Source organism: Georgenia phoenicis, from assembly GCF_047302425.1.
Lineage (GTDB): Bacteria > Actinomycetota > Actinomycetes > Actinomycetales > Actinomycetaceae > Oceanitalea.
This window is the reverse complement of record NZ_CP154855.1, coordinates 1634783-1689246: the sequence shown is the minus strand read 5'-3', so window position 1 is coordinate 1689246 and position 54464 is coordinate 1634783. Positions and strand designations below refer to the sequence as shown.

Here is a 54464-nt window from a genome sequence, read left to right as displayed (position 1 = left end):
TCTTTTCGCGCCGTTGCGGGGGTCCAGGACCGGCCGCCGTCGAATGTCAGTGGTCGGTGAGAGGGTCTGAGTAGTGAGGTTCTCACCATAGGAGGTGACGAGATGGACCTCGAGGGGGACGGCACCCAGCCGGAGCGGCAGCCCGACGCGGTCACGCCCGCGCCTGGTGAGCCCCTCGAGGAGATGCTGCCCGGCACGTGGAAGGTCACGCCCGAGCAGCCCGTCACTCCCCTCCCGCTCCCGAGCCCCGCCGATGAGCTCTTCGGTCCCACGGGATCGACCACCTGGCCCACCGACCGGCTCGCCGAGCTGCTCCCGCAGGACGGCGCGCTCGGCGACTACCTCGCTCCCCTCCCTCCCGGCCCGCGGCTGGGCGTCCTGCTCGCGGCGATCGACCCAGCCGAGGTCGACGACTACTCGCTCGTCGAGCTCGCGGCGGCGCACAAGCGGATGGAGGCGTACGCAGCAGCTCAGGCCGCGAAGGCCGCGGCGGTACTCGCCGAGCGTCCCGCCCTCAACCCGGACTGGCCAGGCACGCTGCGTGGTCGGACGCGCGGTGAGTGCCTCGCGGGCCATGAGCTCGCGCTGCGGCTGAAGATCAGCAAGATCTCCGCAACCCGGATGGCGGCCAGCGGTCGGGCGTTCGGGAGCATGCTGGAGGCCACGGGCGAAGCACTCGAGCAGGGCCTCATCGACTACCCGCGGGCGCAGCTGATCTTCACCACTCTCGATGGGCTGCCGCCCGAGGTCGCCCTGGCCGCGGAGTGGCAGGTCATCGAGACCGCGCCCGGCCGCACCCTCCGGCAGCTCAAGGACGACCTCGAGAAGGCGGTCATCTCCGTCGACCCGGAGGACGCCGACGCCCGCCACCGCATCGCCCGCCAGAAGCGCACGGTCTACCACCCGCGACCGCTGCCGGACGGCATGGCGAGTCTGACGGCGGTCCTCCCCGCGCCGAACGCCATCGCCGTGGACATCACGCTCGACAGCGCGGCGCGCGCCGCCAAGAACGCAGGCGACGGCCGCACCATGGACCAGCTGCGCGCCGATGCCCTCTCCCTCATGGCGCACGGCGCCCTCATGAACGGGTACATCGGCGTACCTCCTGTGGGGCCCGACCCCACCGGTCCGGCGTCATCCGCGGACGAGCCTGCAGGGGCGGAGGCCGCGCCTGTCGGAACCCTGATCGAGGGTACGGACCTGCCGTCGGACGACGCCGCATCTGGTTCCGAGGGGCCAGCTGCGCCCACGGGCGACGACGCACCGGGCTCCGAGGGGCCAGCTCTGCCCGCGGTCGACCCGCCACTCCGCTCCAAGGGGCGAGCTGCGCCCGAGGCGGAGAGCGCGCAGGTCCCCCACGGAGCAGTTCCGCCAGCCCCCGGACAGCGCCTGCCCGGCGGGCGGCTGCCCGCGGTACGGCTGGGCAAGGTCGGCGGACTGCCCGTCGAGGTCCGGCTCAACGTCCCACTCGCCGTCGCACTGCCCGACCTCAACGTCCCGCCTCGCAACGCTCTCGAGCGGGACCCGGAGCCGGTCGCCGTCCTCGAGGGCTACGGCCCCATCGCACCCGAGGTGGCTCGGGCGCTTGCGGCCGGCGGCCAGTGGCGGCGGATCATCAGCGATCCGGTCACGGGCCAGGTGCTCGACGTCGGCCGCAAGCGCTACGAGCCGCCCGCCGCGATGGCCGAGCTCGTCCGCGAGCGCGACCGCACCTGCATCGAGCCCAGCTGCTCCACCCCGGCACGTCACTGCCAGCTCGACCACATCCACGAGTGGCAGGACGGCGGCGAGACCTCGGTCTGGAACCTCGGTCCCCAGTGCACCCGGGCCCACGCCGTCAAGAGCCAGGGCGGCTTCACCGTCGCCCGCGCATCCGACGGCACCTACGCGTGGACAACCATGACCGGCCACGGGTACCTGCGGCGCACCGACGGCACCGTCATCACGATGCCGCGCGAGACCGCCGCGGGGCTGCGTCGCATCGGCAAGGAGATGCGCCGCACGGGCAGGAGTGTCCCGGTCGAGGTCGTCGACGCCGTGCTTGCCGAGGTCGCTGCGGGAAGCGCGGTCACTGGCACATGGACACCGCCGCCGCTGCCCCAGCGCCCACTCCCAGCATGGGGCGAGAGGGATGCCGACCCCGCACGGGGCGAGAGCGACGCCAGCCAAGGCTGGGGCGGCAGCGAGAGCGGTGCGGCGTGGGGTGTCGACGAGGCGCCTCCGTTCTGACGGGACGCGCAGGGCGACCAGGCCAGGCGACAGTCATCCCCACGCGGACCGCTGACCCACCGGTCGCGCCCCCGAGGGCAGCGCCACCTCAACCGGCGAGCAGCTCGCGCACCCGCGGAATGACCTCGGTTCCGTAGAGCCGGATCGCCTCGAGGGTGTGGCGGTGCGGCATGGGCCCGTTGCTGTACTTGAGGTCGAAGCGGCTCAGCCCGAGCTGGCGCACGGTGGTCGCGATCTTCTGCGCCACCGTCTCCGGGGAGCCGGCGAAGACCGCCCCGTTCTGCACCTCCATGTCGAACTGCATCCGGGTGGTCGGGCCCCAGCCACGCTCGGCGCCGATGCGGTCCCGGTTCGCCTTGAAGTGCGGGAACATCAGCTCGCGCGCCTCCTCGTCGGTGGCCGCGACGAAGCCCGGCGCGTGCACGCCCACCGGCAGCTCGGGCTGCCCCAGCTCCTGCAGCGCCCGGCGGTACAGGTCGGCGAAGGGCACGAAGCGCGAGGGCTCCCCGCCGATGATCGCGAGCATCATCGGGATGCCGTAGCGCGCGGCGCGGACCACCGACTCCGGTGAGCCGCCCACCCCGATCCACGTGCGCAGCGTCCCCGCCTCGGTCTTCGGGTACACCTGCGCGCCGCGCAGCGGGCCGCGCACGGTGCCCTCCCACGTCACCGGCTCCTCAGCGCGCAGCAGCGCGAAAAGGTCGAGCTTCTCCGAGAACAGCCGCTCGTAGTCCGACAGGCTGAGCCCGAACAGCGGGAAGGACTCGGTGAAGGAACCACGTCCCAGGGTGACCTCCGCACGGCCGCCCGAGACGCCGTCGAGGGTCGCCATCTTCTCGTAGACGCGGACGGGGTCGTCGGAGCTGAGCACGGTGACGGCGGTGCCGAGCAGGATGCGGCGGGTCCGGGAGGCGATCGCGGCCAGCACGATCTCCGGCGCGGAGATGGCGAAGTCGTCGCGGTGGTGCTCCCCCAGGCCGATGGCGTCGACACCCACCTCGTCGGCGAGCACGCCCTGCTCCACGACCTCCCGGAGCACCTCGCCGAAGGTGCGGGGACGGCCGTCCTCGCCGACGGTCATGTCACCGAAGGTGTCCAGCCCCAGCTGGACCTCGTGCGGGGGCAGGACCGGCTGCAGCTCACGCGTGGCGCTCATGCCGCCACGGTAGGCGATCACCGCGAGCTAGGGGACCTGCACCTTGTCGGGGTAGAAGGCCCAGTGCCAGGTCTCGCGCGGGGTGTCCTCGACGAAGCCGTACTTCTCGCCGTTGGCGCGCATCCACGTCAGCGCCTCACCGTTGAGGTGAAGGTCGACGGCGCGGCCCCAGCCGTGATTGCTCGTGCCCGGGACGGCGGCCAGGCCGCCCTCGTTGTACAGCCCGAGACGGTCGACGAGCTCGACCTGACGCTCGTAGGTGCGGTAGGAGTCGTTGATGCCGATGTCGATGCCGTCGGCCTTGGCAGCCGCGAGGAGCTTGTTGAAGTTGGCGGCGGCGGGCGCCCACATGCTGTGGCCCTCGCCGTCGGTCCCGATCGGGGCGAGCACCCCGGCGGGGATCTTGCCGTTGCCGTAGGCGGCGAGGTCGGCCGGCGCACCGTTCGCGTTGAGCACGGCCGGGGCGGCCGCCTGCGCGGGTGCACTGACGGGCGCGAACTCCCCGGCGGCCTGGGTGAAGAGCCGGTCGAAGGTGCCGGCGGTGTCCACGGTGGCCGGCGGCGGCGTCGGCGCCAAAGCCGTCAGCTGCGCCTGGATCCCCGCGATCCGCTGGGTGATCGAGAGCACCCCGTCCATACCTGTCTCCCCTCGTCCACCGTTCTATCGGCCGACCGGGAGGGAAGTTGAGGAAGCACGTCAGCGCTCGACGACGTTGCGCAGCTCCCGACCGTCGGCGAGCGCCCGCACGTTGTGGGCAATGAGCTCGTCCGCACCCACGGGACGCCCGCCCGCGGCGTGCGGCGTGATGATGAGCCGAGGCGCTTCCCACAGCGGCGAGTCCTCCGGGAGAGGCTCGACGGCGGTGACGTCGAGGGCGGCACCGGCGATCGTCCCGTCGGTGAGGGCGGCGAGCAGCGCGTCCTCGTCGACGGTCGTGCCGCGGCCGACGTTGACGACGTAGGCGTGGTCCGGGAGCGCGGCCAGCCGGCGCGCGTCGAGCGCCTTCTCGGTCTCGGGGGTGGCGGGCAGGATCATGACGAGCACGTCCGTCTGCGCCAGCTCCGCCTCGAGGTCCTCCTCGGCGACGACGTCGAAACCGGCCCGCTCCCCCACGCTGCGCGCCACGCCCCGCACCGTCGCCCCGAGTGACTGGAGCACCGGCGCCAGGGTCTGGCCGATGTTCCCGAACCCCCACACGAGCACCCGCGCACCGATGAGCGTGGTGACCGCACCGTCCGGGTGGAGCGGCTGCAGGCCGCCGAGCTGGCGGTCCCACCGGTGCGCCGCCTGCGCCTCGGCTGCCTCCGGCAGCCGTCGGAGCAGCGCCAGCACGAGGGCCAGCGCGTGCTCGGTGACGGTCGGACTGTGCAGCCCCGCGCCCGAGGTGATGACGACGTCGTCCGGGAAGCCCGCGCTCAGTACCGAGTCCGGGCCGGCGGCGAGCGTCTGCACCCAGCGCAGGTTCGGCATCTGGTCCGCCACCTCGGCCAGGTGCTCACCCGAGCTGCCCCACACGATTAGCGCCTCGGCGTCGCGGTGCCCGGCCGGGACCGGACGGGAGGCGTCGTAGGTGACGGCGGTGACGCCGTCGGGGAGGGACGGCTCGAGCGGCAGGGAGTCGGGCAGCAGGATCTTCACGGCAGGGCTCCGGGTGGTTGGTGCGGCAGGCAAGGGTCCGTCCTCATCATCACCCAGCCAGTGCTCCACAGACAGGCCGAATGCCACCCCCGCAGCACTGGCTGTGGAGGACTTCCGCAGGCGTCCGCGCGTTTCGCAACGCTTGAGACACGCGAGGGAAAGGCGGGAGCCCCCATGACAGACACGCTCATCCCCGACGGCGAAGCCTGGGAGCGGGACGTCGGCTTCCGCCAGAGGGCCGCGACGGGCAGGCCCCGCCCGCCCCGGGAGCAGCCTCCGAACGCAGGTCAGCCCTGGACGGACGCCGACTACGAGGAGATCCTCGCCGCCGCCCGCGAGGGAGTGACGGACATTGACGATGTCGCCAAGCGCCTGGGCCGCACCCACCACCCGACCTTCATGAAGGCCAAGCAGCTGCTACCCGTGGGCGAGCGCGCAGCCCCGGTGGACCGGATCATGCGGCTGCTTCGCGAGCACCTGGACGACCCCGACTACGACTGGCAGCGCACCACGCTGGAGAAGCCTCCTCCGCCACCGATCATCAAGCCCCCGGCCCTCACCGGCATCGCCGGGCTCGAGTCGGACGACCTCGTGCGGATCGCCTACGCGCTGACGTTCGTTCCGGACGTGGCGGGCGAGGACCTGCTCACGCGGATCGGCCGCCAGCTGCAGACCCGTTACCTCCGCTCCCGGCTCATCGACCTGCGCGCCGAACGGGTCGAGCGGCGCAACGAGGTCGGCTGGGGGCAGGCGGTCCTCGACGCGACCGGCTGGCTCGACCGGGTGCTGCCCAGCGCCGGCAGGGAACCCTGGTATCCCGACGACGACGCGCCGGAGTACTACTGGTGAGCCGGGCCCCGGGGAGCGGGGCTCAGACCGGCAGATGACGGGCGAGGAACCGCGAGGTCAAGTCCCACGCCTCGGCGCTCGCCCGCTCGTGGTGGAACATCGGGTGCGGGTTGTCGAAGGCGTGACCCGCGCCGTCGTGCAGGTGGAACTCGACCTCGGGGCCGGCGACCGCCGCGCGGATCTCCTCCACCTTCTCCACCGGGATGTAGGCGTCGGCGGTGCCGAAGTGGTGCAGACTCGGCGCACTCACGCGCTCGGCGAGGTGCAGCAGCTGGGGCAGCGCCGAGCCGTAGTAGGAGACGAGCACGTCGACGTCCGCGAGCGCCGCGACGTTGAAGGCCACTCCCCCGCCGAAGCAGAAGCCGAGCACCCCCGTGCCGCCGGCCACCTCCGGACGCGAGCGCAGCGCGCCAACCGAGGCGACGGCGTCGGCCACGGTCCGGTCCCAGTCCAGCTGCGCCTGCAGCGCCATGCCCTGCTCGAGGAACCATTCGCCCGACTCGTCCACCGTCCCCTCCGCGCGCCAGTACAGCTCGGGCGCGAGGACGACGTAGCCGAGCGCGGCCAGGTCCGCGGCGCGCGAGCGGATGTAGGCGGACACCCCGAAGATCTCCTGCAGCAGCACGAGCCCGGGCCCGGTTCCCGACGGCGGGAGCCACAGGTGGGCGGGCATCTCACCGTCCGTGACGGGGACGGTCGTGGTCACTGCGCTCATGCCGGTGTCACTCCTTCGTCGCCGCGGCCGACGCCGGCCGCCCGGTGGCGTCACCCTACCGGCGCGCAACCCACGCGCCGGGGCCGGGACGTTGGTCCCGCACCGGACACCCGCGCACCTTCCTAGGGTCGGGGAGGCATCCGGGGGGCTGCTCGACGCAGGCCGTCCCCCGCCGTCGCCACGTACACCGACACCAGGGGGACCACATGACCACGCAGCAGCACCTGCCCAGGGCCACCGTCGAGGAGCGCCTGAGCCCCGACCACGAGGCCGTCATCACCGCCACCCTGCCCCTCGTGGGCAGCCGGATCGGTGAGATCGCCCCGACCTTCTACCGGCGCATGTTCAGCGCCCACCCCGAGCTGCTGCGCGACACCTTCAACCGGGGCAACCAGGCCCAGGGCGCCCAGCAGAAGGCGCTCGCCGCCTCGGTCGCCTCCTTCGCCACCCTCCTCGTCACGCCCGGCGCGCCGAGCCCGCGCGAGCTCCTCGAACGGATCGGGCACAAGCACGCCTCCCTCGGTATCACCGCCGAGCAGTACCAGGTGGTCCACGACCACCTCTTCGCCGCGATCGTCGAGGTGCTGGGCGAGGACGTCGTCACCGCCGAGGTCGCCTCCGCGTGGGACGCGGTCTACTGGATCATGGCGCGCACGCTCATCGCCTTCGAGGCGGACCTCTACGCCGGCGCGCGCGTCGCGCCCGGGGACGTGTTCCGCACCGCGCGGGTCGTCGAGCGCGTGGAGGAGTCCGCCGACGTCGCCTCCTTCGTCCTCGCCGCCCCCGACCCCGCCTCCCCGCTGCCGGACTTCGTGCCCGGGCAGTACGTCTCGGTCGGCGTGCGTCTGCCCGACGGCGCGCGCCAGCTGCGTCAGTACAGCCTCTCCGGTCCCACCGGCACCGGGCGCTGGCGCCTCACCGTGCGCCGTGTCGACGCCACCGGCACCGACCCCGCCGGGGAGGTCTCCAGCTGGCTGCACGCCAACCTCCGCGAAGGGGACGACCTCGAGGTCACCCTCCCCTTCGGCGACCTCACCGTCCGCGAGCTGGGCACCGGCCCGGCCGTGCTCGTCTCCGCCGGCATCGGCCTCACCCCGATGCTCGGGATCCTCCACCACCTCGCCGCGCACGAGCCGGACCGTCCCCTCACCGTCCTCCACGCGGACCGCGACGCCGACGACGCCGCCCTCGTCACCGAGCTCCGGGAGCTCGTCGGCCGGCTGAGCCGCGCCGAGCTGCACCTGTGGTTCGAGCGCGGCGTGGCCCCGGACGCGAGCCGCGGACTGATGGCCATCGACGCCGTCACCCTCGACCCGTCCGCCGAGACCCTCGTCTGCGGCCCCAACGCCTTCCTCCAGGCCGTGCGCGTCCAGCTGACGAAGGCCGGGGTGTCACCCGAGCGCGTGCACTACGAGCTCTTCGCGCCCAACGACTGGCTGCTGCCCGCCTGAGCCGGCCGTCAGGTGAGGGCGGCGACGGCGGGCTCGGGCGCCGTCGTCGTCCGCCGCTGGCGCATCTCGAGCAGGGCGGAGGCGCCGAGCAGGACCAGACCGACGACGGCGAGCGCCGCCCCGGCGACGTTCGGGGCGCGCAGCCCCGCACCCGCCGCGATGACGACGCCGCCCAGCCACGCGCCGATCGTGTTGGCGAGGTTGAAGGCGGACTGGACACCGGCGGAGACCATGGTCGGCGCGCCGCCGGCCTGCTCGACGATGCGCATCTGGATCGCCGGGCCGATACCGAGGCTGCCGAAGCCGAGGAGCACGAGCAGGACGATCGCGACCGGCGCGTTGTCGAGCAGCACGGCCAGGGCGAGCAGCACGGCGATGATGAGGAGCAGGCCGCCGAGCAGGGTGGCGAGAGTGCTGCGGTCGGACAGGCGCCCGCCGAGGAAGGAGCCGGCGGTCATGCCGACGCCCACGAGGACGAGCACCCACGGCACGGCGGACTCCGCGAGGCCGGACACGTCGGTGAGCATCGGCGCGACGTAGCTGTACGCGGCGAAGAGCCCGCCCATCCCGAAGATGACGATCGAGAGGGTGAGGAGCACCTGCGGGCGCGCGAAGGCCGCGAGCTCCTTGCGCAGCGAACCACCGGCGGTGGTGTCGCGCTCCCCGCGCGGGGCCAGGAGGGCGACGGCGACGGTCGCCACTACCCCGACCAGCGCGACCGCCGCGAAGGTCCAGCGCCAGCCGGCCTGCTGGGCGATGAAGGTGCCCGCCGGCACCCCGACGACGTTGGCGACCGTGAGCCCGAGCATGACGGTGCCCATCGCCTGACCGCGGCGGTTGGTGGCCACGAGCGACGCCGCGACGAGCAGCCCGACGCCGAAGAACGCGCCGTGCGGCAGACCGGTGAGGAAGCGGGTGGCGAGCAGCGTCTCGTGGGTGGGCGCCAGCGCGGACAGCCCGTTGCCGAGGGTGAACAGGACGAGCAGCCCCACGAGGGTCCAGCGGCGCGGGAGGCGCACGGTGAGCGCGGTGAGCAGCGGCGCACCGACGACGACGCCGATCGCGTAGGTCGACACGTACTGTCCCGCCGTGGGGACGTCCACCCCGAGGTCCGCCGCGACGATCGGCAGCATGCCCATGATGACGAACTCGGTCGTGCCGATCCCGAAGGTGCCGAGGGCGAGGGCCAGGATGGCGATGGGCACGGGTGAACTCCTCGGGTGGTGCGGGTGAGCCGCCGGTGGAGGGACGCCGGTCGCGGTGGGGGCACGCGGGCGGCGGCTGGCTCGTTCGTCACCCTACGAGCGCTCGCGCGGACACCGGGCCGGTGACCACGGCCGCGGGGTGAGCGATGCGTCACGTCCTCCGCTCGCGCGCCCGGGGAGGGCGTGTTTCGGTGGGACGGTCCGGCCGCGGCGGCCGGCTTGTCACCGATGGGAGGACGCGATGACTGACGAGGGAATCAAGAAGGTCGCCGAGCTGGTCAAGGACGCCCGGATCGCCATGCTCACGACCGTGGACGCCGACGGCCGGCTGGTCAGCCGCCCGATGGGCCTGCAGGAGGTCGAGTTCGACGGCGACCTGTGGTTCTTCAGCGACGAGCGCTCCGACACCGTCTCCGAGGTGGCCGCGAACCCGGCCGTCAACGTCTCCTTCAGCTCCGGTGACTCGTGGGTCTCGGTCACCGGGAACGCCTCCGTGGTGCGCGACCGCGCGAAGTCCGAGGAGCTGTGGAACAGCTTCGTCGAGGCCTGGTTCCCCGACGGCCCCGACACCCCCGGCGTCGTCCTCCTCAAGGTCGACACCCACGCCGCCCAGTACTGGGACACCCCCGGCGGGAAGGTCGTCCAGCTCTACAGCATGATCAAGTCGAAGGTCGCCGGGGAGCGCTACGACGGCGGGGACACGGGCACCGTCAAGCTCGACTGACAGGCGCCGCGGCCGGGTGGGACGGAGCGGGAACAACGCTTCGTCCCACACGCTTGGTCACCGTAGACTCGGCCGCCGGTGCGCGAGGTTGCCCCGCGGGCGACCGAGCGCCGTGGGGACCGCGCATGTCACCACCCACGGACCCCCAGGAGCTGCCCATGAGCGTCGACGAACGCACCGAACCCGCCGCCGCAGCGGACGAGACGATCCCCGCGCAGGTCAAGCTCGTCATCGGCATCCTGCTCGTCGCTTCCTTCGTCATGATCCTCAACGAGACGGTCATGAGCGTCGCGATCCCGCGGCTCATGGACGAGTTCACCGTCACCGCCGCCACCGCGCAGTGGCTGACGACGGCGTTCATGCTCACCATGGCGGTGGTCATCCCGACGACGGGGCTCATCCTCACCCGCTTCTCCACCCGCTCGGTGTTCCTCGCGGCCATGGGCACCTTCACGGTCGGTACCGGGATCGCCGCCGTCGCCCCGGTGTTCCCGGTGCTCGTCGCCGCGCGCGTCATCCAGGCCAGCGGCACCGCCGTCATGCTGCCGCTGCTCATCACGACCGTGCTCACCTTCGTGCCGGTCTCCCGCCGCGGACGGACGATGGGCCTCATCTCCATCGTCATCGCGGTCGCCCCGGCCGTGGGCCCGACCTTCTCCGGCTTCATCCTCGCCAACCTCGGCTGGCGCTGGATGTTCCTCACGGTGCTGCCGATCGCGGCCATCGCCCTCGTCGTGGGCGGCTCGCTCGTCAAGAACATCACGACGCCGCGCGCCGTCCCGGTCGACCTGCTGTCCATCGTGCTGTCCGCGCTGGCCTTCGGCGGGACGATCTACGGCCTCAGCAGCATCGGTGAGGCGGTCGAGGGCGGGGCGGCCGTGTCCCCCGCGGTCCCGCTCGCCGTCGGTGTGCTCGCCCTCGCCCTGTTCACCTGGCGCCAGCTCGGCCTGCAGCGTGAGGACGCCGCCCTGCTCGACCTGCGGCCCTTCCGCTCGCGGACCTTCACCGTCAGCCTGCTCATGATGCTCATCTCGATGGGTGCGCTGTTCGGCACGCTCATCCTGCTGCCGATCTTCCTCCAGAACGTCATGGAGCTCAGCACGCTGGAGACCGGCCTCGTGCTGCTGCCCGGCGGCCTGACCATGGGCCTCATCGCCCCGATCATCGGCCGCCTCTACGACCGCGTGGGGCCGCGCCCGCTCGTCATCCCAGGCTCCGTCGTCGTCGCGACGGCGCTGGGCCTCATGACGCTGCTGTCCGCGGGCAGCCAGACGTGGCACATCATGGCCATCCACGTGCTGCTCAGCGTGGGCCTCGGCTTCCTCATGACCCCGCTCATGACCTCCGCGCTCGGCTCGGTGCGGCCGGCGCTGTACTCCCACGGCAGCGCCATCCTCAACACCCTGCAGCAGCTCGCCGGTGGCGCGGGCACCGCGCTGTTCATCACCGTGATGAGCACGCGCACCGCCGCGGGCGTGGCCGACGGGCTCGGGCCGGTCGCGGCCCAGGCCGGCGGCATCCACGACGCGTTCCTGTGCGGCGCGGCGCTCGCCGTCGTCGCCGTGGCGTTCTCCTTCCTGGTGAAGAAGCCCACCAACGAGGTTCCGGCCACCGCAGGTCACTGACCGGCTACCCGCCGACAGCGCAGATGTCTCCGCGCTGTCGGTGGGTCGGCGTGTCCCTCCGGAGGAACTACTTCGCGGGCTCGACGTTGATGTCCTTGCCCGCCCACCGGCCCGACTGGTAGCGCCAGATCGTGTGGTCCAGCTCGGAGGCCGCGACCTCGAGGAGCTCCGCCGCGCCGCGGATGGCGGCTTCCGCACGCTTGGCCGGGACAAGCGAGCTGGCGCCGACGGCGTTCGTGACGAAGCGTCGAACCATGATGTCGGGCTTGGTGTGGTCGACACCGGCCAGCATGAGCAAGTACGTCCACGATGCCCGACCGAGCCCAGGCACCTTCCGCCACGCACTCTCGACCTCGCCGGCTGTCACCTTGTCCCGGCCCTTCGCCCGGAGATCAGCCGTTGTCGAGACACCTACCGCCCTGAGGTTCACGGCCGCCTCGTGGACCGCAACCGACTTGAGCCTGCGCGTTCCCGGAGCCGTGTTGCGGTTGTCGAAGAGAGCGGTGGCCGCCTCCTCCGGACCACCCACCTCGTCGATGGTCGCGAGCAGCTCGTCGACGCCGTCCCGACTTGGATCGCCATCGGCAGCGACCCGCGCGGCGTCGTACCTCGCGCGCACCTTGGTCACGACGCTGTACCGCGCCCGCAGCGAGTACACCGAGTCGATGATGCAGTGGGCCAGGGAGTCCCGGTACCCACCCGGGAAGTACCAGGCGTCCTTCGGACCGAGCAGCTCGAGAGCGGCTGCCTCGACAGATCGGGCATCGTTGCTAGTCATGGCCGGAGTGTGGCACGAGGCACCGACACCACGGTCCGCTCAAGGTCCCGAGAGATGGTCGCTGCACCGAATGTCAGAGGCACACGAGACGCTCCGGACCATGGACGAGGAGATGCACGGAGCGCCGCCGTGGCTCCAGCTTCCGCCCGAGTGGGTCGCACCCGACGGTCAGGCGCTGGGCCGTGGAGTTGGCCGAACGAGGTCGGCTCTGCGCTCGATAGACCCGGAGCGACTTGGGTCGATGCTCGACAATGACAGTCCCCTGCTCGAGTGGCTCCCTCCGTCTCACAAGGACGAGGTGCGCCCAGCTGATGTCCTTTCGGCCGTCCTGGCGAGCGGAACGATCCCCGCGCACGCCGTCCATCGGCTACTGGCGCCGAACCCCGAGCGGTCTGCCGTGCACAGCGCTCTGCGCTCACTCGAGCCGACCGATCTTTACCTCAGCGACGCGGTCACGCTCTCACGGATGGAACGACTCCTCGTCGACGTCACCATCGCCCTTGCCGGGACCGAGTCCGACCGCCGGTTCGCCATCGCGAACGCACTCTGCGCGCGTCTTCGCCCGTCGCTGTTCCCGATCCCGAGCTCAGCACTGCACCATGCGGTGGGCATGCCGGCATCCTCGAGCCACCGCGCGACGTGGGTACTACTTCGCCACGTCCTCCAGGACGACGGCGTCCGCGCCGAGCTGTACCGACTGGAGGACCACATGTACGCCCGCGGTCCCGCGCATGCTGGATGGAGCGAGCTCCGGCTGGTCCAGCTAGCGCTCGTCGCGAGCGTCGAATGACGCGGGGACACACTGAGCATCCGACGTCAGTGTCGCGCGCACCGCTGCCAGACTGAAGCGCATGCCGAAGAAGAAGCGCCGTCCCCGTAAGCCCGTACAGCGACGTACCGTGCACCGGCCCCGGCCCACCGGGAGCTCCCTCGGCGCGAACGTCATCGACTACGCGATCGACGAAGGCGTGGACGTCACCGACCCCGTCGAGCTGGCCGCCTTCATGGACAGATACAACGCCCTTCCCCGTGAGGACCGGGTGTGGATCAGCGACGGCGCCTGGCGCGAGGCCGACGACGACGAGGACGACGACGTCGTGCTCCCGGCCTTCCTCGAGCAGATGCCGGACGAGACCGCGATGGAGGCGCACCTCGCGAGCGTCGACGAGCACGCGCTGTTCGTCGACGCACCGCTCATGCGGCGGGCTGACATGGTCATGCGCGCGGTCGGCTCCGGCCACCCGTTCACCCCCGACGACGGCCTGGGGGTCGCGGCGACGGACGCGCTGCTCGAGCAGTTCGGCTACACCGATACCCACGACCGGGCCGCGTGGGACATGTCGCCGGTCAGCGCCCTCCTCGCCGGCCTCGTGGGCGGCGGCTTCCTCGAGCTGGACGGCGAGACCCTCGTCCCGGCAGCGGGCGTCGCGCCGTGGGCGTGGCCGGAGGACGCCGCCGAGCAGCGGATCGTCGTCGGCCGCATCCTCTACGCGACGACGCTCAGCGCGTTCTTCGAGGAGCAGGACGGCATCTCCGCCGCCCTGGCGGCGCCGCTGACCGCCATGGCGCTCATGTCCGCCGTCGCCCCGGACGGCCTGCACCTGCCCGAGGTCACCGACGAGCCGGACGACTTCGAGGAGCTGCGCCTCGCCGTCCGCACCGACCTGCTCGCCCTCGAGGACATCGGCGTCGTCACCCGCGAGGGCGACACCTTCTTCGCACCGCCCGTGCTCGTATCGATCCTTCCCGCGGTCATCGAGAGTATGGAGGGCGAGCTCGCCTGAGCGACGTGCGCGCTACGGCACCACGGTGATCTGGGCGGGCGCGGCGTGGGTTCCCGCCGCGGCGATCTCGGCGGCGCCGAGCTCGGCGTCGGCGGGGATGGTGACGTCCACCGTGAAGGTCCCGTCCTCGCCCGCGTCGACCCGGGTGAGAGCCACCGGCGGCGCGTCGCCGGCGGTCAGCTGGAGCTCGATGCCCTCGAGCGGAACCGCGGTCTCGTGCGAGACGTGGTTGCCCTCCTCGTCGACGCTCACCGAGTCTGCGCAGCCGTCCTGCATGGCCGTGCCCTCCACGGTCACCGTGCCACCCTGGCTCACCGTCGTCTGGACCGCCTTCAGCGCCGGCCCCTCGCACGCGCCGGACGAGACGCCGGGCGTCTCCCCTGCGGAGCCCCCGCACCCGGACAGCGCGATCACCATCACCGCAGCTGCTGCTCCACGCCTCATGAGTGCCCCCTCGACCGGCCCCGGTGCCACGACGCTAGCGCCCCACGCCCCTCCCGCGGGTGCGAACGACCGGGCCGCTTTGTAGCGTCGAGCAGACCGGGGCGCGCGACTCCGCTGCGCCCGACCCCACCACTGGAGGACGCGATGAAGACCGCCGAGATGATCAGCAGCTCCCCCGCGCAGACCGGTGTCGACCCCGAGCTCCTCGCCCGCGCGATCGACGCGCTCGTCGCCTGCGCCCAGGCCTGCACCGCCTGCGCCGACGCGTGCCTCAGCGAGGACTCGGTCGCCGAGCTGCGCGCGTGCATCCGCAGCGACCTCGACTGCGCGGACGTCTGCGAGACCACCGCCCGGGTGCTCTCCCGCCAGACGGCCTACGACGCCGACGTCACCCGAGCCGTCCTGGAGGCCTGCATCCAGGTGTGCCGCGCCTGCGGCAACGAGTGCGCCTCCCACGCCGAGCACCACGAGCACTGCCGCATCTGCGCCGACGCGTGCCGCGCCTGCGAGCAGGCCTGCTCCCAGCTCCTCGCGGCGATCGGCTGAGCGCCCCGGGAACCACGCCCGCTCGCCGTGCGTTCAGTGTGGGCCGCGGCACGTCCGCTCGTCACGTTCCCGTGACCTGAGAGACTGGACCGGCCCAACCCCGAGGAGACGTGCATGACTGAGCCGACGATGGCACCGGACATCCCGGTCGACCTCGACAACTGCGCCCGGGAGCCGATCCACGTCCCCGGCTCGATCCAGCCCCGGGGGCTGCTCCTCGTCCTCCACGAGGGCACCGTCGTCCAGGCCTCGGCCTCCACCGGCGATCTGCTCGGCCGGGCTGCCGAGGACCTGCTCGGGCGGCCGCTGGGTGAGGTCCTCGGGGACGAGGCGGCCGCCGTCGTCGTCGCGCACGCTCAGCTGCCCGGGGACGTGCGCGACCGCAACCCGGTGCTCGTGCACCTTCCCGACGGCGGTGCCTGGGACGCGATCGTCCACATCCCGCCGGGTGGCGAGCAGCTGCTCGTCCTGGAGCTCGAGCAGGCCGAGGGGCCGCGGCCGCTCACCTACGCCAACACCTTCCAGCTCGTGCGCGCCAGCCTCGGCGAGCTCAACCGGGCCCGCTCGCTCGACGAGCTCTACGACGTCGCCGCCCGCGAGGTCCGTTCCCTCACGGGCTTCGACCGCGTCATGGTCTACCGCTTCGACGCCGACTACAACGGTGAGGTCGTGGCCGAGGCCAAGCGGACCGACCTCAACGCCTTCCACGGGCTGCACTACCCGGCCACGGACATCCCGGCCCAGGCCCGGGCGCTGTACGAGCGCAACTGGATCCGGCTCATCTCCGACATCAGCTACACGCCGAGCCCGATCGTCCCCACCCTCAACCCCGTCACCAGGGCGCCGCTCGACCTCACCTTCGGGACGCTGCGCTCGGTCTCGCCGATCCACGTCGAGTACCTGCAGAACATGGGCGTGACGGCCTCGATGTCGATCTCCCTCCTCAAGGACGGCAAGCTGTGGGGGCTCATCGCCTGCCACCACTACTCCGGCCCCCACGCCCCCGCCTACGGGGTGCGCGCTGCCGCGGAGTTCCTCGGCTCGGTGCTCTCGCTGCGTCTCGTCGCGCAGGTGGAGGAGGACCGCATCACCGCCGCGCGCCGGGTGGCGCACGAGCTCGCCGGGCTGGTCGCCGCCACGCGTGACGAGGACCTGCCGCTCACCGAGGCGCTCGTCCAGCACCCGGCCCTGCTGCCGATCCTGGCCGCCGATGCCGCGATCGTGCGGGCCCAGGGCCGTACCGCCTGCGTCGGGGTGCAGGCGGAGAACGCCGACGCCGTGCTCCGATGGGCCGCGGGCACCGAGCAAGAGGTCACCGCGACCGAGTCGCTCGGCGAGGCGGGGCTGGAGATCCCCTTCGCCGGCGCCCTCGCCGTCAACCTCGCCGACGGCGACGCGATCGTGTGGCTGCGCCGGGAGGTCGCCACCGCCGTCGACTGGGGCGGCGACCCCTACAACAAGGCGATCGCGCGTATGGAGGGCGACACCGTGCGCCTGTCCCCGCGCAAGTCCTTCGAGCGCTGGCGCGAGATCGTCCGCGGTTCCAGCCTGCCGTGGACCGAGGACCAGCTGGACACCGCCGCCCTGCTGCGCCGCCACGCCGTCGAGGCGCTCTACCTGCGCGGGCTGGCCGACAGCCGCGCCGCCGAGATCCTCCACCGCTCCTCGCTGCCCACCTCCATGCCCCGCGCCGCGGGCTGGGACATCGCCGCCCGCTACTCCCCCGGCGACGGCGGACGCGTGGGCGGGGACTGGTACGACGCCCTGTGCCTGCCCGACGGGCGCCTGGCCATCGCCGTCGGCGACGTCGCCGGGCACGGCATGCCGGCCGCCTCGACGATGGGCCAGATGCGCAACGCGCTGCGCGCCCTGCTCGTCCACGAGAGCTCGGCGGCCGCCGCGGCCACCGGCCTGGACGAGCTGGCCAAGCGGACGATGGCCGGGGAGATGGCCACGCTCCTCATCGCCGTCGTCGACACCGTCACGGGCCGGATGGAGTACGTGCGCGCCGGCCACCTGCCCCCGCTCGTCCTCAACGCCGACGGCAGCGCCACCTGGCACGCCGACCCGGGCACCCTGCCCATCGGCTACGGCCGCGGCGAGCCGTCCACGGGCGTCGTCGACATCCCCCACGGCGGCGGGGTCGTCATCTTCACCGACGGGTTGGTCGAGCGCCGGGGGCAGCCGCTGCCCGAGGGGCTCGAGCGGCTGCGCAACGCCTTCAGCGGACCCGCCGCCCACGACCTCGACGCGCTCATCACCGCCGTCCGCGACCCGCACTCCGACGACGACGCCACCGCCGTCGTCCTCCGGCGCGCCTGAGGAGCCGCCGGCGTGCGGAGGAGGTCACCGGCGAGCGTGCCTCACCCGGCCCTCGACGCGCGGGCCCGTGACGCCCTCGTCACGGAGACGAGGGCGGAGGTCGCCTACCTCAGCCGCTCCCGAGCCGAGCTGCTCGACCTGACCGCGGAGCGCGGCGACCGGGTCGTCCTCGTGAGCGACGAGGTCACCCGGCTCACCCACCCGATGCAGCAGCGCCTGCGCGAGCGGCACGGGGCGTGGGTGGTGCGCGAGCTCGGCGGCACGTTGCGCGACGGCTTCACCGGCCGCCGCCTGTCCCGGGTGTCCGAGGTGCTCGACGTCCCCGCCGCACCCGAGGAGCCGGCCGTCCGCCACCTCCGGCCCGCGCCTGCTGAAACGGTCCAGCTGCTCGTCTCCCAGTCGGTCCACCACGGCCGGGCGCAGGACGTGCTCCTCGGCGGCGCCGCAGAGCTGCTGGGCGAGGCCCTCACCGGCAGCCGCCCCACCGGCTGGGGCACCTGGGAGCCGGCGCTGCGGCCGTGGGACCGCGCGCAGCTGACGGCGGCCGGTGAGGGCGCGCCCCTCGTCGTCACCGGCGGGACGCGGCTTACCGGAACGGTCCGGGCCGTCAGGACCCGCGAGGGCGTCACGGAGACCACCGAGCTCGTCCTCGGGACCGGCGCCCCGGGCAGCACGGACGCGGCTCGTGCACTCGAGGCCCTTCCCGGCGCCTTCGCGGCTCTCGCCGCCCGCCACGTCCCGGTGCTCGGGCTGGTCCTGGCCCGAGCCGGCCGCCGTGACCTCACCTACGACCCGCTGCTCACGCCGCCGCCCGCACCGCTCGCCCTCCTCCTCGGGCCGCCGTTCGTCCGCCGGCTCGGCCGCGACGCCACCGGGCTCGGCCCCGACGCGCGTGTCCTCGGCGAGTGCCTGTACCTACCCCTCGGCGGGCTCGACGGGGAAGGCTGGGGGCGCCTCGACGCGGTGGCCGACGTCCTGGGACGCGGCCAGGCCGCGGGAGTCCTGGAGCTGGCGCGCACGCTGGCCGGCGTCCCCGGGGGTGGCTCCCGTGCCCCGTGAGATCGTCATCCTGTCCCCCACCCCGCCGGACCTCGGCGCCCTGCTGCGGGCCGGCGTGGCCGTCGACGGGGGCCTGCGGGTGCGGACCCTGTCCGGCGGGACCGTCCACGAGCTGTGCCGGGGTGACGGCACGGGCGCGACCGCCGTCCTCAGCGTCTACCCGGCCGAGGAGGTGCTCGACGCCACCGAGGTCGCGCGGCTGCTCCCTGACGCCCCGCCCCTGCCCCAGCCGCTGTGGTGGACCGAGGCCCTGGCACCGTGGGACGAGCACGGGCAGACTGGGCTCGCCGTGGCCTACGAGCTGGCGAGCCAGCTCGGCGCAGCCTGCGTCGTGCAGGATGGCACCTGAGAAGCTGACGCGGGAAAGGACGTGAGCCGGCAGTGAGAGCAGGGCCCTACGCGACGTTCCAGGGCGTGACGTACCGGTCGGACTTCGCGGACGGGACGCCGATCCGGCTCCTCGCGCCGCTCAGCGACCCGCAGCCGCCGGGCTTCGAGCGGGACAAGTACCGCCGATGGTCCCGGCGGGTGGAGCGGTCCGAGCTCAGCCGCACCTTCATCGTCAAGACGACCGCGGTCTGGAAGGGGCAGCCGGTGAGCGTCCGGTCCGTCCTCGGCGACTGTGCCACCATCGAGCTCTGCTACCAGGACGCGAGCCGCTTCCCCGAGCTCACCCACCACCAGCACGGTCTGCTGGACGGCACCGTCCCCGTCGACTCGCTGTCCGACGCCTCCGAGACGGTCGTCGAGATCCCGCTCTGACGGTCGGCGGACCGGCCCGCCGCCGTCAGACGGCGGCGGGCTGAGCGCTCTCCAGCGCGTCGGTGAGGAGCGCGACGAGCATCTCCACCTGGACGTCCGCGACGACCTCCTCGTCCGAGCCGTCCAGCGCCCGGGCCGCGAGACCGGCCTTGGAGCCGATGAGCTCGGCGATGCGGGTGTCGAGCGTCTGCGCGGCGATGATCCGCCACGCGGTCACCGGCTCGGGCTGGCCGATGCGGTGGACGCGGTCGATGGCCTGCGTCTGCTCCGCGTCGGTCCAGGAGAGCTCGGCGAGGACGAGGTTGGAGGCGACCTGGAGGTTGAGGCCCACGCCCGCCGCGGTGAGCGAGCAGACCGCGATCGAGACCTCGGGATCGTTCGTGAACGCGTCGATGTTGCGCTGGCGGACCGCGGAGGTCTGGTCCCCGCGGATCGAGGCGAAGCCGATGCCGCGCTGGGTGAAGAGCTCCTCCGCGGCGTCCATGACGTCGATGTGCTTGGCGAAGAACACGACCTTGCCGACGTTCCTGGCCAGCTGGGCGGCGTAGTCGGCCGCCGCCCCGCCCTTGGCCGAGCCCAGCTTGCGCATCATCGTGAAGACGTTGTCCTCGGACTTCTTCTCCGAGGTCTTCGTCGCCTCCCACACCGCGACCTGGCGGACCAGCTCGTGGTCGATGCCCTCGACGACGTTCTCCCCGTGCCGCACGTCCAGCGCCTTCTGGTACCGGGTGACGAGACGGCGCGCCAGTGCCCGCTCGGCGTCGCGGATCGAGCGGCCCACGGCATCGTCGAGCTCGACGAAGACGTCGGCGATCCGGCGGGCAGGCAGGTCGGCGGCGACGTCGATCTTGCGGCGGCGCACGATGCCCTGCTCGATGACGGCGTTGCGGGCGGCGGCGTAGAAGCCGGGGTCGGAGGGCACGAGACCGGTGTCCTCGAGCGCCTCCATGAGGTCGCCGAGCGGCTTCTCGTCGTCGATCCAGCCGAGGAACTGCCAGATGGCGGTGAAGTCCTCGATGTCGTTGATGAGCGGCGTGCCGGTGAGGGCCATGAGGAGCGGCTCGCCAGGGCGGGAGCGGATCTGCTCGGAGAGGTGGAGGACGTGCTGGGAGCGCTGGGACTTCTTGTTCTTGATGAAGTGCGCCTCGTCGACGACCATCCCCCGCAGCCCCAGGCCGAGGCTGCCGAGCCAGCCGACGTGCCGCTCGAGGATCTCGTAGTTGATGACGATGATGTCGGCGAAGGCGTCGATGTCCTCGCCGTCGCCGTGGACGACGGTGGCACGGTGCGCGGGGGTCCAGCGCTCCGCCTCGCGGGCCCAGTTGGTCTTGACGACGTTGGGGACGACCACGAGCAGCGGGTAGGCGTCCGCGGCCTGCGCCGCGAGCAGTGCCTGCGCCGTCTTGCCCAGACCCGGCTCGTCGGCGAGCAGGAAGGTGCGGTGCCCCTCGGCGGCAGCCTCGACGACGCGGGACTGGTGGGGCATGAGCTCGAGTCCCGGGGGCACGCGGGTGCCGTTGGGCTCGGGCAGCGTCATGCAGGCGGCCTCGCCGCCGTACTCGAAGGAGCGCAGGAGCGGCTCGATGAGCTCCCAGCCGGCCAGCCGGCGGGGGCGCGCGGGCGGCTTGCGCACGGCGTCGTAGTCGGGCTCGAGGAAGGGGTTGGCCATCTGCCGGGAGATGACGGCCTGCGGGACCACCTGGCGCTGCTCGACGACGGAGGGCTCGCGGGCCTCCTCGGGCTCCGGCTCCTCCTCCTCGGGCACGTCGAAGCCGGCCTCGAGGAGCATCTCGCGGCGCAGCTCGCGGGCCTCGCGGGTGGCGACGGCCTCGTCGGCGATGAGCGCGAGGAGGCGCGAGTCGCGGGCGGCGGTGACGGCGAGGATGGTGGCGATGCCGTCCAGGCGCTTGAGCTCCTCACCGCGGCGGGCCTCGGAGAGCGTCGTGTCCGCCTTGAGGCGCGCGCGCTCCTCCCGCACGAGCAGCGCGATGGCCTGGAACTGGGTGCGGGTCGAGGCGAGCACGCGCTCGCGCTTGACCGCCCCCTCGACCTCGCGCACAGCCCGGGCGAGCACCGGGATGATCCCGGTGTTGTCCTGGTGCTTGCGCCGCTGCTGGGTGCGCGGGGCGGTACGGCGAGCGCCCGACGGGCGCTGGGCTCCTCGAGCCACAGACTCCTCCTCCGGAGTGACGACACACATCGCGGCAAGGCCGGCCCACACGCAGCACCCGGGGCGACGGACGTCAGATGGTCCAGCCTCGCCGGGAGACTCGCTGCAGCAGGTCCGCGACCGGAGCGATCCGGCCGGCTGACCACCGCGACGTCCTCACCCTACCCCCACGCGCCCGTCGTGCCTCGACCATCGGGGGTGGGCGATGTCACGCGCCGCGGTGGGCGACGTCGACGGCGCGCGCCCAGCGCACGACGTCGTCGGGGAGCTGCGGGGAGGTGAGCTCGCGGCCGGCGAGGTGCGCGACGACGTGCGGCGCGGGCACCCGCTCCCCCGTCCCGCGGGTGAGGAAGCGGCCGGCGACGATGCCGCGCGCGCAGCGCTCCCCGCGCCGGGTGAAGACCTGCTCGAGGTAGGCGACCCGCTCGTCCCAGCCGATGACGCGCGTGGTGATCTCGACGCGGTCACCCAGGCGCAGGGAGCGGCGGTAGGTCATCGTCGAGGCGGCGACGACCGGGTACCAGCGCTTCTCGCCCAGGCGCGGGAAGCCGCCGACGTCGGCGATGTAGTTGCTGCGGGCGACGTCCATCATCTGGAGGTAGGTGCCGTTGTTGACGTGGAGGTACAGGTCCAGGTCGGTCGGCAGCACGCGCAGCGTGGTGGTCGACGGCGCGAGTACGTCCAGCCCGATCGAGCGGCGCGGCTTCGCGGTGGCCAGGAGGAGGTGGAGCTGGCGGGACATCCCCGCACCGTACACGCGCCCGACTCCTCATCTCCGCCTCGCCACGGCCGATCGTGCGAGCGATGCGGCCGCGCGAGCGGTGCCCGGCCGCGCCCGCTCCCGGAAGGCCCACCCATGTCCGACGCCCGCGCGTTCCTCAGCCATCACAAGCTCGGCGTCGGCATCGTCACTGCCGCCCTCCTCGTCGTCGGCGGTGTCGCCGTGGCCGGCGGCCCGGAGACGAGCACGACCGTGGCGGCGGTCGTGGACGGCCACACGGTCGACGTCGTCGTGGACGGCGAGAAGCAGCGGGTGCGCCTGCTCAACGTCCTCACCCCCGACGCCGGGGAGTGCCTCCACGACGAGGCCGTCGCCTTCCTCGCCGAGCGGATCCCGCCCGGCACCGAGGTGACGCTGGAGTACGACGAGGAGCGGGTCGACAACGAGGGCCACACGCTCGCCGGCGTGCTCGACGAGGGCGCGCTCGTCAACGAGGAGATCGCCCGGGCGGGACTGGGCGTCGCCGTCGTCGAGGAGCCCAACCGGCGCTTCTACGACGCCGTCCTCACCGCGCAGCAGGCCGCCGAGGTCGAGGGGCTGGGGCTCTTCTCGGAGACGACGACGTGCACGCTGCCCGCCCAGGTCCGCGCCTACGGCGAGGAGGTCGAGCAGCTCGAGGCCGGTGTCAGGAGCGGGACGCTCGAGGAGATCGACCGCTGGTCGGCGGAGGCCGCGACGGTGGCCGCCGCCGGTGCCGCCCTCGCCACGCTTCTCGACGGCGACGACACGACCTTCCCGCTCGTCGCGTTCACCGGTGAGCGGTGGACGCTGCGCGACGACGTCGAGGCGTGGACCACGCGGGTGGCCGAGGCCGAGGAGACCATGGCGGACGAGCGGGCCGCGGAGGAGGAGCGGCTCGCGCGCGAGGAGGCCGAGCGGCTGGCACGCGAGGAGGCCGAGCGGCGCGCCGCCGAGGAGGCCGAGCGCGCGGCGGCCGAGGAGGCTGCCCGCGCGGCCGAGGAGGCCGCCCGCGCCGAGGAAGGAGCCCGCGCCGAGCGGGAGAGCGCGGCACAGGCCGAGGCGCCGTCGTCGTCGGGCGGGAGCGCCTACTACAAGAACTGCACGGCGGCCCGCGAGGCGGGAGCCGCGCCCGTCTACGCCGGAGACCCCGGCTACGCCCGTCACCTCGACCGCGACGGTGACGGCGTGGGCTGCGAGTAGGGGACCGGCCCGGCCAACCGCCTCACGGCGAGTGGCCGCTCGTAGCGGCTTGTGTTGGAGCCCGGGGGTGTGAAACCGGGCCGGTCACCTGGTCCAACCACCGCCCCCGCCGCGGCATTCCCGGATGCGCACGCGAGCTGCCCGGCCCACCCTGGATGTGACCGCAGACACACCACCAGGGAGACAGCCATGGCCGGGACCGTCGCAGAGAGCATGACCCCCAACCCCACGACGATCGAGGCGAACCGCACCGTTCGGGACGCCGCCGAGCTGCTCGCGTCGGGCGACGTGGGCGCCGTCGTCGTCGTCGACGACGGCGAGGTGGTCGGGATCGTCACCGACCGGGACATCGTCGTGCGCATCGTCGCGGCCGGCCGCTCCCCCGAGGACCCGGTGCGTCAGGCCTGCAGCCAGGACCTCGTGACGACGACGCCGGACACCGACGCCGCAGAGGCGGTGCGGCTCATGCGCGAGCGGGCCGTGCGGCGCATCCCCGTGCTTCAAGGCGGCAGTCTCGTGGGCATCCTGTCGATCGGCGACCTCGCCATCGACCGCGACCCGACCTCGGCCCTCGCCGACATCTCCGCGGAGGAGCCGAACACCTGACCTGCAGGGGCTGCCGCGCTACCGGGTGACCTTCCCGGTGAGCGCGGCGACCGGCTGGGTGAAGACGGGCTTGGCCAGCACCCAGGCCGCGACCATGAGCGCCAGGGCGATGCCGAAGTAGACGAGGCCGAGCCAGCTGCCGTCGTTGCGGGCGGCGAACATGTGGTTGAGGTTGCCCTGGGCGTCGGTGGCCAGCACGAGCGTCACGTGGACGACCGTGAAGGCGACGAAGTAGACCATGAGCGGGAAGTGCAGCGCCCGGGCCAGGCTCATCGGCACGAAGCGCCAGCTCGCGGGCCACACCGGGGACATCCGCAGCCCGGTGACCAGTGCCAGCGGCGCCGCGACGAAGACGGTGAGGAAGTAGAAGAGCAGCTGGAGGGCGTTGTAGTTGACCCAGCTGCCGTGGGTCGGCCAGTCGAGGGACAGGTACTGGATGCCCACCGACAGCGCGTGGGGGAAGACGTCCCAGCTCGTCGGCACGAGCCGCATCCAGTGGCCGGTGACGAAGATGAGGACGACGAAGACGAGCCCGTTGAGGGTCCACAGCACGTCCGCGGCGAGGTGGAGCCACAGGTTGAGGCTGATGCGCACCGGCTTCTTCCCGCGCGCGGGCCTCCTCGGTTGCCAGTGCCCCTTGGGGCGCTGGGTCGTGCGGATGAGCCAGCCGCTGCGGACGATGAAGACGAGGAGGAAGGCGTTGAGGAAGTGCTGCCAGCCCACCCACGCCGGCAGCCCGACCGGCGCCGTCTCCGGCAGCTCGGTGGTGCCTGGGTAGTCGTTGATGAACCCGGCCACGGCCGGCACCTCGCGCAGCCACCGTGCGAGGAGCACGACGACGACGAGCGCCACCAGCGCCGTCGGCACCATCCACGCCAGCTGCTTGCCCCGGCTGCGCGCAGCACCCTTTGACATGCCTCACCCGTTCCACGACTGGTCCATGAGCGGCTCCCCCGAGCCCGCCCCACAGCCTACGGGCACCGGGCGTCGCCCCCTGCGACGGGCGGTACCCGGCGTTCGGTGCGAACCTGCCGGGAGCCAGGTCGGCAGAGGGAAGGAGCACGAGGTGGCCAGGGACGACGAGGACGGCCGGAGCACGAGCACGGTGGTGCGGGGGCTGAGGAGCACTGTGGGCCGGGAGAGCACGACCTTCGGGTTCTCGATCCTCGTGACGGTGAGCTCGGGATGCTCCAGGCGACCGTGGGTACGCCCGATCCCGGGATGATCTTCCTCTTCGCCACCGGGGCGGTGCTGTCCTTCACGCTGCTCGAGGCGGTGCTCTCCCGCGGGTTCCGCCGTCCGATGCCGCAGCACCGGTCGCACGTCCTGGCGGTGGGCACGAGCCTCAACATCGTGTCCGTCCTCGGCGGGCTGGGGGCGACGTGGCTCCTCGGCACGCTCATGTCCCACGCGGCCGTGTGGGCCTTGGCGCCCTTCGCCGCAGGCGTCGTCTACCTCCTCCTCGAGAGCCTGGAGACGGCGCTGGGCGAGCGTGTGCTCGCCGCCGCCGGTGCCGAGGACGCCGACGACGTCGAACCCTGAGCCCGGGGCGGCGGCGCCGTAGTCCGGGGTGTCCCTGTGCTCCACCCACCAGTGACAGGGACCAGCGAAGGGAGCACGATGGGCGTCATGACGGTGATGCCGCGCACCGGCGAGGAGTGGACGGTCGATGACCTCGACCGCCTCCCCGACGACGGTCTGCAGTACGAGCTGCTCGACGGGCTGCTGCTCGTGACCCCGGCACCCGTGCTGGCCCACCAGCGGGCGATCGGCAACCTCTACGTCGTGCTGCGCGCGGCCTGCCCACCCGGCTACGAGGTCTTCCTCTCCCCCGTCGACTGGCGGCCCGACCGCCGCACGTCGCTCCAGCCGGACCTGCTCGTCGTCCGGAACGAGGACGTGGAGGTCAAGAACATCACCGCGCCGCTCGTGCTCGCCGTCGAGGTCCTCTCCCCCTCCACGCGGCGCAAGGACCTCCTGCTCAAGCGCTCAAAGTACGAGGAGAGCGGCGTGCAGTCCTACTGGGTCGTCGACCCGGCGGAGCCGTCCCTCCTCGCGCTGGACCTCGACGACGACGGCGGGTACGTCACCACGGCGCACGCGCGCGGAGCGGACCGGGCGGCCCTCACCGCCCCCTTCCCGGTGGACGTCGTGCCCGCCGAGCTGGTCCGCCCCGCACCGTAGGGCCCCTCAGCCAAGCAAGTGCGGCCGCAGCTCGGAGCCGAAGAAGTCGAGGAACGCGTCGGGGTCCGGGCCGACGTTCATCGTGACCACGTGGTCGTAGCCCGCGTCGGTGAACTGGCGGATCGTCGTGAGGTGCCGCTCGACGTCGGGCCCGCAGGCGAACTGCTCGCGCACGTCCTCCTCGCGGACAGTGGCCGTGGCGGCGTCGAAGTTCACCGGGTTGGGCAGCTCGGACATCACCTTCCACCCGGTGAGCGCCCAGCGGCTGGTCTCCAGCGCGTGGGCGGCGGCCTCGTCCTCGGTGGCCGCGTAGGCGAGCGGCGCCTCGGCGTACAGCGGCCCGTTCCCGCCCGCGCCGCGGAACTCCTCGATGAGCGAGGGGTCGGGCTCGGTGGTGAACAGGCCGTCCCCGAGCTCGCCGGCCAGCCGCGCCGCCTGCGGGCCGCCGGCCGCGACGGCGATGCGCGGCAGCTCCTCGGGAAGGTCGAAGACGCGGGCGTCCTCGAGCTGGAGGTAGCGCCCGTCGTAGCTCTGGTAACCGCCCTGCCACAGCAGCCGGATGATCTCCAGCGCCTCGCGCAGCATGTCCTGGCGCACGGTCGCCGAGGGCCACGCCTTGCCGACGACGTGCTCGTTGAGCCGTTCCCCCGAGCCCACGCCCAGGGTGAAGCGGCCACCGGAGATGAGCGCCGTCGTCGCCGCGGCCTGGGCGACGATCGCCGGGTGGTACCGCATGGTCGGGCACGTGACGCCGGTGACGAGGCCGATGCGCTCGGTGCGGGCGGCGATGGCGGCGAGGACCGACCAGGCGAAGGGGCTGTGGCCCTGGTTGTCGAGCCAGGGGTGGAAGTGGTCGCTGATCTCGACGAAGTCGTAGCCGACCTCCTCGGCGCGCACGGCCTGGCGGATGAGCTCCTCGGGGCCGTAGGCCTCCGCGGCGAGCTTGTAGCCGAGCTTCATGGCATCTCCTTGTCGGTGCGGGGTCAGTGGGCGCCGGCGGCCTGGCGCACGAGTCGGGCCATCGCGTCGGTGTCGTCGCTGTCGACGACGGGCGCGTCGTCCTCGAGGTGGAACTCGATGCCCGGGTTGTGGACGTCGCTGCCGTCGGCGAGGAAGAAGTGCGGGCTGCCCTGGATCTCCTCCCGGTGGGCGCGGTAGTCGCGCATCATCGGCCCGCGGGCGCGGCCGTCGTCGAGCGCCTCCCGCAAGACGGCGACGTCGACGGAGGGGCAGGACTCGGCGACGTCGAGGATCTCGTGCAGCATGCTCACCGTGCGGCTCTCGGCGAAGAGCGCGCGGCGCAGCGCGAGGTCGAGCTCCTCGGAGGCGGCCGGGCCCTGCGCCTTGGCGGCGTGGACAGCCTCGTTGGCGAGCAGCGTGGTCACGGGCCACTCCGACTCCTTGCCCTGCCAGCGCTGGAAGCCGAAGTCCGGGGCCAGCTCGGCGAAGACCGGCACCTCGTTCGAGACGAAGTCGAGCGGCAGCGGGAAGGCGTTGACGTCCTCGAGCAGGAACAACCGGTGGTCCACGCGGACGGCGTCCTCCAGCCCCGCCTCCGCGCGGGCGGCGTAGAAGCGGTGCAGGGCGAGCGTCGCCCACCCGCACGCGACGTCGGAGTACAGCACGATCGTGCCGGGCTCCACGTGGATGGTCATGGTGCGTCCTTCCGTCGGCTTCCCGACGAGTCTCGCCCGGGTCGGGCGAGCGGGCATCTCACGACGACGGCGTGAGCCCCGTCAGCCACGTGCGCACCGCCGCGCCGATGGTGGCCTGGTCCTTCTTGAGGCTGTGGTCGCCGGCCACGACGACGACGGACCGGTCGGGTCCCTCCGGCGGCATCCCGAAGGCGTCGCGCTCGCCCTGGACGACGAGCGTGGGCATGCCCGCCCCCTCGAGCTCGGGCAGCCGGCTGGGCCGCTCGTTCTTCCCGGGCGGCTGGAGCGGGAAGGCCAGGCACAGGACGCCGACGGCGCCGAGCACCTGGGCGGTGCGGCACGCGACCCGCGCCCCCGAGGAGCGTCCGCCGACGACGAGCGGCAGCCCCGCAAAGGGGCCGGCGCGCAGGTGGAGGGCGACGTCGGCCCACGCGGCGTCCAGCTGCTTCGCGGGTGCCGGGGCACGGCGGCCGGCCACCCGGTAGGGCTGCTCGACGAGTGCGACGGCCCAGCCCAGCTCGGTGGCGACGGCCGTGGCGGTGCGCAGGTCGGGCGCCTCGACCCCGCCGCCGGCACCGTGCCCGAGCATGAGCAGCCCGCGCGCGTCGGCGGCGGGGTGCACGTGCACCCGCGCCGGCCCGTGCGCGGTCTGGATCTCGACGACGTCGGTGCTCACCCCCCGATCGTAGGCGCGCGCCTACGCGGGGCGTGCGCCGTCGTCGGGGGTGGGGACGTCGCGGCTGATGCGGAACTGGCGCAGCGGGCGGTTCACGGCGGCGACGACGACGATGCCCGCCAGGCACGCCAGGCCGCCGGACGCGGCGGCGAAGGCGGCGCTCGTCGCTCCCGCGACGACGCCGGCGCGGAAGTTGCCGATCTCCGGACCGGCGACGCCGATGACGTGCTCCACCGAGGTCACCCGCCCGCGGTGGCTGTCGGGCGTGGCGAGCTGGACGGCCGCACCGCGGGAGATCACGGAGACGGTGTCCGCCGCGCCGGCGACGACCAGTGCCGCGAGCGCCAGCCACAGCGGCCCCACCAGCCCGAAGACGGCGAGCGCCGCGCCCCACGTGCCCGCGGCCCACAGCTGGACCAGGCCGGGCCGGTCGGAGCGGGTGACCGTTCCCGAGGCGAAGCCGGCGACCACCCCACCGACCGCGACCGCGCTGAGGAACAGCCCGAGCGTCTCCGCGTCGCCGCCGAAGCGCTCCTCGTTGATGACGGGGAACAGCGCGATCGGCATGGCGAGGAGGGTTGCGACGAGGTCGGTGACGTACAGGCCGCTGAGCACGGGCCGCCCCACGATGTACCGCATCCCCTCGACGACGGCACGCGGCCCCCGCCCGCTCGCCTGCCCGGTGGGCGGCATCGCCGGCAGGCGGACGACGGCGTAGAGGGCGGCGAGGAACGCGACGGCCTGGACGAGGTACGGCGGCGTGAGCCCCCACTGCCCGAGGACGACACCCGCGAGCGCCGGCCCCACGAGCATCGAGGCCTGGAAGCTCAGGTGCTGCAGCGCGATCCCCGCCGCCACGAGCTCGCGGCCGAGCAGCCGCACCGGGAAGGTGCGCTGCGCCGGTGCGCCGAGCGCCCCGAACGCCGCCTGGGTGGCGACGAGGAGGAGCAGCACGGCCAGCGACTCCAGGCCCAGCAGGGCCTGCACGGCCAGGCCCAGCGCGGTGACGACCTGCGCGACCATCGTCCACCGCACGAGCGAGCGGCGGTCGACGGCGTCGGCGAGTGCCCCGCCCACGAGCCCCAGCACGACGAGCGGCACCGCCCGCGCGAGCCCCACGGCGCCGGTCCACACCGGGCTGTGCGTCATCTCCCACACCTGGAAGAGCACCGCCACCGAGGCGATCTGCCCGCCGACCGCGGACAGCGAGGTCCCCACCCACAGCCGTCGGTACGCCGCACTCACGCGCAGGGGGCGGACGTCGAGCAGGCGGCGCTTCACCGCGCCACGGTAGCCCCTCCCGCGGAGCCGCCCTGACAACGGCCGGAGTGTCGGCAAGACTAGCGGCATGCGAAACGTGGAGCAGCTCACCGACGTCGTCACATTCCACGGCGAGGGGCCGGTGTGGTCCCTCGAGTGGGGAGGCCTGCGCTTCGTCGACATGCACGCCGGCGGGATCCTCACCCTGCGCGACGACGGCGAGGTGGACCGGATCACCGTCGGCAAGGTCGCGGCGATGGTGCGCCCGCGCGTGGACGGGGGCTACGTCGTCGCCACGGAGAAGGGCGTCGCCCTCGCCGACGACATGACCGGCACGCCCACCCGGGAGATCACGCTCACCGACCGCGAGAACGAGCGGATGAACGAGGGCGGCGCCGCCCCGGACGGCAGCCTGTACGTCGGCTCGATGGCCCGGGACGGCTCCGACGACGGCGGTCGCCTCTACCGGGTCCTGCCCGACGGCGGCACGGAGGTCGTCCTCGACCCCGTCTCGATCTCCAACGGGCTCGGGTTCTCCCCCGACCACACCCGCGCCTACTACGCCGACAGCGGGCCGGGCCGCATCGACGTGTTCGACGTCGACGGCGGGGTGCTGGGCGAGCGCCGCCCGCTCGTCACCTTCGGGGACGACGACGGCGTGGGTGACGGTCTCGTCGTCGACTCCCAGGGCACGTTCTGGGTGGCGATGAACGGCGCCGGCCAGGTGCGCCGCTACTCCCCCGACGGCGAGCTGCTCGAGACGATCGAGCTGCCGGTCACGGGCGTCACCGCCTGCACGCTCGGCGGCCCGAGCCTCACCGACCTCTTCATCACGACCTCCCAGGAAGGCGACGACGCACCGCGCGCCGGCGCCCTCTTCGCCGCCGCGGTGGACGTGCCGGGGCTGCCGGTCCTCCCCTTCGCGGGCTGAGCCGGTGGACGTCCTGCGCTCGGTCGCGCTCTTCGGCGGGGCCGCGCTCTTCGAGATCGGCGGCGCCTGGCTCATCTGGCAGGGCGTGCGCGAGCACCGCGGCTGGGTGTGGATCGGCGCGGGTGTCGTGGCGCTCGGGATCTACGGCTTCTTCGCCGCCCTGCAGCCCGACGCGAACTTCGGGCGGATCCTCGCGGCCTACGGCGGGGTGTTCGTCGCGGGCTCGCTCGTGTGGGGCATGGTCGTCGACGGCTTCCGACCCGACCGCTGGGACGTCACCGGCGCGCTGCTGTGCCTCGCCGGCGTCGCCGTCATCATGTACGCCCCGCGCACCACCGCCTGACCCCGGCGCCCGGGCGAGGGGCGCAGCAGCCCGGCTACCGCGGCGGGAGCTCGGGCGGCAGGGCGAAGTGGGCGAAGAGCTCGGGGCCGAAGAAGGCGGTCACCCGGGCCACGCCGTCGGGCCCGGGCACGACGTGCTGGAGCTGGAAGGCGCGGTGCACGCCGTCGTCCTCCCGCATGTAGAGCGCCAGGACCGGCGAGCCGTTCGCGGAGGTCGGCAGCATCCGCATGTCCCCCGCGCGCTGGGCGGGGCACCAGGTGCTGATGAGCGTGCCGACGTTCCGTGCGCCCCGGTACCACTCGGGGTACGGGGGCATCTCCCACACGACGTCGGCGGCGAGGAGGTCGACGATCGCGGCGACGTCGTAGGCCTCGAAGGCCTCGACGTAGGCGCGCAGCAGGGCGCGGCGGCGCTCGTCGTCCGGCAGCTGCGGCGGCTCCTCGGGGTCGATCTCCGCCACCCGGGCGCGCGCCCGCTGGAGGGTGGAGTTGACGCCGGCCACGGTGAGGTCGAGCGCCTCGGCCACCTCCCGGGCGCGCCAGGCGAGGACGTCGCGCAGGAGCAGGACGGCGCGCTGCTGGGCGGTGAGGTGCTGGAGCGCGGCGACGAAGGCGAGCCGGACGCTGTCGCGGCTCACCACCTGGGCGGCCGGGTCGGGCTGGCCCTGGGACCACAGGAGGTCGTCGGGCATCGGCTCGAGCCAGGAGACGCCCACCTCCGGCAGCGGCCGCTCGTGCGGGTCGGCCGCCGGCGCACCCAGGCCGGTGGGCAGCGGTCGGCGCTTGCGGCCCTCGAGGTGGGTGAGGCAGGCGTTGGTCGCGATGCGGAAGACCCACGTGCGCAGCGACGAGCGGTTCTCGAAGCCGTGGAAGGCCCGCCACGCCCGCAGGTAGGTCTCCTGGACGAGGTCCTCGGCATCGTGGACCGAGCCGGTCATCCGGTAGCAGTGGGCGAGGATCTCGCGGCGCAGCGGCTCGAGCAGCTCGGCGACGTCACCCGCCGTGACGGCCGGTCGCGGCGCGGGCTCGTCCGCGAGCGCCGGCTGCTCGGTCTGTGAGGCGGCCATGCCACGACGGTAGGGGCCGCCGTCGGCCCCTGTCACCCCTCCCCGTCTTGTCCGACGGGTGCCGACGACGGCGCTCATGCGGCCGCCCGCTCGATCTCGGCGAGGTCGATCTTCACCATCTGCATCATCGCGGCCGCGACCCGGCCGGCGCGCTGCGGGTCGGGGTCGTGCATGAGCTCGAGCAGGCGGGTGGGCACGATCTGCCACGACAGCCCGTAGCGGTCGGCGAGCCAGCCGCACATCGACTCCCGGCCCCCGCCCTCGAGCAGCCGGGACCAGTAGTGGTCCACCTCGGCCTGGTCCGCGCAGCCGACCATGATCGACACCGCCTCGGTGAAGGGTCGTCCCGGTCCGCCGTTGAGGGCGACGAAGTCGCGCCCGTCGAGGCGGAAGGTCACCGACAGCGGCTGCCCGGCGCGCTCGGGGTTGTTCTCGCCCCACCGCATGACCTCGACGATCTCCGAGCGGGGGAAGACGGACGTGTAGAGCTCTGCGGCCTCCAGGGCCTCGGTGTCGAACCACAGGCAGGTGCTCATCTCGGGCATGGGGTGCTCCTCTCGTCCCCGCTACCGACCGACGACAACGCCGGAACTCATCGCCCGCGCCCGCGACGAGTTCCGTGGCCGGCGCGGGTCGGTCACGGTGAGGGCGGCAGGTGGCCGCCCACCGAGGGAGGACACCCGCCATGGACCGCATGCTCTTCGTCAACCTGCCCGTGCGGGACCTGGCCGCGACGCGTCGCTTCTACACCGGCGTGGGCTTCGCGGTGGACGAGACGTACTCCGACGAGCACTGCCTGTGCGTCGTCGTCTCCCCCACGATCTTCGTCATGGCGCTGGACCACACCCGCTTCGCCGACTTCGTCACGACCCCGATCGCCGACCCGCGCCGGTCCACCCAGCTCATCAGCTGCCTGTCGATGGAGAGCCGGGAGGAGGCCGACGCCTTCGTCGCGGCGGCCCTCGCGAACGGCGGCGGGCGGCACACCTACCCGGTGGCGCCGGGCGAGATGAGCGGCCCAGAGGGCGAGGAGATGTACGGCGCGGCCGTCACCGACCCCGACGGCCACATCTGGGAGCTCCTCTACATGGCCCCCGCAGCGGCCTGAGCGAGCTCGGCCCTGCGCGCGCGCAGCGCGGCGACGTCCTGCTCGGAGGCGGCCACGGAGGCGACGGTCAGGGCCATGGCCGTCCCGGCGTCGAGCATGGTGTCGTAGGCCGGGTCCTCGTCGGCGGCGCGGGCGAAGTCGGCGGTGTGGATGGCCGACTCGGTGTTGGGCAGGCTCACCCACGGGTGGATCGAGGGAACGACGCGGGAGACGTTGCCCATGTCGGTGGACCCGCCGCGCGGGCCGCTGCCCGGGGTGGCGTCGTAGCCGAGCGTCTCGAGCGCGCCGGCCCAGTGACGGCACAGGACGTCGTCGTGGACGAGCGGCTCGTAGACCGGCTCGGTGGGCGCGATCTGGAGCGTCGCCCCGGTGGCGAGCGCCCCGGCCTCGAAGCAGCGGCGCACCCGCTCGAGCAGGCTCTCGTACTCGGGCATGGTGAAGGCGCGGCACTCGAAGTCGACGATCGCCGTCTCCGGGATGATGTTCGTCGCGTCCCCGCCGTGGGCGACGACGGCGGAGACGCGGTGGTCCCCGGGGATCTGCTGGCGCAGCAGCCCGATCGCCACCTGCGCGACGACGGCGGCGTCGGCCGCGTTGACGCCGCGGTGCGGTGCGGCGGCCGCGTGGGACCCGCGCCCGCGGAAGGTGGCGCGGTAGCGGCCCACGGCCTGCGTCGTCGTGCCCTGGGGGTTGAAGCCGTGGTTGGCGGGCAGGGCGTGGACCATGAGCGCGAGGTCGACGTCGTCGAGGACGCCGCGCTCGAGGAGGAGGACCTTGCCGCCGCCGTGCTCCTCGGCGGGCGCGCCGACGACGACGACACGCAGTCCCAGCTCGTCCGCCACCGGCCGCAGGGCGAGCGCCGCCGCCACCCCGGCGCCGGCGATGAGGTTGTGCCCGCACGCGTGCCCCACGCTCGGCAGCGCGTCGTACTCGACGCAGATCGCGATGGTGAGCGGTCCCTGCCCCACGGTGGCGGTGAAGGCGGTGGGCATCTCGGCGACGCCGCGCGCGACGGTAAAGCCCTCCCGGGCGAGCAGCTCGGTGATCGCCGCGGCCGCGCGGTGCTCGGTGAAGGCGAGCTCGGGCCACTCGTGGATCGCGCGGGCCAGGGAGACGACCGCCTCCGCGTGGTCGGTGACGGCGCGGGCGATGGCGGCGCGCGGGCCGCCGGTGGTCGCGAGCTCGGCGCGGTCCATCGGTCCTCCTGCTGACGTGTTTCGGGCCATCGTCCCACGCCACCGGCTCAGTGCCCGAAGGACCTCGGGACCTGCCCGGCGGGATGGCGCAGGAAGGGCCGGTGGCGTGCTCGCCACCGGCCCTCCCTCACTGCTGGGTCACCGCTGGGTCGTCAGCTGATGTTCCGACGACGCAGCGTGGGCCCCAGGCCTCCCGCGAGCAGGGCCACGGTCACGAGGAGCAGCACGGTGACGTCGCCGGCACCGGTGGACGGCAGCCGCCCGCCGTCCGGGTCCTCACCGTCGACCGCTCCCTCGCCGTCCGCCGGGCTGTTCGGGCCCTGCGGCGTCTCGACCTCGCCCGGCGCGTCCGGGGGCGGGGTCGAGCCGTCGTCCTCGCCGGGCACGTCGACCGGCGCGGCGGCCACGACGTACTCCTCGGAGGCGGCCTCGCCGGCAAGGAACCCGTCCGCGCTGCCGGTCACGACGACCTGGAGCGACGAGCTGGCGGTGCCGTCCGGGAGGAGCAGCCAGGGGCCGCTCGCGCCCTGGACGACGGTGCCGTCGAGCACCCACCGGTAGGTGAGGTCTGCGTCGGCCGGGTCGGACTCGACGTGAGCGGCGACCACCCGGCCCTCGACGACCTCGCCGACGAGCTGCGGCTGGGTGAGGAACAGCTGCCGCTCGACATCGACGGTGTACTCACGGGTGACCTCGCCGTCCTCGGACACGACGGTCACGACGGCGCGCGGGCTCTCGGCGGTCGGTTGGACCACCTCGACGGTCGCCGCCTCGTCGACCGCGAACGCCGTGACAACGGGGAGCCGCTCGCCCTCGGCGGTCACCGTGTACTGCGTGACGTCGGGCGCGAACCCGGCGACCGGCGTGCCGTCAACCCGCAGGGCGGCGAGGTCCGCGACGGACGCGGCGCCCGGTCCGAGCGCGAGTACCTCGACCTCGGAGACGACCATGTGGGTGTTGGCCGGGGCGTTCATCACGACCCGCAGTCCAGTGGTCCCTGCTGTGTCGGACAGGTCCAGGGTGACCACCGGAGCGGTCCCGTCCTCCGGAACCACGACCGGCTGAGGGGTCTCGTAGCCCGGGACGGCCTGCCACTCGCCGGCCGCGTCGAGGTACTCGGCCGTGACGCTCTGTGCCCACGAGAGGCTGCTGCCATCGCGGTAGAAGTGGATCGTCGCGGCATGCAGGTCCTCCACCTCGTCGAACTCGTAGGTGAAGGTGTCGGACGTGTTCTTCGTCCCGCTCCTCCAGTTGGACCAGGCCTTGTCGCCGAGCACCTCGTCGCGGGTCCTGTTGACGTCGTAGCCCGGCTCGGTGAAGGTCGCGGAGACCGACGTCGAGTCGAGCGGTGCGATGTTGAAGGGCGCCGGCTCGGTGACGACGACGGACAGGGTCGCGTCCAGCTCCGCCCCGGGCTCGTTCGACCGGGCCGTGCCGGGCACGGTGACGACGCCGACCTCGGCGAGGTCCTCGGCCTCGAGCCCGGTGAAGTCCCAGGTGACGTCCACCGGGAAGGTGATGAGCGAGGCGCCGGTGCGTGCGGGCACCGTCTCCGGTGCTGCATCGGCGACCGCCTCGGCGCTCACACCGGTCCGCACCGTGAGCGACACCGGGTCGGTGAGCGTGTGCCCGCCGACGACGACGACCGCCTGGGCGGGCACCTCGTTGCCGTACACGTCGGTCGCCGTCCCGGTGACCACGACCTCACCTGTGGTCTCCCAGACGTCCTCGCCCGGGAGGTCCCAGACGACGGGGGCGGGCTGACCGGTCCCCCACGTGTAGGTGGGAGTCACGGTCTGCGGGAGGCTGGGCGCGATGCCGGCGAGGGTGCGGGCCTCCACGAGCTCGCTCCCGGTGGCGGCGGTGTCGCGCGCCGTCCAGCGCTGGTGCGCCCCGCCGCCGGAGGTCCAGGTCCCGACCTGGGTGCCGTCCGCGGAGGACTGCCCGTTGACGTCCAGCGCCTGGCTCAGCGCCTCGTTGACGAGGGACCAGGTGGTGCCGTCCTCGGTGGTGAGCATCCATCGGGTCTCGCCCGTGGTCAGGGCCTCCTCGACGGACATGGTGCGTAGGTCCGTGCCGGCCGAGGTGGCCCCGAGGACCCGGCCGTCCTCCGTGGTCAGCACGTATGGGCGGACGTCGGAGCGTACGTCCGTCGGCGCCTCGCGAACGGTCCAGAGCTGCTGCGCCACCTCCTCCGGGGTGGTCGCACTGGACTGGATGACCGTCGTGTGGGTCTCACCGACGCTCAGCGGCTTGCCGCTCTGGACGCCGACGAACTGGTAGGTACCGCCGTCCGTGACGGGCGCGGCCTCGTCGGCCACGCCGGAGACACCGTCGATGACGACGGTGGTGATCGACTCGGCCGGCGCCGACACGGTGACCTGGTCACCGGAGACCGCCTGCGGCGCACCCTCGACGAGCGCGTTGGCGAGCGGGTCTGCCTCGGTGCCCTCGGTGGTGGTGACCGTGCGGACGGTGGCGTCCGGCGCGAGCTCCGCGAAGCGGGTGAGGTCGACGGTGAGGTCTCGCGTCTCCGCGGCGGTGTTGCGGTAGACGAGCGTCACGCTCTCGCCGTCCTCGGAGACTGCCGCGGTGGTCGCGGTGGAGTCGGTCGCGATGATGCGGTCACCGGGCTCGATGTAGTGGGTGAAGTGCTGGACCGCGGCGAACTTGGAGCCCACGATGATCTCGCACTCGGGAACCTGGGGGAGGTCGCCGTCGGCATCGGCCACGCGGCGGGCCGAGCGCCAGACGCCGTCCTCACCGGGAGCGCAGTCGAAGTCGATGAAGACCGAGCCCCAGTTGAGGTTCTCCCCGGTCGGTTCCATGTTGTAGAGGTCCTCGACCGGCTGCCAGAGCACCCAGGCACCGGGTTCGAGCTCGCGCAGGTCGCTCTGGATACGCTCGGCGATGCCCAGGCCGTTCTCGATGGCCGCCGGGTTGAAGCCGTTGTTGTACCAGTTGCCCTCGATCTCGCTCTGCCACAGCCGCGTGTCGGCCGACTTCGCGAGGTCGCGCACGACCCGGCGGTCACCGGTGCCGTAGGTGTGGACGTTCATCTGCTCGACGGCGGCGCGGGCCTCGGGGGTGTAGGCGTTCCAGTTCCGGGCGAAGGTGCTGGGGTTCGTCTCGTCCATCGCCGAGATGACGGCGTCGGTCTCAGCCGTGGAGAGCCGATCGTCGAGCGCGGCGATCATGTCGACCTGTCGCTGCGGGCCGACGTGCATGCCCTCCTGCCGCCCGCCGGTCGGGTTGCCGTTCGGGCCCAGCGTGGTGGACCAGTAGTTGGTGTTCGGCTCGTTGAACGGGTCGATGGTCGCGACGTCGAGGCCGTACTCGTCCTCGAGGAGCTCGGCGACAGTGACGAGGTAGCCGGCGAACTTCTCCATCGCCGCCGGGTTGAGGTTCTCGTCGTTGCCGTTGAAGCCGCCGGAGACGTAGCCGTTCTCCGTCATGAAGTACGGCGCGGAGTTGGCGAAGACCTCCCAGTGGCTGATCCGCTCGTCCTCCACCAGTCGCTCGACCCACCAGCGCTGGGTGGGGTCCGCCGTGAGGTCGTAGTGCTCCGGGTTGTCCGGGTCCCATGCGTTGAGCACCGCGTCGCGGTTCTCCACGGTCGTCGGGGCCCCGTAGAGGTCACCGGTGGTGTCCTCGGCCCAGTAGCCCTCGACGGCGCCGCCGGGGCGCAGGTAGTCGGTGACGTCCGAGGCGTGGCCACCGCCGACGTTGTACCGCGCGATGTTGAGGTTCATGCCGTCGTCGCCGAAGACGGCTTGGTACAGCTCCTCGCGCAGCTCGTCGGGGTAGCCACCGGTCGCGTTGGCCATCCACACCAGGCTGGTCCCCCAGCCCTCGAAGGGCGCCCCGGCGTACCACGGGTTGGGCGTCACGGTGACACCCTCGGTGACCGCCTGCGCGGCTGGCGCGGCCCCGCTGTCCACGGCAAGTACTCCGCCGGCGACGAGCGCGGCGCCCGCTGTGAGCGCCACTCCACTCCGCCATGGTCGTGACGTCGTCATCACAGATCCTTCCGTCGTTGGTGGATCCGACGCAGGTGCGCCGGCCGTGATGGCCGAGCGGCGCAGGTGCGCCGCTCGGCCGGGCAGGGCGGTGGCCCCGCCCTCAGTCCGCGGTCGTGGTCGACCAGCGTGGTCCGGGGACGAAACGGGCGGCGGCGTCGGCGGCTCCGCTGAGCTCCAGCACCACGAGCGTGTTGCCCTCTTCCCGGACCAGCGGCGCGGGGACGTAGAGGGTCTCCTGGGGGCCCTTGCCCCAGTAGCGGCCGAGGTTCCAGTCGTTGAACCAGGCCATACCCTTGCCGAAGCCGCTCGTCTCGAGGAACAGGTCGGCCGGCACCTGGCCGTCCAGGTGCCAGACGGACAGGGCGGGGCCACCGATGCCGGGCGCCGTCGCCGGGGTGCCTGGCGTGGAGGCCGCCTCCGCCGCCCACTGCTCGATCGGGAGCGCGGCAGCCTGCCAGCCGTGGACCGGCCGGCCGTCGACGAGGACCGGCCCGATGACGCCCTTGGGCTCACCGATCCGGGGCCCGTAGTTCACGCGTCCCTGGTCCTCGACGAGCAGCTCGACCGTCGCGCGTCCCGTCGCCGGGAGGTAGACGGCTCTGGCACCCTCGGCCCGGTCGAGCACGGCGACGGGCTGCCGGTTGACGAACACCTGCACCCGGTCCCGTGCTTCCCCGATGGTGAGCAGCGCGGCAGCCGGCAGGTCCAGCCAGGTGCGGTAGAGGGAGAAGCCGGAGAGCGCACCGATCTGCTCGTGCGTGGGCGCCTCCTCATACTCCCCCCAGGGGGTGTGGCGGTCCACGAAGGCCCACAGCGACGTCGTCGACGCGGGCTGGGTGACCACGAAGGTCGGGGCCGGCGTCCGCCGCCGTACAGGGTGCGCCCCGAGCCCGCGGTGGGTGCGGATGACGGCCTGCATGGCGTCGTACTTGGGGGTCGGTGTGCCGTCCTCGGCCATGGGCGCGTCGTAGTCGTAGGACGTGATGGTCGGGCGGTAGCTGCCCTTGTCGTTCGCCCCGCTGGTGAAACCGAAGTTCGTACCGCCGTGGACCATGTAGAGGTTGACCGAGGCTCCGGCGCTCAGCAGCTCGCGCAGGTCGTCACCGGTCCCGTGCGGGTCGGTGACGTGGTGGTCCTCGCCCCAGGCGTCGAACCAGCCGTTCCAGTACTCCATGCACATGAGGGGCCCGGTGGTCTGGTGGCGCCGCAGGGTCTGCAGCCGCTCCAGGCTTCGCGAGCCGAAGGTCGCCGTGCGGTGCAGCTCGGGCAGCCCGCCGCGGGAGAGCATCTCGTCGTCGGCCTGGTCGCAGGTGAAGAGCGGGACGGTGATACCGCCGCCACGCAGCATGTCCACGAGCTTGCGGAGGTAGACCTTGTCCTCGCCGTAGGCGCCGTACTCGTTCTCGACCTGGATCATGAGCACCGGTCCACCCCGGTGCACCTGGAGCGGCGCGATCACCGGCAGCAACGCGTCCATGTACTCCTGCACGGCTGCCAGGTAGCGCGGCTCGTCGCGACGCATCTGCACGTCCGGGTCCGCGAGCAACCACGCCGGGATGCCACCGTTGTCCCACTCCGCGCAGATGTACGGGCCCGGCCGGACGATCGCGTGCATCCCCGCGTCCTGCACGAGGCGCAGGAAGCGCGTGAGATCCCGTTGCCCGTCGAGGCGGAACTCACCGCGCTGCGCGGAGTGGAAGTTCCAGGCGACGTACGTCTCGATCGTGTTGAGCCCCATCGCCTTGGCGGTGGCGATGCGCCCCTCCCACTGGTCGGGGTGGATGCGGAAGTAGTGCATCGCGCCGGAGATGATCTGGTGCTCTCGGCCGTCAAGCACGAAGTGCTCCTGGCCGATCTCGAAGCTGCTCATCGCTCCTCTTGGGGTGGTTCAGGGCAGGGCAGAGCCGCGCCTCGTCGGTGGGTTCCCGCTGGGCGGGCGAAGTCGTGCACGGGGGCGCGCCCACCAGCTGGGTGGGCGCGCCTCCGGGCTGGGTCAGGGAGTGGAGACGGTGAAGCCCTGGTCGTTGCCGTAGGAGACGATGGCGTCCTGCCACGCGGCGAGCCCCTCGGCCACCGTCGTGTCGGAGACGTAGGCCTGGCCGACGGAGTCGTTGAAGACGCTGTTGGCGTAGACCTGGTAGGGCAGGTACTGCCAGCCCTCGACGACGTTGGCCGCAGACTCGGCGAACACCTGGTTCGCCTGCTGGCCGCCGAAGTACTCGAACTCGGCGTTGAGGAACTCCTCGGCCTCGATGTGGGCCGTGGTGGCGGGGAAGGCTCCCAGGTCCACGCGGGTCTGCACGCCGTCACCGACGTTGGCGTACTCGAGGAACGCGTACGCGAGCTCCGGGTTGCTGCTCGCCGCCGGGACGGCGAGGGAGCTGCCACCGTTCTCCGCGCTCGCCGTGCCGCCGTCCTCCCACTGGGGCATCGGGGCGACCCGGAAGGAGCCGGAGGCGCCTGGGACGCCGGACTCGAGGTTCGCCGGCATCCAGGCTCCGGTGACGAGGGTCGCGATGGATCCGTTGCCCAGGCTCTGGTACCACTCGTCGCTCCAGGAGCTGATCGGGGCGACGAGCTCCTCGTCGATCATGGTGTCCCAGAACGAGGCGAAGGTCGTGCTGCCCTCGTCGGCGAGGTCGACGGTGACGTCGGTGCCGTCGGCCTGGAAGGGCTGGCCACCGGCCTGCCAGATGAGGCTGGTGGTGAAGCCGGCGTCACCGGTGTCGTTGGTGATGTAGATGCCGGGGTCGGCCTCCTTGAGGGTGCGGCCCGCCTCGCGGAACTCTTCCCACGTCGTGGGCACCTCGATGCCGTGCTCCTCGAACAGGTCGGCGTTGTAGAACATCGCCATGGGACCGGAGTCCATGGGCAGGCCGACAATGCCGTCACCGGAGGAGACCGCGGCCCACGGCCCGGGCGTGAAGGTGCCGTCGAGCTCACCGGCACCGAACGCAGACAGGTCGGCGAGGTCGCCGGCGAGGGAGAACTGGCCGAGCGCGTAGTACTCGACCTGCGCGACGTCCGGCACGCCGCTGCCGGCGGCCATGGCGTTCTGCAGCGCGGTGTACTGGTCGTTGCCGGTGCCGGCGTTGACGAGGTCGATCTCGACGTTCGGGTACTCGGCCGTGAAGTCCTCCACGACCTGCTCGAGGGTGGGCTCCCAGGCCCAGACGGTCAGGGATCCGCCCTCCTCGAGGACGGCGTCGAGGTCGACCTCGCCGGCGGGCGCGTCACCGCCACCGGTGCGGCCGTCGTCGGCGCCACCGCCGCAGCCGCTCAGCGCGAGAGCGGCTGACGTCAGGAGCGCGACACCGGCGACGGTGCGGCGCGATCGGGTTCGGGACATGGGGTGACCTCTCACTTCATTGGGGGTTGGAGGAACTTCGGCGGGCTGGGAGGCGCCTACTCCTTGACGCTTCCGGCGGCCAGGCCGGACTGCCAGTACCGCTGGAGGAGGAGGAAGGCGGCGATCAGGGGGACGATCGTGAGCAGGGAGCCCGTGATGACGAGGTGGAAGATCGCCTCGCCACCCGCCGTCGCCGCCTGCGCGTTCCAGGCGTTGAGGCCGATCGTCAGGGGGTACCAGTCGGGGTCCTTGAGCATGATGAGCGGCAGGAAGTAGTTGTTCCAGGTCGCCACGGTGGTGAACAGGACGACGGTGACGATGCCGGGGGCGAGGAGACGGAGACTGATCGAGAGGAAGGTGCGCCACTCCCCCGCCCCATCCATGCGCGCCGCCTCGAGCAGCTCGGTGGGGATTGCCTCGGACGCGAAGGTCCACATGAGGTAGAGCCCGAAGGGCGAGATGAGGGAGGGGATGATGACGGCCCACGGCGTGTTCGTCAGTCCCATGCGGCTGAACATGAGGAAGGTGGGGACCGCCAGCGCGGTGCCGGGAACGGCGATCGCCCCGATGACGACGGCGAAGACGCCTCGCTTGCCGGGGAAGTCGAACTTCGCCAGGGCGTAGCCCCCGATGATCGCCAGCACGGTGGCGCCACCGGCGCCGGCGACGACGTAGAGCAGGGTGTTGGCGAACCAGCGCAGGAAGATGCCGTCGTCGTAGCTGAGCGTCTGGACGATGTTGTCCCAGAGTGCGAAGTCGTCCGCGAACCACAGCCCGAAGGAGGACAGCAGGCCCTCCTGGGTCTTCGTCGCGTTGACGAAGAGCCACACGAGCGGCACCAGGCTGTAGACCAGCACGATGCCCGTGACGGCGGTGAGCACGGCGCTGCGGCGGGGCCGCTCGCGCGAGACGACGCGGGGACGCAGCGTCGTGAGGCGACGGCGCCTGGCCTGGGTGGCGGGCTGCGAGGTGGTGGTGACGTCGACGGTCATGGCTCAGGCCTCCCGGCGCATGCCGCGCAGCTGGACGGCGTAGGCGACGACCATGGTGAGCAGGCCCATGATGATCGCGACGGTCGCGGCGTAGTTGTACTGCTGTCCCGCGAAGGACAGGTTGTAGGCGTACAGGTTGGGGGTGAAGTACGTGGTGATGGCGTTGGGCGCAAGGCTCTGCAGGATGCTCGGCTCGTTGAAGAGCTGGAAGCTGCCGATGATCGAGAAGATCGTCGCGATCACCACCGCGCCGCGGATCGCCGGGAGCTTGATGGACCGGACGACGCGCCACTGGCCGGCGCCGTCGATCTCCGCCGCCTCGTACAGGGAGGTGGGGATGACCCGCAGCGCGGAGTAGAAGATCAGCATGTTGTAGCCGACGAACTCCCACGTGACGATGTTGCCGATCGCGAGCAGCACGAACTCCGGGGACAGCGGGGCGGGCAGCGAGATGCCGAAGGCGTCGTTGATGTTGCCGACGAGCCCGAACCGGGTGCCGTACATGAAGCCCCACATCAGCGCCGCGACGACGGCGGGGACGGCATAGGGCAGGAAGATGGAGATCCGGAAGAAGTTCGAGCCGTACAGGCGGGCGCTGTCCACCGCCATGGCGACGAAGAGCGAGATGCCGAGCATGACGGGCACCTGGACGACCAGGAAGATGCTGACCCGGCCGAGCGCGGACCAGAACTGCGGGTCGTTGAGCGCGCGGCTGTAGTTCTCCAGCCCGACGAACACCGAGCCACCGACGAGCTGGTCGCGGAACAGGCTGATGACGATCGAGTACGCGATGGGAGCGAGGAAGACCAGCGCGAAGACGAGCATGAACGGGCCGATGAACGTCCACGCCCGCCACGAGCGTCGCCGGACCCGGCGCACCCTGACGCCTCCAGCTGACGGTGCCGCGCTGATCGCCATGTCCACTCCTTCGTGTGAACCAGGATGTTTACGTAAACATCGCTGGGCGATACTCTGGCACTACCGAACAGAACCTGTCAACATCTATCTCAGACGCCCAGTCCGGGCGCTCGGGCGAGGAAGCCCGCCGACACGGAGCCGCGAAGGGGGCTGCATGAGTCTTGAGACGCACCCGGTCAGCGGCGGGCGGCGGCCACGCACCGACGAGCCCGTGCCCCCCCGGCGCCGCCGCCGTACCGCGCCCTCGATCGGTGACGTCGCCGCCGTCGCCGGTGTGTCCGCGCAGACGGTCTCCCGGGTGTCCACGGGCTACCCCGGGGTCCGTCCCGAGACCCGGGATCGCGTGCTGGCGGCGATGGACGAGGTGGGGTACGTCCCGAACTCGGCGGCCCGCGCGCTCAAGCACGGTTCATTCCGCACGATCGGTGTCATCGCCCACCAGCTCGGCCGTACCGGTGAGTCGTTCACCGTCGATGCCGTCCTGGACGCCGCCCGCCAGGGTGGCTACGGCGTCACCCTGGTGGACGTGCGCACTCCCACGTCGGAGGACGTGAGCGCGGCCGTGGCGGGGCTTGCGGACATGGCCATCGACGGCCTCGTCATCATCCGCGCCGAGTCCACCACGCCCGAGACCCTCACTCTGCCGCCGCACATCCCGGTGGTGGTCTCCGACTCCCACTTCGCCGGGCACCACCCGGCGGTGGCCACCGACCAGGACGGCGGGTCACGCCAGGCCGTTGAGCACCTGCTCGGGCTGGGGCACCGGACCGTCAGCCACCTGGCGGGGCCCGCCGACTCGCTGCCGGCCGTCGAGCGCGAGACCGCCTGGCGGGAGACGCTGCGCGCAGCGGGGCGGCCGGTTCCGCCGCCGTACCGAGGCGACTGGTCGGCGGCGGCCGGGCACGACCTGGGGGCCCAGATCGCCGCTGACGTCGCCAGGGGCGACGTGACGGCGGTCTTCTGCGCGAACGACCTCATGGCGCTGGGTCTGTACCGCGCCCTGTACGAGGCAGGCCTCCGGGTCCCCCACGACGTCTCGGTCATCGGCTTCGACGACGTCCCGGAGGCGGCCTACTTCTGGCCGCCGCTGACCTCGGTGGCCCAGGACTTTCACCTCATCGGTGAACGGCTGGTGCACATGCTCGTCAGCCAGATCGACGGCGGCCAGCGCCCCGGCGAGCGGGTGTTGCTGCCCGTGGAGCTGGTCGTGCGGGGCAGCACCGCACCGCCGCCTGCGGCCTGAGACGGTCCGCCCGCCACCGGCTCAGTGCCCGAAGGCCTCCGCGAGCCACCACGCCGGCTCGTCCGCCACGACCTTGGCGTCGACGAGCAGCGGCCGGTCGCGTGGCCCGTCGAGCCAGGCGCGCACCGCCTCGAGGTCGCCCACCTCGCGCACGGTCACCGCATCGAAGCCGTAGCCGGCGCCGACGGCGGCGATGTCGGTGGGCGGGAAGGTCACCGTCGCGAGGTCCTCGCCGGGGAAGTGGTGGACCTCGGCGCCGTAGGCGTCGTCGTTGTAGACGACGACCACCATCGGTAGCCCCAGCCGGCGGACCGTGTCGAGCTCGGCGGCGCCCATGAGCGCGCCGCCGTCGCCGAGGGCCGCCACCGGCAGCCGGTCCGGCCGGGCCAGGGCGGCGCCGATCGCCGTCGCCAGCCCCAGGCCGATCGACTGGAAGGCCTGGGTGAAGCAGAAGCCCTGCTCGTCGGGCACGTCGAGGTACATCGCCGGGTAGCCCATGAAGTTGCCCGAGTCGACGGCGACGACGCGCTCGCGCGGGAGCAGGTCGTCCAGCGCGGAGGTGAGGGTGCGCGGGTCGATGCGACCGCCGTCGGACGTGTCGGTGTACGGCACGTCGCGCCACCGCAGCTCGCGGCGCAGGCGCTCGCGCAACTCCTCGCTGCGGTAGCCCTCGCTGCGGTGGGCGCCGAGGAGCCGCTCGGCGCCGCGCGCGGCGGCGGCGACGTCCCCGACGACGCCGAAGCTCAGCTCGCGGTGCGCGCCCAGCGCCTCGGGTGTGTCGTCGACCTGGACGACGGTGGCGCCCTCCCCGATGAGCCGCCCGTGGCGCATCGTCCACATGTTCAGCGCGCAGCCCCAGCCGACGACGAGGTCCGCGCCGGCGATGAGCTCGGCCGCGAGCGGGGAGGAGAAGCCGCCGGAGACGTCGAGCGACCACGGCTCGTCGTGGAAGAGTCCCTTGGCGACGGCGGAGGTCGCCAGCAGCGCACCGCACGCGTCAGCGAGCGCGACGAGCGCCTCGCGCGCCTGCGGGGAGCGGGAGCCGCGGCCGGCGACGAACACCGGCCGGCGGGCCGTGCGGATCGCGGTGGTGAGGCGCTCGAGGTCGGCCTGGGCGACGGCCCGGGCGGGCGGCGGGACGCTGGGGCCCGGCAGCGGCGCGTCCTCGATCTCGGCGTCGAGGACGACGAGGGGCAGGTTGAGCACGACCGTGCGGCGCTCGTCGCGGGCCATGGCGACGGCGGCCGCCGTTTCCTCCGCGGCGGTGGCCGGGTCGGTGATCCGCAGCGGGACCGCGCCGACGGCGTAGGCGATCGCCTCCTGGTCGACGTGGAAGTTCGAGGTGAGGGTGACGGCCTCGGGGGCGAGGACGACGAGCGGCGTGCGGGACTTGGCGGCCTCGGCGATGCCGGTGAGCGCGTTCGTCAGGCCGCAGCCCTGGTGGACGGTGAGCGCCGCCGGTACGCCCGCGGTGCGGGCGTACCCGTCCGCCATCGTCGCCGCCCCGCCCTCGTGACGGGCCGCGACGAACCGGGCCCCGGCGTCGATCATCGCGACGGTCACGTGGAAGTTGCCCGAGCCGACGACGCCGAAGACGTGGTCGATCCCGCTCGCGACGAGCGCCCGGCCGACGACCTCCGAGACGCGGACCACGGCTAGCGCTCGACGAGCGCGAGGACGCGCACGGGGGAACCGGAGCCGCCGTCGATCTTCAGCGGCGAGGCGAGGACGACGGCGCCGGTGGCGGGGAGCCGGTCGAGGTTGCGCAGCTGCGACAGGCCGTACTTGCCGTTGCCGAGGAGGAAGTGGTGGCAGGGGAACAGCGGGTCGAAGCCGCCCGCCGCGCCCGCGTCGGTGCCGACGGTGTCCACACCGATGCCCTGCAGCGGGCTCTCCTCGGCGACCCACCGGGCCGCCTCGACGGACATGCCGGGGCTGTGCGGGCCGTCGTCGGCGCGGTTGATCATGTCCTCCTGGCTCGTGCGTGCCGACCAGCCGGTGCGGCACAGCAGCCACCCGCCCTCGGGCAGCGGGCCGTGCTCGGCGACGAAGGCCTCGATGTGCTCGCGCTCGATGAGGAAGTCCGGGTCCGCGGCCACGTGCTCGGTGACGTCGAGGACGACGGCGGGCGCCACGAGCGCGCCGACCGGCACGGAGGCGATGTCGGCGAGGTCGCGGCCGCTGGCCCAGTGGTTGGGGGCGTCGAAGTGGGTGCCGGTGTGCTCACCGGTGCGGAAGTTGTTCCAGTACCAGGCCGGCCCGCGGTCGTCGTAGCGCGAGATCTCCTCGAGCTCGAAGCGCGCCGTCTGCCCGAACTGCTCGGGCAGCTCGAGGATCGGCGTCTGGGAGCTCAGGGGCGCGGTGAGGTCGACGATCTCCACCGCGCCGCTGCGGAGCGCGGTGAGCAGGTCGCTGAGCACGGGCATGAAGTGTCTCCCTTGACGACGAACGTGGCCTGGTCAGGGCCGATCCTGACACAGCACCCGGCGCACGGCGCCCGATGTCCGCGGGACGCGTAGGGTCGGGGCACCAGCACACCCACCTGGAGAACGAACGACGATGAGCGAGCAGACCCCAGCCTCCACCCCCGCCGGCGCGACCGCCGGGGTGCCCGTCCCCAAGCGGGTGCGGGTCCACCACCTGGCGCAGATGAAGGAGCGGGGCGAGCCGATCACGATGCTCACCGCCTACGACGCCGTGACCGGGCGGATCTTCGACGAGGCGGGCATCGACATGCTGCTCGTCGGGGACTCGATCGGGAACACCATGCTCGGCCTGGGCGGCACGATCCCCGTGACTCTCGACGAGATGATCCCCGCCGCGCGCGCCGTCGCCGGTGCCGCGCACCGGGCGATGGTCGTCGCCGACCTGCCCTTCGGCTCCTACGAGGCCTCCCCGCAACAGGCCTTCGCCTCCGCGGCGCGGATGCTCAAGGAGGCCGGCGTGCACGCCGTCAAGCTCGAGGGCGGGGAGCGCATCGCCGCCCACGTGCGGCTGCTGTCGGAGTCGGGCATCCCGGTGGTGGGCCACCTCGGCTTCACGCCGCAGTCGGAGAACGTCCTCGGCGGTGCGCGGGTGCAGGGGCGCGGTGACGAGGCCGCCGAGCGGCTCGTGCAGGACGCCGTCGCCCTCCAGGAGGCCGGCGCCGTCGCCGTCGTCCTCGAGATGGTGCCCGCCCCGGTGGCCGAGCGTGCCACGGAGGTGCTCCACGTGCCGACGATCGGGATCGGCGCCGGGCCGAGCTGCGACGGCCAGGTGCTCGTGTGGACCGACATGGCGGGGATGACGGCGTGGGCGCCGCGCTTCGCCAAGAAGTTCGGGGACGTCGGGGCGGCGCTGTACACCGCGACCCGCACCTACGCCGAGGCCGTGCGCGAGCGTGCCTTCCCCGGCCCCGAGCACACCTTCGCCGAGTAGCGCGCGCTCACTGGCGGCCACCCGGCGTGACCTCCCCGGTTCTCTTCAGCGCCACCCGTTCCCGGGTGGGAGGTCAGAGGAGAACCGGGGAGCTCAGCGAAGCGGGCCGGCGCCGCCGCCCGGACCAGGTCAGTCGTCGTCCTTCCAGGCCTTGTCCTCCTCGTCCCAGGCCTCGTTGCGGTCCGCCGCGCGCTCGTAGGCCTCGGCCGCCGCCTCGCGGGTGGGGTAGGGCCCCATGCGGTTGAGCGCGCCGGAGACCTTGCCCTCCTCGATCTCGCCCGTGCGGGTGTTGAGGTAGAACTCCCCGAGGCCGTGCGGCTTGGTGACCTTCTCGATGCGGTCCTCGCGGTTCTCAGCAGGCTCGTGCACGCTGGCCATGGCGCCTCCTTCGTCGGGCCGTACGTAGACTCCTCCCATGCTTGCCGATCGCGCCCCGCTGGGCACCCTGACACCCGGAACCATCTCCCCGCGGCGGCCCGTCCCCACCTCGATCGAGTACCCCGAGTACGTCGACAGGCCCGAGCCGCAGCCCTTCACGGGCAGCGAGGTCAACGACGCCGAGACGATCGAGCGCATCCGGCGCACCGCCCGCCTCGCGGCCCAGGCGCTGGCCCACGTGGGTGCGGCGGTCCGGCTCGGCATCACGACCGACGAGCTCGACCTCATCGGCCACGAGTTCGCCCTCCAGCACGGCGCCTACCCCTCCTCCCTCGGCTACCGCGGCTTCCCCAAGGGGCTGTGCACCTCGGTCAACGAGGTCGTGTGCCACGGCATCCCGGACAGCACCGTCCTCAGGGACGGGGACATCGTCAACATCGACATCACCCTCTTCCGCGAGGGCGTCCACGGCGACAACAGCGCGACCTTCCTCGTCGGCGACGTCGACGAGGAGTCCCGCCTCCTCGTCGAGCGCACCCGCAAGGCGATGGAGCGCGGCATCCGGGCGGTCAAGCCCGGCCGGGAGATCAACGTCATCGGCCGCGTCATCGAGGCGTACGCCAAGCGCTTCGAGTACGGGGTGGTGCGCGAGTTCACCGGCCACGGCGTGGGCCGCGCCTTCCACTCCGGGCTCATCGTCCCCCACTACGACGCCGCTCCCGAGCACAACGAGGTCATGGAGCCGGGCATGGTCTTCACGATCGAGCCCATGCTCACCCTCGGCTCCCCCGAGTGGGACCTGTGGGACGACGGCTGGACCGCCGTCACCACCGACCGCGGTCGCACCGCCCAGTTCGAGCACATGGTGCTCGTGACGGAGAGCGGCGCCGAGATCCTCACCCTGCCCTGACCCACCCTCCTCGCGAGTACGCACCGACGGTCACCGGGCGGGCCTCGGGCGGGCGCCGTCGTGACCGTCGGTGCGTACTCGGCGGAGGAGGGAGTGGGGCTACGCGCGGCGGTACGTCGAGGGCGGGACGCCGACGACGGCGGTGAAGGCGCGGGTGAAGTGGGCGTGGTCGGCGAAGCCGAGGGACGCCGCCAGGGCCGCGAGGTCCTGGCCCTCCCCCGCGTCCAGCGCGGCGACGGCGTCCTGCAGCCGGTGCCGCCGCAGCACCCACAGCGGCGAGGCCCCGACGTACCGGGCGAAGAGCCGCTGCAGCGTGCGGACCGACACGTGCAGCTCCGCGGCCACCGGCGCCACCGTCACGTGCTCGCGGCGCCGCATGAGCGTCACCGCCTCGCGCACCGTGCGGTAGCCCTCGTCGGCGCGCACCGCGTCGAGCCGCGGCGCGAGCACCTCGGACACGTGGCCGACGACGACGTCGCGGCGGGCGCCGTCGTCGTCCTCAGCGAGCACGTCGCGGGTGAGGGGGCCGACGACGTCGCCCAGCACCTCCCGCGCGGGCACGACCGTGTCGGTGAGGTCGGCGACGCTCCGCCCGAGCAGCGCGGCGAGGCCGCCGGGGTGGAAGGCGAGCCCGGCGACCCGGCCGGCGACGGGCAGGTCGACGGTGAAGACGCGGGTGACGAGGCCGTGGACGAGCGCCGCGGGGACGGGCAGGCCGTGGAGCACCCCACCCTCGGCCGCCTCGACCGTGAGGTGGGTGACGGGGTGGGACAGGACCTGCTGGCGGAAGGGGACGCGCTCGGCGCGCCGCCAGGCCACCCACCAGTAGTAGGCGCCGACCTCCGCGAGCGGGCCGGGCAGCGGGAGGCGGCCGGAGTCGAAGACGTCCGCGCCCGCCGCCGGCCACAGGACGGTGCCGTCGCGACGTTGGCGCGGATCTTCAAGCCCCACGTGCAGCACTCTAGGGAGGCTTGAGGGCATGAGCACACACCTTCCGGAGGGCTACACCTCCCTCAGCCCGCTCGTCGTCGTCTCCCCCGCAACCCAGGCGATCGACTTCTACTGCACCGTCCTCGGCGCGCGCGTCGTCACCCGCATGGACGGGCCCGACGGCTCCGTCTGGCACTGCGAGCTCGACCTCGGGCACGGCCGCATGACCGTCATGGACCCCAACCCGCAGTTCCACGCGGTGCCCAACGACCCGGGCAGCGACGACGCGCGCTTCTCGATCGCCGTCTACGTCCCCGACGTCGACGCGACCCTCGCCGTCGCCCGCGAGCGGGGCGCGCGGGTCCGAGAGGAGGCGGCCGACTTCGCGGTGACCGGCGACCGCTTCGCCTCCGTCCAGGACCCGTTCGGCGTGCGGTGGACGCTGATGACACGCGTGGAGCACCGCACCGATGCGGAGGTGCAGCAGGGACTGGACGCCTGGCGCGCGTCGCTCGACCAGCCCGCGTGACCGGCTGGCGGTAGGCTCCGAGTCGCTCACCGCCGTCGAACCACCGGAGCAGTACCGATGCCCACGACCAGCACCCCCGTCGCCTTCGGCATCGACATCGGCGGCTCGGGGATCAAGGGGGCCCCGGTCGATCTCGCCGCCGGTGAGCTGACCACCGAGCGCGTGCGCATCCCCACCCCCGCGAAGTCCACACCGAAGGCGGTCGCGGCGGTCGTCGAGGAGCTCGTCGGCGGCTTCGAGCTCGCCCCTGACGTGCCGATCGGGCTGACCTTCCCCGCGCCGATCAAGCACGGCGTCGTCCCCTTCATCGCCAACCTCCACGAGTCGTGGCGGGGCGTGGACGTCCCGCAGGTGATGAGCGAGGCGATCGGCCGGCGGGTCGTCGCGGTCAACGACGCCGACGCCGCCGGCTACGCCGAGACCGTCTACGGCGCGGCCAAGGGCGTCGAGGGCCTCGTCCTCGTCGTCACGCTCGGCACAGGGATCGGCTCCGCGCTTATCGCGAACGGCACCCTCGTGCCCAACACCGAGCTCGGGCACCTCGAGATCGACGGCCACGACGCCGAGAGCCGCGCCGCCGACTCCGCCCGCGAGCGCGAGGACTTATCGTGGAAGAAGTGGGCCAAGCGCCTGCAGCGCTACTTCGAGACGGTCGAGATGCTCTTCTCCCCCGACCTCATCGTCGTCGGCGGGGGCGTGAGCAAGAAGGCCGACCAGTTCCTCCCGCTCCTCAAGCTCCAGGCACCGATCGTGCCCGCAGCCCTGCGCAACCAGGCCGGCATCGTCGGGGCCGCTGCTCTGGCGGCCGCCAACCACCGCTGACGTGCTCGAGCAGGTCTCCGCCCGCGTCTGGGTCACCACCTCCCCCACCTGGCTCACCACCTCCACCGTCGTCGTGGACGACGACGGCGCCTGCCTCCTCGTCGACCCCGCCCTCACGCCGGCAGACCTCGTCTCGCTCCAGCGCGAGCTCACCGAGCGGGGCTGGCACGTGGCCGCCGCCTTCTCCACCCACCCGCACTGGGACCACGTGCTGTGGTCGACGACGCTGCCCGACGTCCCGCGCTGGGCCACGCCCGCGGCCGCGGCCGCCTACTCGGACGACGAGCTCGCCGAACAGGCGGCACGCGACCTCCCCGGCCACCAGTGGGACGTCGTCGGCGGGACGACGCCGCTCCCACCGGACACCACCGAGCTGCCGTGGACCGGCCCACGCGCCGTCGTCGTCCTCACCCCGGGCCACGCTCCCGGGCACGCGAGCCTCCACCTGCCCGACGACGGCGTCCTCGTCGCCGGGGACGTGCTCTCCGACATCGAGGTGCCGCTCCTCGACGACGATCCGGGCGCCGTCGACGCCTACCGCAAGTCCCTCCAGCGGCTGGCGGACGTCGTCGCCGGGTGTGACGCCGTCGTCCCCGGGCACGGGCGGGTGGCCGACGCCACGGAGGCCAGCCGCCGCATCGCCGCCGACCACCGCTACATCGACGACCTCACGGCCGGCGTCGCCCCGCTCGACCCGCGCCTGGGCGACGCGCGGGTGCGTGCCGAGCACGAGGCCCAGGCGGCGCAGCTCCGCCCGTAGGCCGGGCCCTCAAGTAACGGCGATCACGAGCGCCGCCCCCATGACGACGGAGCTCAGACCGTTGACGACGAGGAGAAGCGCCCCGCCCCACCCGTTGCTCGTGTACCGCAGGCGCCAGACGCCCAGGGCGAGGCCGAGCGGGCCCAGCCCGAGCGCCGCGCAGATGATCGCGCCTACCAGGTGACCGTCGGCACGCCGCTGCCGGTCCGTGGGCGGTTCCAGCGGGCGGAAGGTCAGCGGCTGCTGGCGCGTGTGGCGCCTCAGCCGTGGGCGATTGCGGGGATCGCGCAGGTACCGCCTACGGCGCAGGTGCATGCCCGCCGCGGAGACAGCGACAAGGACCGCGACTGCTCCCCAGAGCAGGGCGACCCACAGGGCGGGGCCGAAGAAACGGTCCAGGAAGGGGGCACCATCCAGGGTCCAGCTGCTGAAGGCCGCGCGCGTGGCGAATGCGCCCGCGAACACCGCCCCCCAGAAGGTGCCGACCGATGGGATGTGGTCCGTTGGTTCGCGTCGCATCACCCGCTCGAGGTCGGGCGTCAGGACGACCGCCTCACCGACCGTGATCTTCACCTGCTCGGCCAGCGGCTCTCGCCACGCCCGCACCGTGGAGTGCGCGACCAGCGCCGCGCCCCAGCACGCGAGGAGCGCCATCACGGGGAGGTGACCGTAGAGCAGTAGGCCTCCCACGACGGCGTACCAGCGCTCGGCGGTGCTGTCTGAGGTGAGGCCCGCCAGCACCTTCTCCGCCGTCACCGGTCGGCCGAGACGCCGATGGGAGAGGACGACGTTCGAGAGCCAGAACCCCACAGCCGCCGTCACCGTGACGACGAGGGCGAACTGCCGCGTCCCGGTGGCCAGCGGCGAGGCTGAGGCTCGGCGTCTCGCTTCGCTGCCCACGCCTCAGTAGCCGCGCAACCGCGTGAGGTCGCGCCGCTCGCGCTTGGTGGGGCGGCCGGCGCCGCGCTCGCGCACCGGGACGGCGGCCTGCTCCACCTTCGGCGGGGGCGGCGGGGTCTCGTCGATCATCGCCTGGGCGGCGAGCGGGGCGCCGACGCGCTTGCGCAGCGGCCGCTGGACGACGACGGTGCGCTCCTGCGGGCCGCCCGTCACGACCACGCGGCTGCCAACGCCGACGAGCGTGGCGGGCTTGGCGCGGTCACCGTCGACGCGCACGTGGCCACCGCGGCAAGCGGCCTGGGCCTGGCTGCGGGTCTTGAAGATCCGCACCGCCCATAGCCAGCTGTCCACGCGCACGGAGTCCTCGGCCATGGACCGATGCTACGCGGGCGGGCCTGATCCGCGCCGGTGACCTTCCCGGTTCTCCCCACCGCAGCCCGAGCGGAAGGGGGAGCTCGAAGGACAACGGGGGACATCGGCGAAGCGGCGCGCTTCAGACCGCAGCTCAGCCGGCCGCGATCGCCAGGACGAGGGCGACGGCGAGCAGGACCGTGTGCAGCGCACTGAGCGTCATGCCCAGCACGGCGATCCAGCTCGACGTCGGTCGGCCGTGGAGTGCGACGTAGCCGGTCACCAGCCCGACCGGCCCGAGCCCGAAGAGCCCGGCGAGCAGCGTGACCACCGCCAGCCCGCTGGCACCCGCGCCGATGCTCTCCCTCTCCTCGTCGGTGAGGACCTCGCCGTGGCCGGAGCGGTGCAGTGCCGCCGCCTCGGTGAAGGACAGCTGCTCGTCGGCCTGCTCGCGGCGCGCCCGCTCATGGCCGGCTCGCCCCTTGGGCTCGCCCATCACTCGCCCCCTGCGGATGCGGG

Annotated in this window: 55 protein-coding genes (1 of these 55 cut by a window edge); 25 read left to right on the top strand and 30 right to left on the bottom strand. The window is 72.8% G+C overall.

What is annotated here, in order from left to right; genetic code table 11:
- Positions 1–102: 102 nt before the first annotated feature.
- Positions 103–2229 (top strand): DUF222 domain-containing protein, encoded by a 2127-nt coding sequence (locus AA0005_RS07985; protein WP_413452881.1) that lies wholly within the window; start codon positions 103–105, stop codon positions 2227–2229.
- Positions 2230–2317: 88 nt separating this feature from the next.
- Here the strand turns inward: AA0005_RS07985 and AA0005_RS07980 are convergent, their stop codons facing one another.
- Genes AA0005_RS07980 through AA0005_RS07970 form a run of 3 tightly spaced genes read right to left on the bottom strand, consistent with a single transcriptional unit; the run spans position 2318 to position 5023 of the window.
- Positions 2318–3385 carry an LLM class flavin-dependent oxidoreductase gene (locus tag AA0005_RS07980; RefSeq protein ID WP_413452880.1) on the bottom strand — a complete coding sequence of 356 codons (1068 nt, stop codon included), beginning with the start codon at positions 3383–3385 and terminating at the stop codon, positions 2318–2320.
- A 27-nt stretch (positions 3386–3412) separates the two neighbouring features.
- Positions 3413–4021 (bottom strand): D-alanyl-D-alanine carboxypeptidase family protein, encoded by a 609-nt coding sequence (locus AA0005_RS07975; protein ID WP_413452879.1) that lies wholly within the window; start codon positions 4019–4021, stop codon positions 3413–3415.
- A gap of 60 nt (positions 4022–4081) precedes the next feature.
- Positions 4082–5023: a phosphoglycerate dehydrogenase gene (locus AA0005_RS07970; RefSeq protein WP_413452878.1), complete on the bottom strand. Its 942-nt coding sequence runs from the start codon at positions 5021–5023 to the stop codon at positions 4082–4084.
- A gap of 174 nt (positions 5024–5197) precedes the next feature.
- Between AA0005_RS07970 and AA0005_RS07965 the strand changes: the two genes are divergently transcribed.
- Positions 5198–5872: a hypothetical protein gene (locus tag AA0005_RS07965; protein WP_413452877.1), complete on the top strand. Its 675-nt coding sequence runs from the start codon at positions 5198–5200 to the stop codon at positions 5870–5872.
- A gap of 22 nt (positions 5873–5894) precedes the next feature.
- Here AA0005_RS07965 and AA0005_RS07960 read toward each other — a convergent pair whose 3' ends face one another.
- The gene (locus AA0005_RS07960; protein WP_413452876.1) at positions 5895–6587 is read right to left on the bottom strand and encodes a dienelactone hydrolase family protein; all 693 of its coding nucleotides are present in this window, start codon (positions 6585–6587) and stop codon (positions 5895–5897) included.
- Positions 6588–6793: 206 nt separating this feature from the next.
- Between AA0005_RS07960 and AA0005_RS07955 the strand changes: the two genes are divergently transcribed.
- Positions 6794–8038, top strand: coding sequence for a globin domain-containing protein (locus AA0005_RS07955; protein ID WP_413452875.1), 1245 nt, complete (start codon positions 6794–6796; stop codon positions 8036–8038).
- 8 nt (positions 8039–8046) lie between these two features.
- Here the strand turns inward: AA0005_RS07955 and AA0005_RS07950 are convergent, their stop codons facing one another.
- Positions 8047–9243 carry an MFS transporter gene (locus AA0005_RS07950; RefSeq protein ID WP_413452874.1) on the bottom strand — a complete coding sequence of 399 codons (1197 nt, stop codon included), beginning with the start codon at positions 9241–9243 and terminating at the stop codon, positions 8047–8049.
- 241 nt (positions 9244–9484) lie between these two features.
- On the opposite strand from AA0005_RS07950, the gene AA0005_RS07945 reads away from it, so the two are divergent.
- Together AA0005_RS07945 and AA0005_RS07940 are read left to right on the top strand one after the other, a co-directional pair.
- Entirely contained in the window at positions 9485–9967 is a 483-nt protein-coding gene (locus AA0005_RS07945; RefSeq protein WP_413452873.1) for a pyridoxamine 5'-phosphate oxidase family protein, read from the top strand.
- A 158-nt stretch (positions 9968–10125) separates the two neighbouring features.
- Entirely contained in the window at positions 10126–11592 is a 1467-nt protein-coding gene (locus tag AA0005_RS07940; protein WP_413452872.1) for an MDR family MFS transporter, read from the top strand.
- Between the two features lie 67 nt (positions 11593–11659).
- Here the strand turns inward: AA0005_RS07940 and AA0005_RS07935 are convergent, their stop codons facing one another.
- A complete protein-coding gene (locus tag AA0005_RS07935; RefSeq protein WP_413452871.1) occupies positions 11660–12370 on the bottom strand; it encodes a hypothetical protein in 711 nt (236 codons plus the stop codon).
- 100 nt (positions 12371–12470) lie between these two features.
- Between AA0005_RS07935 and AA0005_RS07930 the strand changes: the two genes are divergently transcribed.
- Both AA0005_RS07930 and AA0005_RS07925 read left to right on the top strand, forming a co-directional pair.
- The gene (locus AA0005_RS07930) at positions 12471–13160 is read left to right on the top strand and encodes a DUF6308 family protein (RefSeq protein WP_413452870.1); all 690 of its coding nucleotides are present in this window, start codon (positions 12471–12473) and stop codon (positions 13158–13160) included.
- Between the two features lie 61 nt (positions 13161–13221).
- Complete coding sequence (locus tag AA0005_RS07925) at positions 13222–14154, top strand: hypothetical protein (protein WP_413452869.1); 933 nt, start codon at positions 13222–13224, stop codon at positions 14152–14154.
- A 12-nt stretch (positions 14155–14166) separates the two neighbouring features.
- On the opposite strand, the gene AA0005_RS07920 is transcribed toward AA0005_RS07925, so the two are convergent.
- Positions 14167–14598 carry a hypothetical protein gene (locus tag AA0005_RS07920; RefSeq protein WP_413452868.1) on the bottom strand — a complete coding sequence of 144 codons (432 nt, stop codon included), beginning with the start codon at positions 14596–14598 and terminating at the stop codon, positions 14167–14169.
- Positions 14599–14742: 144 nt separating this feature from the next.
- Between AA0005_RS07920 and AA0005_RS07915 the strand changes: the two genes are divergently transcribed.
- The 5 genes from AA0005_RS07915 to AA0005_RS07895 all read left to right on the top strand — a co-directional run bounded on the left by AA0005_RS07915 (position 14743) and on the right by AA0005_RS07895 (position 19287).
- A complete protein-coding gene (locus tag AA0005_RS07915; RefSeq protein WP_413452867.1) occupies positions 14743–15144 on the top strand; it encodes a four-helix bundle copper-binding protein in 402 nt (133 codons plus the stop codon).
- A 114-nt stretch (positions 15145–15258) separates the two neighbouring features.
- Positions 15259–17466, top strand: coding sequence for a SpoIIE family protein phosphatase (locus AA0005_RS07910; RefSeq protein ID WP_413452866.1), 2208 nt, complete (start codon positions 15259–15261; stop codon positions 17464–17466).
- A gap of 36 nt (positions 17467–17502) precedes the next feature.
- Positions 17503–18525: a DUF6177 family protein gene (locus tag AA0005_RS07905; RefSeq protein WP_413452865.1), complete on the top strand. Its 1023-nt coding sequence runs from the start codon at positions 17503–17505 to the stop codon at positions 18523–18525.
- Entirely contained in the window at positions 18515–18874 is a 360-nt protein-coding gene (locus tag AA0005_RS07900) for a hypothetical protein (RefSeq protein ID WP_413452864.1), read from the top strand. Before AA0005_RS07905 ends, AA0005_RS07900 begins: the two co-directional genes overlap by 11 nt.
- Before the next feature lie 32 nt (positions 18875–18906).
- Positions 18907–19287 carry a hypothetical protein gene (locus AA0005_RS07895; RefSeq protein ID WP_413452863.1) on the top strand — a complete coding sequence of 127 codons (381 nt, stop codon included), beginning with the start codon at positions 18907–18909 and terminating at the stop codon, positions 19285–19287.
- 25 nt (positions 19288–19312) lie between these two features.
- Here the strand turns inward: AA0005_RS07895 and AA0005_RS07890 are convergent, their stop codons facing one another.
- Together AA0005_RS07890 and AA0005_RS07885 are read right to left on the bottom strand one after the other, a co-directional pair.
- Positions 19313–21487, bottom strand: coding sequence for a DEAD/DEAH box helicase (locus AA0005_RS07890; RefSeq protein ID WP_413452862.1), 2175 nt, complete (start codon positions 21485–21487; stop codon positions 19313–19315).
- Between the two features lie 178 nt (positions 21488–21665).
- Positions 21666–22199, bottom strand: a complete 534-nt coding sequence (locus AA0005_RS07885) for an acyl-CoA thioesterase (protein WP_413452861.1) — start codon at positions 22197–22199, stop codon at positions 21666–21668.
- Positions 22200–22313: 114 nt separating this feature from the next.
- Here AA0005_RS07885 and AA0005_RS07880 point away from each other — a divergent pair, with 114 nt between their 5' ends.
- Complete coding sequence (locus AA0005_RS07880) at positions 22314–23399, top strand: excalibur calcium-binding domain-containing protein (RefSeq protein WP_413452860.1); 1086 nt, start codon at positions 22314–22316, stop codon at positions 23397–23399.
- 189 nt (positions 23400–23588) lie between these two features.
- The gene (locus AA0005_RS07875) at positions 23589–24005 is read left to right on the top strand and encodes a CBS domain-containing protein (protein WP_413452859.1); all 417 of its coding nucleotides are present in this window, start codon (positions 23589–23591) and stop codon (positions 24003–24005) included.
- Positions 24006–24023: 18 nt separating this feature from the next.
- On the opposite strand, the gene AA0005_RS07870 is transcribed toward AA0005_RS07875, so the two are convergent.
- Positions 24024–24920: a cytochrome b/b6 domain-containing protein gene (locus tag AA0005_RS07870; protein WP_413452858.1), complete on the bottom strand. Its 897-nt coding sequence runs from the start codon at positions 24918–24920 to the stop codon at positions 24024–24026.
- A gap of 270 nt (positions 24921–25190) precedes the next feature.
- Between AA0005_RS07870 and AA0005_RS07865 the strand changes: the two genes are divergently transcribed.
- The gene (locus AA0005_RS07865) at positions 25191–25547 is read left to right on the top strand and encodes a hypothetical protein (protein ID WP_413452857.1); all 357 of its coding nucleotides are present in this window, start codon (positions 25191–25193) and stop codon (positions 25545–25547) included.
- A gap of 87 nt (positions 25548–25634) precedes the next feature.
- Positions 25635–26189: a Uma2 family endonuclease gene (locus tag AA0005_RS07860; RefSeq protein ID WP_413452856.1), complete on the top strand. Its 555-nt coding sequence runs from the start codon at positions 25635–25637 to the stop codon at positions 26187–26189.
- Positions 26190–26195: 6 nt separating this feature from the next.
- Here the strand turns inward: AA0005_RS07860 and AA0005_RS07855 are convergent, their stop codons facing one another.
- From AA0005_RS07855 to AA0005_RS07840, 4 genes are read right to left on the bottom strand one after another with little or no spacing between them, the layout of a single operon-like run.
- Entirely contained in the window at positions 26196–27149 is a 954-nt protein-coding gene (locus tag AA0005_RS07855) for an LLM class F420-dependent oxidoreductase (RefSeq protein WP_413452855.1), read from the bottom strand.
- A gap of 23 nt (positions 27150–27172) precedes the next feature.
- A complete protein-coding gene (locus AA0005_RS07850) occupies positions 27173–27844 on the bottom strand; it encodes a DsbA family protein (protein ID WP_413452854.1) in 672 nt (223 codons plus the stop codon).
- 58 nt (positions 27845–27902) lie between these two features.
- The gene (locus AA0005_RS07845) at positions 27903–28520 is read right to left on the bottom strand and encodes an alpha/beta family hydrolase (protein ID WP_413452853.1); all 618 of its coding nucleotides are present in this window, start codon (positions 28518–28520) and stop codon (positions 27903–27905) included.
- 21 nt (positions 28521–28541) lie between these two features.
- Positions 28542–29801, bottom strand: coding sequence for an MFS transporter (locus AA0005_RS07840; RefSeq protein ID WP_413452852.1), 1260 nt, complete (start codon positions 29799–29801; stop codon positions 28542–28544).
- Between the two features lie 67 nt (positions 29802–29868).
- Between AA0005_RS07840 and AA0005_RS07835 the strand changes: the two genes are divergently transcribed.
- Together AA0005_RS07835 and AA0005_RS07830 are read left to right on the top strand one after the other, a co-directional pair.
- Entirely contained in the window at positions 29869–30711 is an 843-nt protein-coding gene (locus tag AA0005_RS07835; protein ID WP_413452851.1) for an SMP-30/gluconolactonase/LRE family protein, read from the top strand.
- Positions 30712–30715: 4 nt separating this feature from the next.
- The gene (locus AA0005_RS07830; RefSeq protein ID WP_413452850.1) at positions 30716–31054 is read left to right on the top strand and encodes a YnfA family protein; all 339 of its coding nucleotides are present in this window, start codon (positions 30716–30718) and stop codon (positions 31052–31054) included.
- A gap of 34 nt (positions 31055–31088) precedes the next feature.
- On the opposite strand, the gene AA0005_RS07825 is transcribed toward AA0005_RS07830, so the two are convergent.
- Together AA0005_RS07825 and AA0005_RS07820 are read right to left on the bottom strand one after the other, a co-directional pair.
- The gene (locus AA0005_RS07825; RefSeq protein ID WP_413452849.1) at positions 31089–32120 is read right to left on the bottom strand and encodes a sigma-70 family RNA polymerase sigma factor; all 1032 of its coding nucleotides are present in this window, start codon (positions 32118–32120) and stop codon (positions 31089–31091) included.
- Between the two features lie 74 nt (positions 32121–32194).
- On the bottom strand, positions 32195–32665 hold the full coding sequence (locus tag AA0005_RS07820; protein WP_413452848.1) for a VOC family protein: 471 nt from the start codon (positions 32663–32665) through the stop codon (positions 32195–32197).
- Positions 32666–32805: 140 nt separating this feature from the next.
- On the opposite strand from AA0005_RS07820, the gene AA0005_RS07815 reads away from it, so the two are divergent.
- Positions 32806–33228 (top strand): VOC family protein, encoded by a 423-nt coding sequence (locus AA0005_RS07815; protein ID WP_413452847.1) that lies wholly within the window; start codon positions 32806–32808, stop codon positions 33226–33228.
- On the opposite strand, the gene AA0005_RS07810 is transcribed toward AA0005_RS07815, so the two are convergent.
- The 6 genes from AA0005_RS07810 to AA0005_RS07785 all read right to left on the bottom strand — a co-directional run bounded on the left by AA0005_RS07810 (position 33204) and on the right by AA0005_RS07785 (position 43705).
- Entirely contained in the window at positions 33204–34424 is a 1221-nt protein-coding gene (locus AA0005_RS07810) for an amidohydrolase (protein WP_413452846.1), read from the bottom strand. The genes AA0005_RS07815 and AA0005_RS07810 overlap by 25 nt on opposite strands.
- Positions 34425–34576: 152 nt before the next feature.
- Positions 34577–38314 carry an RICIN domain-containing protein gene (locus tag AA0005_RS07805; RefSeq protein ID WP_413452845.1) on the bottom strand — a complete coding sequence of 1246 codons (3738 nt, stop codon included), beginning with the start codon at positions 38312–38314 and terminating at the stop codon, positions 34577–34579.
- A 232-nt stretch (positions 38315–38546) separates the two neighbouring features.
- The gene (locus tag AA0005_RS07800; protein ID WP_413452844.1) at positions 38547–40316 is read right to left on the bottom strand and encodes a glycoside hydrolase family 35 protein; all 1770 of its coding nucleotides are present in this window, start codon (positions 40314–40316) and stop codon (positions 38547–38549) included.
- Between the two features lie 123 nt (positions 40317–40439).
- Positions 40440–41795 (bottom strand): ABC transporter substrate-binding protein, encoded by a 1356-nt coding sequence (locus AA0005_RS07795; RefSeq protein WP_413452843.1) that lies wholly within the window; start codon positions 41793–41795, stop codon positions 40440–40442.
- Between the two features lie 56 nt (positions 41796–41851).
- Positions 41852–42787, bottom strand: a complete 936-nt coding sequence (locus AA0005_RS07790; RefSeq protein WP_413452842.1) for a carbohydrate ABC transporter permease — start codon at positions 42785–42787, stop codon at positions 41852–41854.
- Positions 42788–42790: 3 nt separating this feature from the next.
- On the bottom strand, positions 42791–43705 hold the full coding sequence (locus tag AA0005_RS07785; protein ID WP_413452841.1) for a carbohydrate ABC transporter permease: 915 nt from the start codon (positions 43703–43705) through the stop codon (positions 42791–42793).
- 154 nt (positions 43706–43859) lie between these two features.
- Here AA0005_RS07785 and AA0005_RS07780 point away from each other — a divergent pair, with 154 nt between their 5' ends.
- Positions 43860–44948 carry a LacI family DNA-binding transcriptional regulator gene (locus AA0005_RS07780; RefSeq protein ID WP_413452840.1) on the top strand — a complete coding sequence of 363 codons (1089 nt, stop codon included), beginning with the start codon at positions 43860–43862 and terminating at the stop codon, positions 44946–44948.
- Between the two features lie 21 nt (positions 44949–44969).
- Here the strand turns inward: AA0005_RS07780 and AA0005_RS07775 are convergent, their stop codons facing one another.
- Positions 44970–46601, bottom strand: a complete 1632-nt coding sequence (locus tag AA0005_RS07775) for a thiamine pyrophosphate-binding protein (RefSeq protein ID WP_413452839.1) — start codon at positions 46599–46601, stop codon at positions 44970–44972.
- A gap of 2 nt (positions 46602–46603) precedes the next feature.
- Positions 46604–47374: a cyclase family protein gene (locus tag AA0005_RS07770; protein WP_413452838.1), complete on the bottom strand. Its 771-nt coding sequence runs from the start codon at positions 47372–47374 to the stop codon at positions 46604–46606.
- 133 nt (positions 47375–47507) lie between these two features.
- Between AA0005_RS07770 and panB the strand changes: the two genes are divergently transcribed.
- Complete coding sequence (gene panB, locus AA0005_RS07765) at positions 47508–48365, top strand: 3-methyl-2-oxobutanoate hydroxymethyltransferase (RefSeq protein ID WP_413452837.1); 858 nt, start codon at positions 47508–47510, stop codon at positions 48363–48365.
- Positions 48366–48494: 129 nt separating this feature from the next.
- On the opposite strand, the gene AA0005_RS07760 is transcribed toward panB, so the two are convergent.
- Entirely contained in the window at positions 48495–48743 is a 249-nt protein-coding gene (locus AA0005_RS07760) for an SPOR domain-containing protein (protein ID WP_413452836.1), read from the bottom strand.
- A 37-nt stretch (positions 48744–48780) separates the two neighbouring features.
- Here AA0005_RS07760 and map point away from each other — a divergent pair, with 37 nt between their 5' ends.
- Positions 48781–49653: a type I methionyl aminopeptidase gene (gene map, locus AA0005_RS07755; RefSeq protein WP_413452835.1), complete on the top strand. Its 873-nt coding sequence runs from the start codon at positions 48781–48783 to the stop codon at positions 49651–49653.
- 99 nt (positions 49654–49752) lie between these two features.
- On the opposite strand, the gene AA0005_RS07750 is transcribed toward map, so the two are convergent.
- Positions 49753–50604: an AraC family transcriptional regulator gene (locus AA0005_RS07750; RefSeq protein WP_413452834.1), complete on the bottom strand. Its 852-nt coding sequence runs from the start codon at positions 50602–50604 to the stop codon at positions 49753–49755.
- A 28-nt stretch (positions 50605–50632) separates the two neighbouring features.
- On the opposite strand from AA0005_RS07750, the gene AA0005_RS07745 reads away from it, so the two are divergent.
- Genes AA0005_RS07745 through AA0005_RS07735 form a run of 3 tightly spaced genes read left to right on the top strand, consistent with a single transcriptional unit; the run spans position 50633 to position 52694 of the window.
- Positions 50633–51112, top strand: coding sequence for a VOC family protein (locus AA0005_RS07745; protein WP_413452833.1), 480 nt, complete (start codon positions 50633–50635; stop codon positions 51110–51112).
- A gap of 57 nt (positions 51113–51169) precedes the next feature.
- Positions 51170–51934, top strand: a complete 765-nt coding sequence (gene ppgK / locus AA0005_RS07740) for a polyphosphate--glucose phosphotransferase (protein WP_413452832.1) — start codon at positions 51170–51172, stop codon at positions 51932–51934.
- 1 nt (position 51935) lies between these two features.
- Positions 51936–52694, top strand: coding sequence for an MBL fold metallo-hydrolase (locus AA0005_RS07735; RefSeq protein WP_413452831.1), 759 nt, complete (start codon positions 51936–51938; stop codon positions 52692–52694).
- Between the two features lie 9 nt (positions 52695–52703).
- On the opposite strand, the gene AA0005_RS07730 is transcribed toward AA0005_RS07735, so the two are convergent.
- From AA0005_RS07730 to AA0005_RS07715, 4 genes are all read right to left on the bottom strand, one after another.
- Positions 52704–53504 carry a hypothetical protein gene (locus AA0005_RS07730; RefSeq protein ID WP_413452830.1) on the bottom strand — a complete coding sequence of 267 codons (801 nt, stop codon included), beginning with the start codon at positions 53502–53504 and terminating at the stop codon, positions 52704–52706.
- A gap of 93 nt (positions 53505–53597) precedes the next feature.
- Positions 53598–53966: an RNA-binding S4 domain-containing protein gene (locus AA0005_RS07725; protein ID WP_413452829.1), complete on the bottom strand. Its 369-nt coding sequence runs from the start codon at positions 53964–53966 to the stop codon at positions 53598–53600.
- 133 nt (positions 53967–54099) lie between these two features.
- Positions 54100–54441: a hypothetical protein gene (locus tag AA0005_RS07720; RefSeq protein WP_413452828.1), complete on the bottom strand. Its 342-nt coding sequence runs from the start codon at positions 54439–54441 to the stop codon at positions 54100–54102.
- Positions 54441–54464 carry the final stretch of a hypothetical protein gene (locus tag AA0005_RS07715; protein ID WP_413452827.1) on the bottom strand. Its footprint extends 570 nt past the window's final position, so only the last 24 of its 594 coding nucleotides appear in the window; its start codon lies beyond the right edge, outside the window; it ends in the stop codon at positions 54441–54443. The genes AA0005_RS07720 and AA0005_RS07715 overlap by 1 nt, the downstream gene beginning before the upstream one ends.

What these genes read in the sequence shown, in the direction of transcription:
- AA0005_RS07985 (WP_413452881.1), top strand. Translation starts at nt 103, where the DNA reads ATGGACCTCGAGGGGGACGGCACCCAGCCGGAGCGGCAGCCCGACGCG.
- AA0005_RS07980 (WP_413452880.1), bottom strand. Translation starts at nt 3,385, where the DNA reads ATGAGCGCCACGCGTGAGCTGCAGCCGGTCCTGCCCCCGCACGAGGTC.
- AA0005_RS07975 (WP_413452879.1), bottom strand. Translation starts at nt 4,021, where the DNA reads ATGGACGGGGTGCTCTCGATCACCCAGCGGATCGCGGGGATCCAGGCG.
- AA0005_RS07965 (WP_413452877.1), top strand. Translation starts at nt 5,198, where the DNA reads ATGACAGACACGCTCATCCCCGACGGCGAAGCCTGGGAGCGGGACGTC.
- AA0005_RS07960 (WP_413452876.1), bottom strand. Translation starts at nt 6,587, where the DNA reads ATGAGCGCAGTGACCACGACCGTCCCCGTCACGGACGGTGAGATGCCC.
- AA0005_RS07955 (WP_413452875.1), top strand. Translation starts at nt 6,794, where the DNA reads ATGACCACGCAGCAGCACCTGCCCAGGGCCACCGTCGAGGAGCGCCTG.
- AA0005_RS07945 (WP_413452873.1), top strand. Translation starts at nt 9,485, where the DNA reads ATGACTGACGAGGGAATCAAGAAGGTCGCCGAGCTGGTCAAGGACGCC.
- AA0005_RS07940 (WP_413452872.1), top strand. Translation starts at nt 10,126, where the DNA reads ATGAGCGTCGACGAACGCACCGAACCCGCCGCCGCAGCGGACGAGACG.
- AA0005_RS07935 (WP_413452871.1), bottom strand. Translation starts at nt 12,370, where the DNA reads ATGACTAGCAACGATGCCCGATCTGTCGAGGCAGCCGCTCTCGAGCTG.
- AA0005_RS07930 (WP_413452870.1), top strand. Translation starts at nt 12,471, where the DNA reads ATGGACGAGGAGATGCACGGAGCGCCGCCGTGGCTCCAGCTTCCGCCC.
- AA0005_RS07925 (WP_413452869.1), top strand. Translation starts at nt 13,222, where the DNA reads ATGCCGAAGAAGAAGCGCCGTCCCCGTAAGCCCGTACAGCGACGTACC.
- AA0005_RS07920 (WP_413452868.1), bottom strand. Translation starts at nt 14,598, where the DNA reads ATGAGGCGTGGAGCAGCAGCTGCGGTGATGGTGATCGCGCTGTCCGGG.
- AA0005_RS07915 (WP_413452867.1), top strand. Translation starts at nt 14,743, where the DNA reads ATGAAGACCGCCGAGATGATCAGCAGCTCCCCCGCGCAGACCGGTGTC.
- AA0005_RS07910 (WP_413452866.1), top strand. Translation starts at nt 15,259, where the DNA reads ATGACTGAGCCGACGATGGCACCGGACATCCCGGTCGACCTCGACAAC.
- AA0005_RS07890 (WP_413452862.1), bottom strand. Translation starts at nt 21,487, where the DNA reads ATGTGTGTCGTCACTCCGGAGGAGGAGTCTGTGGCTCGAGGAGCCCAG.
- AA0005_RS07885 (WP_413452861.1), bottom strand. Translation starts at nt 22,199, where the DNA reads ATGTCCCGCCAGCTCCACCTCCTCCTGGCCACCGCGAAGCCGCGCCGC.
- AA0005_RS07880 (WP_413452860.1), top strand. Translation starts at nt 22,314, where the DNA reads ATGTCCGACGCCCGCGCGTTCCTCAGCCATCACAAGCTCGGCGTCGGC.
- AA0005_RS07875 (WP_413452859.1), top strand. Translation starts at nt 23,589, where the DNA reads ATGGCCGGGACCGTCGCAGAGAGCATGACCCCCAACCCCACGACGATC.
- AA0005_RS07870 (WP_413452858.1), bottom strand. Translation starts at nt 24,920, where the DNA reads ATGTCAAAGGGTGCTGCGCGCAGCCGGGGCAAGCAGCTGGCGTGGATG.
- AA0005_RS07865 (WP_413452857.1), top strand. Translation starts at nt 25,191, where the DNA reads ATGCTCCAGGCGACCGTGGGTACGCCCGATCCCGGGATGATCTTCCTC.
- AA0005_RS07860 (WP_413452856.1), top strand. Translation starts at nt 25,635, where the DNA reads ATGACGGTGATGCCGCGCACCGGCGAGGAGTGGACGGTCGATGACCTC.
- AA0005_RS07855 (WP_413452855.1), bottom strand. Translation starts at nt 27,149, where the DNA reads ATGAAGCTCGGCTACAAGCTCGCCGCGGAGGCCTACGGCCCCGAGGAG.
- AA0005_RS07850 (WP_413452854.1), bottom strand. Translation starts at nt 27,844, where the DNA reads ATGACCATCCACGTGGAGCCCGGCACGATCGTGCTGTACTCCGACGTC.
- AA0005_RS07835 (WP_413452851.1), top strand. Translation starts at nt 29,869, where the DNA reads ATGCGAAACGTGGAGCAGCTCACCGACGTCGTCACATTCCACGGCGAG.
- AA0005_RS07825 (WP_413452849.1), bottom strand. Translation starts at nt 32,120, where the DNA reads ATGGCCGCCTCACAGACCGAGCAGCCGGCGCTCGCGGACGAGCCCGCG.
- AA0005_RS07820 (WP_413452848.1), bottom strand. Translation starts at nt 32,665, where the DNA reads ATGCCCGAGATGAGCACCTGCCTGTGGTTCGACACCGAGGCCCTGGAG.
- AA0005_RS07815 (WP_413452847.1), top strand. Translation starts at nt 32,806, where the DNA reads ATGGACCGCATGCTCTTCGTCAACCTGCCCGTGCGGGACCTGGCCGCG.
- AA0005_RS07810 (WP_413452846.1), bottom strand. Translation starts at nt 34,424, where the DNA reads ATGGACCGCGCCGAGCTCGCGACCACCGGCGGCCCGCGCGCCGCCATC.
- AA0005_RS07800 (WP_413452844.1), bottom strand. Translation starts at nt 40,316, where the DNA reads ATGAGCAGCTTCGAGATCGGCCAGGAGCACTTCGTGCTTGACGGCCGA.
- AA0005_RS07795 (WP_413452843.1), bottom strand. Translation starts at nt 41,795, where the DNA reads ATGTCCCGAACCCGATCGCGCCGCACCGTCGCCGGTGTCGCGCTCCTG.
- AA0005_RS07790 (WP_413452842.1), bottom strand. Translation starts at nt 42,787, where the DNA reads ATGACCGTCGACGTCACCACCACCTCGCAGCCCGCCACCCAGGCCAGG.
- AA0005_RS07785 (WP_413452841.1), bottom strand. Translation starts at nt 43,705, where the DNA reads ATGGCGATCAGCGCGGCACCGTCAGCTGGAGGCGTCAGGGTGCGCCGG.
- AA0005_RS07780 (WP_413452840.1), top strand. Translation starts at nt 43,860, where the DNA reads ATGAGTCTTGAGACGCACCCGGTCAGCGGCGGGCGGCGGCCACGCACC.
- AA0005_RS07770 (WP_413452838.1), bottom strand. Translation starts at nt 47,374, where the DNA reads ATGCCCGTGCTCAGCGACCTGCTCACCGCGCTCCGCAGCGGCGCGGTG.
- panB (WP_413452837.1), top strand. Translation starts at nt 47,508, where the DNA reads ATGAGCGAGCAGACCCCAGCCTCCACCCCCGCCGGCGCGACCGCCGGG.
- AA0005_RS07760 (WP_413452836.1), bottom strand. Translation starts at nt 48,743, where the DNA reads ATGGCCAGCGTGCACGAGCCTGCTGAGAACCGCGAGGACCGCATCGAG.
- map (WP_413452835.1), top strand. Translation starts at nt 48,781, where the DNA reads ATGCTTGCCGATCGCGCCCCGCTGGGCACCCTGACACCCGGAACCATC.
- AA0005_RS07745 (WP_413452833.1), top strand. Translation starts at nt 50,633, where the DNA reads ATGAGCACACACCTTCCGGAGGGCTACACCTCCCTCAGCCCGCTCGTC.
- ppgK (WP_413452832.1), top strand. Translation starts at nt 51,170, where the DNA reads ATGCCCACGACCAGCACCCCCGTCGCCTTCGGCATCGACATCGGCGGC.
- AA0005_RS07725 (WP_413452829.1), bottom strand. Translation starts at nt 53,966, where the DNA reads ATGGCCGAGGACTCCGTGCGCGTGGACAGCTGGCTATGGGCGGTGCGG.
- AA0005_RS07720 (WP_413452828.1), bottom strand. Translation starts at nt 54,441, where the DNA reads ATGGGCGAGCCCAAGGGGCGAGCCGGCCATGAGCGGGCGCGCCGCGAG.